This is a genomic window from Bartonella sp. B39 (assembly GCF_053795145.1).
The window spans coordinates 1,211,100-1,268,770 of the sequence record NZ_CP200036.1 but is presented as its reverse complement, the minus strand read 5'-3'; the positions used below and the strand labels follow the sequence as shown (position 1 = coordinate 1,268,770).

General features: G+C 38.3%; 43 protein-coding genes and 3 pseudogenes (1 of these 46 only partly in view). 18 read left to right on the top strand and 28 right to left on the bottom strand.

Annotated features, from left to right (window positions below):
* Positions 1–319: 319 nt before the first annotated feature.
* Positions 320–1,552 (top strand): tRNA 2-thiouridine(34) synthase MnmA, encoded by a 1,233-nt coding sequence (gene mnmA / locus V4P57_RS05950; RefSeq protein WP_455465673.1) that lies wholly within the window; start codon positions 320–322, stop codon positions 1,550–1,552.
* Positions 1,553–1,599: 47 nt separating this feature from the next.
* On the opposite strand, the pseudogene V4P57_RS05945 reads toward mnmA, so the two are convergent.
* A pseudogene (locus V4P57_RS05945) lies at positions 1,600–2,415 on the bottom strand (TrmH family RNA methyltransferase).
* 801 nt (positions 2,416–3,216) lie between these two features.
* Between V4P57_RS05945 and V4P57_RS05940 the strand changes: the two are divergent.
* Complete coding sequence (locus V4P57_RS05940) at positions 3,217–4,125, top strand: cation diffusion facilitator family transporter (protein ID WP_455465672.1); 909 nt, start codon at positions 3,217–3,219, stop codon at positions 4,123–4,125.
* Positions 4,126–4,468: 343 nt separating this feature from the next.
* Here the strand turns inward: V4P57_RS05940 and V4P57_RS05935 are convergent, their stop codons facing one another.
* The 5 genes from V4P57_RS05935 to V4P57_RS05915 all read right to left on the bottom strand — a co-directional run bounded on the left by V4P57_RS05935 (position 4,469) and on the right by V4P57_RS05915 (position 12,423).
* Complete coding sequence (locus V4P57_RS05935; RefSeq protein WP_455465671.1) at positions 4,469–5,371, bottom strand: metallophosphoesterase family protein; 903 nt, start codon at positions 5,369–5,371, stop codon at positions 4,469–4,471.
* Between the two features lie 211 nt (positions 5,372–5,582).
* The gene (locus tag V4P57_RS05930; RefSeq protein ID WP_455465670.1) at positions 5,583–7,679 is read right to left on the bottom strand and encodes a hypothetical protein; all 2,097 of its coding nucleotides are present in this window, start codon (positions 7,677–7,679) and stop codon (positions 5,583–5,585) included.
* Entirely contained in the window at positions 7,676–10,483 is a 2,808-nt protein-coding gene (locus V4P57_RS05925; protein ID WP_455465669.1) for a DUF4159 domain-containing protein, read from the bottom strand. The genes V4P57_RS05930 and V4P57_RS05925 overlap by 4 nt, the downstream gene beginning before the upstream one ends.
* Entirely contained in the window at positions 10,480–11,391 is a 912-nt protein-coding gene (locus V4P57_RS05920) for a DUF58 domain-containing protein (protein ID WP_455465668.1), read from the bottom strand. Before V4P57_RS05920 ends, V4P57_RS05925 begins: the two co-directional genes overlap by 4 nt.
* Positions 11,392–12,423 (bottom strand): AAA family ATPase, encoded by a 1,032-nt coding sequence (locus tag V4P57_RS05915; RefSeq protein ID WP_455465667.1) that lies wholly within the window; start codon positions 12,421–12,423, stop codon positions 11,392–11,394.
* A 242-nt stretch (positions 12,424–12,665) separates the two neighbouring features.
* Here V4P57_RS05915 and V4P57_RS05910 point away from each other — a divergent pair, with 242 nt between their 5' ends.
* The gene (locus V4P57_RS05910) at positions 12,666–13,919 is read left to right on the top strand and encodes a CCA tRNA nucleotidyltransferase (RefSeq protein ID WP_455465666.1); all 1,254 of its coding nucleotides are present in this window, start codon (positions 12,666–12,668) and stop codon (positions 13,917–13,919) included.
* A gap of 31 nt (positions 13,920–13,950) precedes the next feature.
* On the opposite strand, the gene V4P57_RS05905 is transcribed toward V4P57_RS05910, so the two are convergent.
* Positions 13,951–14,427 (bottom strand): tRNA (cytidine(34)-2'-O)-methyltransferase, encoded by a 477-nt coding sequence (locus V4P57_RS05905; RefSeq protein WP_455465665.1) that lies wholly within the window; start codon positions 14,425–14,427, stop codon positions 13,951–13,953.
* A gap of 872 nt (positions 14,428–15,299) precedes the next feature.
* On the opposite strand from V4P57_RS05905, the pseudogene V4P57_RS05900 reads away from it, so the two are divergent.
* The 3 genes and pseudogenes from V4P57_RS05900 to V4P57_RS05890 all read left to right on the top strand — a co-directional run bounded on the left by V4P57_RS05900 (position 15,300) and on the right by V4P57_RS05890 (position 17,585).
* Positions 15,300–16,274, top strand: a pseudogene (locus tag V4P57_RS05900) (cytochrome b).
* A pseudogene (locus tag V4P57_RS05895) lies at positions 16,268–17,032 on the top strand (cytochrome c1). Before V4P57_RS05900 ends, V4P57_RS05895 begins: the two co-directional pseudogenes overlap by 7 nt.
* A gap of 112 nt (positions 17,033–17,144) precedes the next feature.
* Positions 17,145–17,585 (top strand): PRC-barrel domain-containing protein, encoded by a 441-nt coding sequence (locus tag V4P57_RS05890; protein WP_455465664.1) that lies wholly within the window; start codon positions 17,145–17,147, stop codon positions 17,583–17,585.
* A 97-nt stretch (positions 17,586–17,682) separates the two neighbouring features.
* Here the strand turns inward: V4P57_RS05890 and ychF are convergent, their stop codons facing one another.
* Positions 17,683–18,786, bottom strand: coding sequence for a redox-regulated ATPase YchF (gene ychF, locus V4P57_RS05885; protein WP_455465663.1), 1,104 nt, complete (start codon positions 18,784–18,786; stop codon positions 17,683–17,685).
* Between the two features lie 259 nt (positions 18,787–19,045).
* On the opposite strand from ychF, the gene V4P57_RS05880 reads away from it, so the two are divergent.
* Positions 19,046–19,792: a L,D-transpeptidase gene (locus V4P57_RS05880; protein ID WP_455465662.1), complete on the top strand. Its 747-nt coding sequence runs from the start codon at positions 19,046–19,048 to the stop codon at positions 19,790–19,792.
* A 145-nt stretch (positions 19,793–19,937) separates the two neighbouring features.
* On the opposite strand, the gene pth is transcribed toward V4P57_RS05880, so the two are convergent.
* Positions 19,938–20,519, bottom strand: a complete 582-nt coding sequence (pth, locus tag V4P57_RS05875) for an aminoacyl-tRNA hydrolase (RefSeq protein ID WP_455465661.1) — start codon at positions 20,517–20,519, stop codon at positions 19,938–19,940.
* A 75-nt stretch (positions 20,520–20,594) separates the two neighbouring features.
* Positions 20,595–21,221 (bottom strand): 50S ribosomal protein L25/general stress protein Ctc, encoded by a 627-nt coding sequence (locus V4P57_RS05870; RefSeq protein WP_455465660.1) that lies wholly within the window; start codon positions 21,219–21,221, stop codon positions 20,595–20,597.
* A 276-nt stretch (positions 21,222–21,497) separates the two neighbouring features.
* On the opposite strand from V4P57_RS05870, the gene V4P57_RS05865 reads away from it, so the two are divergent.
* Positions 21,498–22,997: an ATP-binding protein gene (locus V4P57_RS05865; protein ID WP_455465659.1), complete on the top strand. Its 1,500-nt coding sequence runs from the start codon at positions 21,498–21,500 to the stop codon at positions 22,995–22,997.
* Here V4P57_RS05865 and V4P57_RS05860 read toward each other — a convergent pair.
* The 4 genes from V4P57_RS05860 to lgt all read right to left on the bottom strand — a co-directional run bounded on the left by V4P57_RS05860 (position 22,994) and on the right by lgt (position 27,214).
* Positions 22,994–23,926 carry a ribose-phosphate pyrophosphokinase gene (locus V4P57_RS05860; protein WP_455465658.1) on the bottom strand — a complete coding sequence of 311 codons (933 nt, stop codon included), beginning with the start codon at positions 23,924–23,926 and terminating at the stop codon, positions 22,994–22,996. The genes V4P57_RS05865 and V4P57_RS05860 overlap by 4 nt on opposite strands.
* A 438-nt stretch (positions 23,927–24,364) precedes the next feature.
* On the bottom strand, positions 24,365–25,198 hold the full coding sequence (pgeF, locus tag V4P57_RS05855; RefSeq protein WP_455465657.1) for a peptidoglycan editing factor PgeF: 834 nt from the start codon (positions 25,196–25,198) through the stop codon (positions 24,365–24,367).
* 82 nt (positions 25,199–25,280) lie between these two features.
* A complete protein-coding gene (locus V4P57_RS05850; RefSeq protein ID WP_455465656.1) occupies positions 25,281–26,360 on the bottom strand; it encodes a class I SAM-dependent methyltransferase in 1,080 nt (359 codons plus the stop codon).
* Positions 26,360–27,214 (bottom strand): prolipoprotein diacylglyceryl transferase, encoded by an 855-nt coding sequence (gene lgt / locus V4P57_RS05845; RefSeq protein WP_455465655.1) that lies wholly within the window; start codon positions 27,212–27,214, stop codon positions 26,360–26,362. Before lgt ends, V4P57_RS05850 begins: the two co-directional genes overlap by 1 nt.
* 281 nt (positions 27,215–27,495) lie before the next feature.
* Here lgt and V4P57_RS05840 point away from each other — a divergent pair, with 281 nt between their 5' ends.
* Entirely contained in the window at positions 27,496–27,759 is a 264-nt protein-coding gene (locus tag V4P57_RS05840) for an accessory factor UbiK family protein (RefSeq protein WP_455465654.1), read from the top strand.
* Positions 27,760–28,138: 379 nt separating this feature from the next.
* Entirely contained in the window at positions 28,139–28,639 is a 501-nt protein-coding gene (locus V4P57_RS05835) for a YbjN domain-containing protein (protein ID WP_455465653.1), read from the top strand.
* A gap of 53 nt (positions 28,640–28,692) precedes the next feature.
* Here the strand turns inward: V4P57_RS05835 and V4P57_RS05830 are convergent, their stop codons facing one another.
* A complete protein-coding gene (locus V4P57_RS05830; RefSeq protein WP_455465652.1) occupies positions 28,693–30,033 on the bottom strand; it encodes an ATP-binding protein in 1,341 nt (446 codons plus the stop codon).
* A gap of 7 nt (positions 30,034–30,040) precedes the next feature.
* Positions 30,041–30,745, bottom strand: coding sequence for a response regulator (locus tag V4P57_RS05825; RefSeq protein ID WP_455465651.1), 705 nt, complete (start codon positions 30,743–30,745; stop codon positions 30,041–30,043).
* 143 nt (positions 30,746–30,888) lie between these two features.
* Between V4P57_RS05825 and V4P57_RS05820 the strand changes: the two genes are divergently transcribed.
* A complete protein-coding gene (locus V4P57_RS05820; protein WP_455465650.1) occupies positions 30,889–31,539 on the top strand; it encodes an MBL fold metallo-hydrolase in 651 nt (216 codons plus the stop codon).
* Between the two features lie 49 nt (positions 31,540–31,588).
* Here V4P57_RS05820 and V4P57_RS05815 read toward each other — a convergent pair whose 3' ends face one another.
* The 3 genes from V4P57_RS05815 to V4P57_RS05805 all read right to left on the bottom strand — a co-directional run bounded on the left by V4P57_RS05815 (position 31,589) and on the right by V4P57_RS05805 (position 35,930).
* On the bottom strand, positions 31,589–32,290 hold the full coding sequence (locus tag V4P57_RS05815) for a BA14K family protein (RefSeq protein ID WP_455465649.1): 702 nt from the start codon (positions 32,288–32,290) through the stop codon (positions 31,589–31,591).
* Positions 32,291–33,018: 728 nt separating this feature from the next.
* Positions 33,019–35,361: an excinuclease ABC subunit UvrB gene (gene uvrB, locus V4P57_RS05810; protein ID WP_455465648.1), complete on the bottom strand. Its 2,343-nt coding sequence runs from the start codon at positions 35,359–35,361 to the stop codon at positions 33,019–33,021.
* A gap of 137 nt (positions 35,362–35,498) precedes the next feature.
* Positions 35,499–35,930: an SH3 domain-containing protein gene (locus tag V4P57_RS05805; protein WP_455465647.1), complete on the bottom strand. Its 432-nt coding sequence runs from the start codon at positions 35,928–35,930 to the stop codon at positions 35,499–35,501.
* A gap of 326 nt (positions 35,931–36,256) precedes the next feature.
* Between V4P57_RS05805 and greA the strand changes: the two genes are divergently transcribed.
* A complete protein-coding gene (gene greA / locus V4P57_RS05800) occupies positions 36,257–36,730 on the top strand; it encodes a transcription elongation factor GreA (RefSeq protein ID WP_455465646.1) in 474 nt (157 codons plus the stop codon).
* Positions 36,731–36,736: 6 nt separating this feature from the next.
* The gene (locus tag V4P57_RS05795) at positions 36,737–37,795 is read left to right on the top strand and encodes a glycosyltransferase family 4 protein (RefSeq protein WP_455465645.1); all 1,059 of its coding nucleotides are present in this window, start codon (positions 36,737–36,739) and stop codon (positions 37,793–37,795) included.
* An 865-nt stretch (positions 37,796–38,660) separates the two neighbouring features.
* Here V4P57_RS05795 and V4P57_RS05790 read toward each other — a convergent pair.
* Positions 38,661–40,055, bottom strand: coding sequence for a TrkH family potassium uptake protein (locus V4P57_RS05790; RefSeq protein ID WP_455465644.1), 1,395 nt, complete (start codon positions 40,053–40,055; stop codon positions 38,661–38,663).
* Positions 40,056–40,368: 313 nt separating this feature from the next.
* Here V4P57_RS05790 and trxB point away from each other — a divergent pair, with 313 nt between their 5' ends.
* Both trxB and V4P57_RS05780 read left to right on the top strand, forming a co-directional pair.
* Positions 40,369–41,322 carry a thioredoxin-disulfide reductase gene (trxB, locus tag V4P57_RS05785; protein WP_455465643.1) on the top strand — a complete coding sequence of 318 codons (954 nt, stop codon included), beginning with the start codon at positions 40,369–40,371 and terminating at the stop codon, positions 41,320–41,322.
* A 41-nt stretch (positions 41,323–41,363) separates the two neighbouring features.
* A complete protein-coding gene (locus tag V4P57_RS05780) occupies positions 41,364–42,266 on the top strand; it encodes a LysR family transcriptional regulator (RefSeq protein WP_455465642.1) in 903 nt (300 codons plus the stop codon).
* Positions 42,267–42,858: 592 nt separating this feature from the next.
* On the opposite strand, the gene V4P57_RS05775 is transcribed toward V4P57_RS05780, so the two are convergent.
* From V4P57_RS05775 to V4P57_RS05760, 4 genes are all read right to left on the bottom strand, one after another.
* Positions 42,859–44,061 carry a pyridoxal phosphate-dependent aminotransferase gene (locus V4P57_RS05775; RefSeq protein WP_455465641.1) on the bottom strand — a complete coding sequence of 401 codons (1,203 nt, stop codon included), beginning with the start codon at positions 44,059–44,061 and terminating at the stop codon, positions 42,859–42,861.
* 905 nt (positions 44,062–44,966) lie between these two features.
* Positions 44,967–45,176, bottom strand: coding sequence for a cold-shock protein (locus V4P57_RS05770; RefSeq protein ID WP_455465640.1), 210 nt, complete (start codon positions 45,174–45,176; stop codon positions 44,967–44,969).
* 266 nt (positions 45,177–45,442) lie between these two features.
* On the bottom strand, positions 45,443–48,928 hold the full coding sequence (carB, locus tag V4P57_RS05765; protein ID WP_455465639.1) for a carbamoyl-phosphate synthase large subunit: 3,486 nt from the start codon (positions 48,926–48,928) through the stop codon (positions 45,443–45,445).
* Between the two features lie 352 nt (positions 48,929–49,280).
* Positions 49,281–50,120, bottom strand: a complete 840-nt coding sequence (locus V4P57_RS05760) for a DUF1460 domain-containing protein (protein WP_455465638.1) — start codon at positions 50,118–50,120, stop codon at positions 49,281–49,283.
* A 510-nt stretch (positions 50,121–50,630) separates the two neighbouring features.
* Between V4P57_RS05760 and V4P57_RS05755 the strand changes: the two genes are divergently transcribed.
* The 3 genes from V4P57_RS05755 to V4P57_RS05745 all read left to right on the top strand — a co-directional run bounded on the left by V4P57_RS05755 (position 50,631) and on the right by V4P57_RS05745 (position 51,687).
* Positions 50,631–50,837: a hypothetical protein gene (locus tag V4P57_RS05755; protein ID WP_455465637.1), complete on the top strand. Its 207-nt coding sequence runs from the start codon at positions 50,631–50,633 to the stop codon at positions 50,835–50,837.
* Between the two features lie 3 nt (positions 50,838–50,840).
* Positions 50,841–51,443, top strand: a complete 603-nt coding sequence (locus V4P57_RS05750) for an MFS transporter (RefSeq protein ID WP_455465636.1) — start codon at positions 50,841–50,843, stop codon at positions 51,441–51,443.
* Positions 51,444–51,510: 67 nt separating this feature from the next.
* On the top strand, positions 51,511–51,687 hold the full coding sequence (locus V4P57_RS05745) for a hypothetical protein (RefSeq protein ID WP_455465635.1): 177 nt from the start codon (positions 51,511–51,513) through the stop codon (positions 51,685–51,687).
* Positions 51,688–51,990: 303 nt separating this feature from the next.
* On the opposite strand, the gene carA is transcribed toward V4P57_RS05745, so the two are convergent.
* The 4 genes from carA to V4P57_RS05725 all read right to left on the bottom strand — a co-directional run.
* A complete protein-coding gene (gene carA, locus V4P57_RS05740; protein ID WP_455465634.1) occupies positions 51,991–53,181 on the bottom strand; it encodes a glutamine-hydrolyzing carbamoyl-phosphate synthase small subunit in 1,191 nt (396 codons plus the stop codon).
* 989 nt (positions 53,182–54,170) lie between these two features.
* Complete coding sequence (gene ubiC / locus V4P57_RS05735; protein WP_455466979.1) at positions 54,171–54,689, bottom strand: chorismate lyase; 519 nt, start codon at positions 54,687–54,689, stop codon at positions 54,171–54,173.
* Between the two features lie 820 nt (positions 54,690–55,509).
* Positions 55,510–55,761, bottom strand: coding sequence for a GlsB/YeaQ/YmgE family stress response membrane protein (locus V4P57_RS05730; RefSeq protein ID WP_455465633.1), 252 nt, complete (start codon positions 55,759–55,761; stop codon positions 55,510–55,512).
* 652 nt (positions 55,762–56,413) lie between these two features.
* On the bottom strand, positions 56,414–57,671 hold the 3' portion of the coding sequence (locus V4P57_RS05725) for a Na/Pi cotransporter family protein (protein WP_455465632.1). The gene runs 434 nt beyond the window's last position; only the last 1,258 of its 1,692 coding nucleotides appear in the window; the start codon falls outside the window, past its right edge; its stop codon occupies positions 56,414–56,416.

The window sequence follows — 57,671 nt, the reverse complement described above, 5'->3', positions numbered from 1 at the left end:
TAGTCAAGGACTTGATTCGTTTATAAAACATGAAATTTAAAAAAGAGCTAAACACATTGAAAGAAAAAATTAATAAAGTAAACCAACATATAAAAATATGGGGCAAATTGAAATGGAGTGAAGAGCTTATTACAATGTTTTTATAGAAGTTTTTTTAAAAGAGCAAAAAGGATTTTCATTGTGCCTTATTTCCATCACTCTTTTTTTGTTTGCAGCCACTATAAAGAAAGTAATGCTACTGGTTGTGGAAAGAATAAAAAAACAATATAACGGATCAGAACATTAACTAATGGGTGTCTGTTAACTAGAGAATGACTACATGTTTTTGAACAGCCTTGATTTACCAGGAAAACCTGAGAATTCCCGTGTTGTTGTAGCAATGTCGGGTGGGGTTGATTCGTCGGTTGTTGCAGGACTTTTGAAAAAAGAAGGGTATAATGTCATTGGGATTACGCTGCAGCTTTATGATCATGGTGCTGCAGCACATCATCGGGTGGGGGCGTGTTGTGCTGGACAAGATATTGAAGATGCACGCCGTGTAGCAGAAACACTGGGGATACCTCACTATGTTCTTGATTATGAAAAGCGATTTCGAGAAGCGGTGATTGATCCTTTTGCAGAAAGTTATGCACACGGGGAGACTCCTGTTCCGTGTGTAGCATGCAATCAGACTGTTAAGTTTGCTGATTTATTAGCAACTGCGCGCGAATTAGGTGCAGATGCTTTGGCGACGGGGCATTATATTCGTTCGCGTCCCCATGGTGCGCATCGGGCGCTCTTTCGTCCTCTTGATAGTGATCGTGATCAGAGTTATTTTCTTTTTGCAACAACACAAGAGCAGATTGATTATTTGCGTTTTCCACTTGGTGACCTCCCAAAAGCACGTGTTCGTGAGATAGCAGCAGAAATGGGCTTTGTTGTTGCAAATAAGCATGACAGCCAAGATATTTGTTTTGTTCCGCAAGGAAAGTATTCTGATGTTATCACGAAATTGCGTCCAGAAGCTGCTAATCCTGGGGTTATCGTGCATATCGATGGACAGGTTTTAGGAAAACATTCGGGAATTGTTCATTATACTATTGGTCAGCGTCGTGGTATTGGTGTTGCGACAGGTGAAGCGCTTTATGTCGTTTATCTCGATGTGGAAAATGCGCGTGTTATTGTTGGCCCGCGTGAAATGTTGGAAACACATAAGCTTTTTTTACGTGATGTAAATTGGCTTGGGGATGAGCCATTGGATAATTTTCCTTCCGATGGTGTCGAGGTGGCTGTAAAAGTTCGTTCAACGCGCCCTCCACATCTTGCTCGCTTACATTATCAGGAGGGCATTTTTTCCGTTGACTTATTGGAACGTGAAAATGCTGTCGCACCAGGGCAAGCCTGTGTTCTTTATGATGGAAATGGTAATGAAGCACGAGTTCTTGGGGGCGGATTTGTGACACATTCAGAACGTGCTGCTGATACTGAAGTGATGTTGAAGCGCGTTTTGTACAATATGGAAACAGACGCTGCTGTTGCTTCCGAGCTTAAAACAACCGCTTCTTATAAATGAAAATGATATCCTCGTGGGATTGTTTACAACTTAAGGTGTTATCATTTTTAGGAAAGTTTATCAAAATCGCTAAAATGTGCAAGTGCAATACCTGTTGCTGTGGAAACATTGAGACTGTCAAAGCCGTGAGCCATCAGAATACGTAAGGTTTCTGACTTTTGTGGCACATGGGCTGGCAAGCCATCACCTTCTGTTCCCAAAATAAGCGCTATCCTTTTTGTTTTTTTTGCTTTCTTGAGAGTGCGTGGGGCAGAGGGGGAAAGCGCGTAAGCATGAAAATTTGCATCATTTAGCGTTTCTAAAATGTTATCAATATTGGCGCTTTGCGTATAGGGTACTTTGAGTGTTGCGACCACAAAAACCCTGATTGATTTGCGGTAAAGCGGATCGCATGAAGTTTTATCAACAATAATGCCATCATTGGCAAAAGCGGCTGCATTGCGAAAAATAGCACCCATATTATCATGATTAGAAATACTACATAAAACAAGAATCAAAGCTTTTTATGGTAAATCTTGTAAAAAATTTTGTAATGCTGGGAGCGTTTTGCGTTTACCGATATCGAGTATACCACGATGAATATGGAAACCCACAATATTATCCATGATTTTTTGCGGAACGCAGTAAATGGGACATGTTGGTTGTGTTTTCTCTAAAAGGGGCATAAGTCTAGGAAGGCGTTCATTCACCATGAGCAGTGAGAGAGCAAAAAACTCTTTCGGATGCAGCAATGTTGACAATATTACTTTGCCTTCAGCAATAAACTGATGTTGTCGTCCAACAAGATCTTTTTCACGAATATTATGACAATCTTTCAGACGTGTATCATTAGTTTCGTAGATTGGTGTAATATTCGAATGTATACGGGGTTTTTAGTACTCTTTTTTTAAATTACTAGATGTTAAATATTTACTTTATTTTGAAGAAAAAGATAAAAAATTTTATTATTTTAAAATCTATAGTAGAATTTGTATTGACATAATACAACTATAGGTATAGTATAAAAATACCGAGTGCAGGACAATGTATTTTGTTTTTACATCGGGTGCAGGGTTTTAGGTCCCCGCTATTTCCTATGCCCTGCATACCCTTAGTTGTTAAGGGAAAAGAATCTGGGTCCCCAATGCCCAGATTCTTTTTTTGTTTTGTGGGGGCATTTTCTTTTTTCTTTGTTCCTGAAGATGATTGTTGTTTTAGCAGTTGTGTTTTTTGAAGACAGTTAAGGTGTAAGATTACAGCAGAATGCTTAAGCGATATTTTTTGCTATGTGCAATTATACTGATATATTTACTGGTTTGATGCTCATAGAAAATTGAATGATGGCGTGGAAATATGCTGCATTTGAGAAAAAACAGGTGTTTTTTCAATTGTAGGGATGTAGCAGCGTTACGCTGCTCAAAAATTTATTGATAATCAGGGCCATATATTTAATTTCTCTTAGAGCTTTATTTTTATTGTTTGCGTCATATCTGCATTACTTTATTTGTTATATTATATCGTATAGCTGAACAGTTGTTGCAATAACAATGGTAGGGCTCTGTGCATTGTTCATTGTATTGTGAAGCTTCTGTGATATTGAAGAGATATTGGTGGTATGTCAAAAATATCATAAGGTATACGGGTGAAAGTATTATTCCTTATTGAGTGAAGAAGAGGGTATAGATATGGCTGTAAAAATCAATATACAAAGCTTAACTTTATACTCTATTTTCGTTGCTTGTACGGTTTTTGCTTTGAAATATTGGGCATATTACATCACTGATTCTGTTGCACTTTATTCTGATGCATTGGAATCAATCGTAAATATACTTGCTGCATTGGCGGCATGGTGGGCTGTTAAAGTCAGTATGAAGCCGGCGGATCATGATCATCCTTTTGGACATCATAAAGCGGAATATTTTTCTGCGATTCTTGAAGGAATCCTCATCATTGTAGCGGCAATTATCATTTTAAGAGAAGCCTGGATAGCTCTTTCGACCGTTAAATTATTGCAAAAACCTGGGATATGGATCGTTATGCATCTTGGTGCAAGTGTCATAAATTACATGTGGGGTTGGATTCTGATCCGGCAGGGAAAAATTCACCGTTCACCAGCTCTTAAAGCTGATGGAGTGCATTTCATAACAGATGTTTTTACTTCTCTTGCCATTTTAATTGGTTTGGTGGCTGGATTCGTGGGTGGATGGGGCATCTTGGATCCGATTTTAGCAATAATTGTTGCCGTTAATATTCTTTTGCAGGGGTGGAAGGTGATTAGCAGTGCCGTTCAAGGGCTAATGGATGTTGGAGTTGAATTGAATGAAACTATGCGGATTCGTGAACTTATTTCTTCAAATGCACATGGTGCGCTTGAAGTCCATGATTTGCTTACGCGTGTTGCTGGTAGAGTCACTTTTATAGAGTTTCATTTGGTTGTACCCGCAGCAATGTCGGTAGGAGAAGCACATCAGATTTGCGATAAAATTGAAGCTGTTCTTCAAAAAGAATTTGATAATGTGCGTATTTCTATTCACATTGAGCCTGAAGATGAGGCGAAATTGCCCCTAGGTACAACGGTGATACCTTTTATATAAAAAATTCTCTGTAGGTGCGTAAATATTGTGCTTGAAGATGGTGAGATAAGACACATTCATGCTTATTAAAAATATAATGCTCACCTGTGTCTGGTCTCATTTTTTGCATCAACTAAGCAAAAAATAAAGTTGAACTGGATATTCAGGGCAGGACTTTTTCGGTAAGCTTGTGAAGTGAATTATATAAGTGGTTAGTAGATGGAACGCATTCGAAATCAATCACTCTGTTATCAGATTTGCAGTTAGGAATCTACCTCTTTTGGGGTAATGAAGAAATAGAAGGATATGAGCCCAAAAATTATTTTCATTATTTTTGCAACTTTGAGATGTTCTGACGAGATATTTAAAGGTTAATTGTTTCAGTACACGCTATTTCATTTTTTTGATTGATAAGACTATATCGTTGCAATTGGCAGCTCCATTGAAGGTTTTCGCTTTCAATGGCGAATAAGTTGAAACCCGCGGGCGGTTTTTTATCACCAAAAGCTTGTGATGCAGAAGCAACACCAACAACAGGAATTTTTCCCGTTGTTCCTTTAACACTATTCAATGTGGGAAGATGGGTATGTCCGTGAAGAACGAGTTCACAGCCGTGACGTTTGATGATGCCTAGAAAACGCTCGATGCCCCATAACTTTTTATGCCAAGCGGTTGCATGATAAAAGGGGGGATGATGTATCATGACGATACGAAAAAGATTGCGCATTGCAGCCTCGTTTAAAAGTTGTGATAAAGTTTGTGCTTGCTTTTTGCCAAAATAACCAGAAGCTTGAAAAGGTGGTGTAGCAATAGCCGAAGAGACACCTATAATGGCGACATTACTGCGAATGCGCATATAAGGGAAGGGAAGAGCATTTTTTTGAGGAAAATCACCTGTAATCCAAGGCTGGAAAAGAGTGCAAGCTTTTTGCAATGCTCCACGGACATAGGCGTCATGATTGCCAAATGTTAAAGAAATATTTTGAGGCTTTCCTTGGTTAAGCAACCAATTGTGTGCTTGTTCAAATTCTTTATCAAGAGCAAGATTGACAAGATCACCAGAGATTACAAGATGATCAGGATTTATCTTTTTCAAGGCATCCATTAAAGTTTCTAGGACATTTGTTGCCATTTGATCTTTACGTTTTCTTTGCCAATTAAGATAGCCGGTAAGACGCTTTCCACAAAGTTCAAATAAGGAAGGTTGTGGTAGGGGGGAAAGATGCACATCCGATATATGAGCAAGATAAAACATAGACATTAGCATAGCGTTGAAAACGATTTAAGCAACAAAAAATAGTATAGACAAGCTAGTGCACTTTTGAGGCAAAAGAGAATTATAAAATCAAGAAATAATCGGAAATTTATATTTTATTGGTTTTTTAATGAAAAAAGACAGCATAACACATCGTATTGTTATTTATTTTTCTGTAGGATGCGCACGATTGCAAGATCGTGGTATCAATTCTTAAGAGTTCTTAACGGCTTTCACGATACCACGTGCTGTTCAACAGTAAAAGACAAGAAAGTAGTGCAAAGATTCCAGAAAAGATCGAAAAATAGACACTGTTAATTAAACGGGTCTGTGTTGCTTCTTTCAAAACAATTGAATGGGCAAGAGGAGATGTTGAGCTTGTTTGCGATTGAATTAGTTTGAGTGGAGGAAGATTAACACCTTCTTTTCCTTTTTCGCGTAGACGCACGGTGTATCCACCGGTGTGTTTACTGATAGGGGCTAGTTTTTCTTTCGTTGAAATTAAATCAAACAATTCGAGATTATCAAGTGTGCCTACAGAAGAAAATGCTGTTAAATCGCCATTTTTGATGCTGAAAATTCCCGTTTCATCGGTATTAATAGCTGTTGTAAAGACTCCTTCTTGCTCTTTTGTGAGGGTGATATTTTCTTTTTTTCCAGAGGGAAAGGTTATATAGGCTGGTTCTGGATGATCTTTGAGTGTTTGGCGACGAATTGTTAAACGATGATGGTTGCTGGTAGCACTTAATTTTTCCTCTTCAAGTTCTGGTTCTTTCATAAGCCAATGGGCAATTCGGCGATAAAGAGCGGCATAAGGACCTCCACCTTCGAAACCTCTTGCCCAAAGCCAACTTTCGTCGGAAAGTAGCATGCCTACACGGCCTTTATCAATATGGGAAAGAAGTAAAAGTGGTTGTTCATCAGCACCTTTCATCAGAGTCGTGCCTTTGTGTATGTTTTGAATGGCAATTTGTCGTAGCCATCTTCCCCACCGAGATGCTGGATAGGTAGGCGTTGCAAGATCTCTTGTGACAGGATGACGTTCACCTTCTTTGGTTAATGTGGGTCGAAAAGGCTTTTGAATAATAACACCATTGGGTAATGCGGGGAGAATGCTTATTAAAGGTGTTTTTGCCAGTGAATTTTCTTTGGTAAACTCTGGTCCTGTTACTATCAGTAACGCACCGCCCTTTTGTACATACTGAGCGATATAATCATAATAGATTAATGGGAAAACAGCAGAATGTTGATAGCCATCAAGAATGACAAGATCAAAATTATCAATCTCTTCAACAAAGAGCTTTCTTGTGGGGAAGACCACAAGTGATAATTGGCTTGATGGTGTATTATCTGCTTTGTTGGGAGGACGCAAAATGGTAAAATGAACAAGATCTATATTAGAGTCACCTTTCAAAAGATCACGCCATGTTCGTTCACCATTGTAAGGCGCACCTGAAATAAGAAGGACACGCAAATTTTCTCTAATGCCTTCAATAATAGCTATAGCGTGGTTGTTTTCAAAGCTTAATTCACCTTTGTGCACATCGGTGGAAACTTGAATGATATTTTTTTCAGCGTGAGGAAGGCTGATTTCAGTTTGGAAAATGACACCAGGGGTCACAGAATAATGACCAACTTCTTGTCCATTAATGCTCACAGTAATATTTGCTTGCGTTGGTAGAGATTCTTGGAAGTGTCCTTTATCTTCTACCAAGATGGAGAGCGTTTGTGGTTTATTAATAAGGGCAAAACGAGGGGGAGAAATAATTTTGATTTGGCGGTCAAATTCATCTGACCTTCCTGTTATGAGAGCATTGATGGGTGCTTTATGATGAAGGTCTGAAATGTAAGGAATGTCATGCACTTGTCCATCGGTGATAAAAATTGTACCTGCATAACGAGATGATGGGATATCAGATGTTGCTTGGGTTAAAGCATGAAACAAATTTGTTGAGGGAGCATATTGATTATCAGCAAGTTTTCCAGCTTCAATAAAGCGTGGTTCAAATTGTGGATAATGAGCCAATGCATCGATTAATTGCATCCGTGCTTCATCACTATCATTTGTACGTGTACCAAATGTTTGGCTTTTACTGCGATCAATAACAATGCCTACCGTGCTTTTAAGTGGTTCGCGCTGCTCCCTTATAATCATTGGATTAAGCGCAGCAAGGATGAGAGACGCCAATGCCATGAGACGTAATAAAGATCCTTTACGCTGTGTAAAAAGGCCGATAATGACAAAAATAGTGGATATTCCCCCTAAGAAGAAAATCCAAGAAAGAGGCAAGAAAGGCTGAAAAGTAAAGAATGGTATCATTGCTTTCTTTCTCTTTTAAAGCGTTCTAAAAGTGCGGGAACATGAACTTGGTCAGCTTTATAGTTTCCTGTAAGCACATAGATAACTATATTTAATCCTGCACGAAATGCCCAGAGGCGTTGCATTGGATCATTGGGAATAAGGGGGTATTTCCACATGCCTTTTTCATCCAGTGCCCAAGCACCAGCAAAGTTATTTCCGGTAATCAGGAGAGAACTTACATTATCACCGGTAGCAAAAGGATTTTTGTTTTTTTTATTCATTGATGATGATTCAACCCACAAAGGTGAACCACGGTAGAGACCAGGGAAATCTGGCATGATATAAAAAGAACGCGCAATGACATGATCAGTTGATGCGGGCTCAATAGCTGGGATGTTTAATCCTTTTAAGATGATCCGTAATCTTTGTGTGGCAGGAGTGGCATCTCCTTCAAGATTAAGGTTGGTATTTATCTGATCACGCGTGTCAAATAAAATTGTGCCTCCGTGTTTCATAAAGCTATTTATTTTTTCAAGGCTCCTTTGTGTTGGTATAGAACTGTTAACATCAATTGGCCAGTAAATTAGAGGATAGAAGGCGAGTTCATCTTTATCGAGATCAAGAGCTATCACGGAGCTTGGCGAGAGCATTGTACGTTCTGCGATAAATCGGCTGAGTGCTTCTAGACCACTTTTGCTGGTTGTATCAATTTCATGGTTATGTGTGATAACGTAAGCAAGATGTGTTGCGCCAGCTGCTTGTATTATAGTTTCATCATTATTTTCTGTACCTTGCGCATGAACTATTGAATTATATAGAAAAAAGGCAATGAAACTTATTATAAGGGATAAAAAGAGGAGCATATTGCGTCGTCGGTTAAGAGAAAAAGCGTTTCCCCTCCATAAAATAAGGAAATTGTCAAAGGAAAATAATAACATGGCTAATCCTAAAAGTGGGCCAATAAGGTGTTTTTCTTTTGTATCGTAAGATAAAGGACTTCCTTTTAAGGAGGATGGCAATGACGATTGTTTCATCAAATGTGATGAATGATTTAAGAGATTGAGTGCATAAAAACTATTTTTTACACCGTAGAGCCCAGGCGGAGTAAGATAGGAGGGACGGGGTAGATTTTGGGCATCAAGGATCAGTGGAACAACATAAGAGGGAGGTGTTTGTAATTGTCCTTCAGCGGTCATTGTTCGCCAAGGATTTTGTATTGTTGTTTCTTTCTTTATGTGTGTTGGATTTGTGTTTTCATAGGCACTTAATGTGATCAGTTTTTGCAACATTTGCGCAAAAAAACCAGAAAGAGGAAGATTTGACCATGTGGGATCTGGAGCAATATGAATAAGAATGAGTGTTCCTTTGCCGCGATGAGTTGCTGTAATGAGGGGTGTTCCATCAGAAAGACTAAGCCACGTTTTTTCAAAAAGATCTGGGCTTGGCTCTGCTAGAATTTGGCGTGAGATAGTGACATCTTCTGGAAAAGGAAGATCAAAGAATAAGCTATTTTTTGCAAATGGTGCAAGTTTTTGTGGTTTCGTCCAAGACATAATACTGCCAAGCAAACGTTGACCCTGGCGCAGTGGCACCGGAAGTAGACTATCATAGTGTTCTGCGGTACTTAAGTTTTCTCCTGCAAAGCGGATGAGTGTTCCTCCTTTGTTTACAAAGTCAGACAGTTTTTTTTCTGCTTCTTTTGACATGTTTACAATGTCACCTATAATAAAAACAGAAGGATTTTGTTTGAGCAAGTGATCAAGATCAGTTGAAAGTTCTCTTCCGCTCGCTGTTATAAGCTGTGTATATCCTTGTAATGCTTTGATAATGTAGTAAAATGGAGAAAGCAAAGGCTGTGCCATTTCATTAGTATTTGGTGAGAGGAGAGCAACACGGTTTACTCTCTTATGGCTGTCCACTAAGAAGGTAGCAGCAGCGTGGGCTTGGTTGTTGATTTTTATCCAGGCGATATCATTGTGCAGTTCAAGTGGTACATTAAAAGGAACAAGCGCTGTTGTTTCTCCCGCAGCGAAGTTTGTCGTAAATCGTCCGAGAAGTTGATTTTTTGAATCATAAAAGTTCAGTGTAACGGGAGTTTCGCCGCGTGTTGTTGGACGGATAACGCGCACTGCCATGTTTCCATTATTATTTTCTATGGCTGTTATGCCAATTAAATCGGAAATATCAGCTAAGTACCATAAGAATGCTTTGGGTTTTAATTGTTCAATAAGAGCGAAAGTTTGATCATCTGCATCTGTTTTTAATCCATCACTTAAGTAAGCAATATCAAGAGGTTTACCTTTGGTTATTTCAATCAGTTTTTCTAGTGCATGCATACGGTTGACAGGCCATGGACGTGGTTGTAATTGCATTAAATGTTGTTTTATGACTTCCGCAGGGAGAGGTCCTATATTTGAGGTGTCATTTTCAGCTGTCGTAAGAAAATAAATATCTTTTTGGTGTTTTTCTGCTTGTGCAAGGAGGGTTTCGGCAATAGAAATGCGCTTTTTCCATTCTCTTGTAGACGCCCATCCATTGTCAATAATGAGCGCAAGTGGTTGAGAGCCGGAAAGTATAATTGGTTTTTGATTCCAAGTAGGTCGCGCCAACGCAATAATAATAAGCGCTGCTATGGTTAAGCGTAATAACAGTAACCTCCAAGGCGTGTGGTTTGCGGTTTCCTGCTGATTGGTTGGTTTTTGAAGAAAGCGCAAAGGAGGAAAGAGTTCTTTACGCGGGGATGGAGGTGTTATTCGCAATAGCCACCAAATGATTGGTAGAGATAAAAGTCCTAGTAAAAGTAGGGGAGCAGAAAAACTCAAGGAAACCTCCTACTGTAAGATGGTGAGCTCCCCATTTTGTTTGCGAGATGCAAAATGGCTTCTGTAAAAGACTGGTTTGTTGTACTTACATGATAGGTCCATCCTTGGCGTGAGCAAAAGTTTGCTAATTCTTGTCGCCTTGCTTGATAGAGTTTGCAATAGTGTTCACGAAGATTTTCTGCTTTTCCAAAAATATGCTTTTCTTTTGTTTCGGGATCAAAAAATTCTATATGACCTTTGTAAGGAAAGTTTTCTTCTGCAGGATCAGCAATTTCAATTAAGTGAGCTGTGACCTGTTTTGTCGATAAAATGGTTAAATCTTGGATGATATTTTCAGGATGATCAAGAAAATCGCTTATTATGATGGCGTGTGAAAAACGCGTAATAGTGGAAAAATTTGGAAGTGGATTTTCACTTTGATTATTTTCCAAAGCTAGCGCTATGCGTTCTATTACATTGGTTGCCATTGTGGGAGGCATTAAGGTGGGGATAGCAATATGTTCGCCGCTATGTGCAAGCAGTGATGCCAATGCAAGGGTAAGAATGATGGCATAATCACTTTTAGAGATTTTGGAAAAACGCGAACAGTAATGCATAGATGCAGTTTGATCAGGCCAAAGCCAAACTGTTTGTGTCACTTGCCATTCGTGTTCACGTAGGTAGGTGTGCTCGTCACGTGCTGAGCGACGCCAGTCAATACGTGTAATAGATTCTCCCTCAATATAAGGACGAAATTGCCAAAAATTTTCCCCGCCACCCCGTTTACGTTGTCCATGCCATCCAGTTATTACTGTATTGGCGATCTTACGTGCTTGTAAAAGAAGATACGGCATTTTTGCAGCATCTTCATGCAGCTTAGCAGTAAGTGACATTGGGGGCTTTGGCGAAACTTTTTTTCCAATAGCCATTTAGAGAACGTCTTTCATGAGATTGTTGATAATATCTTTTACGGTTATATCTTCAGCACGTGCAGAAAAATTGAGTGCCATGCGGTGTTGTAAGACGGGATAAGCCAATGCTTCAACATCATCAAGTGAGGGAGCTAAACGACCATAATAAAGCGCGCGGGCGCGAACACAAAGTGAAAGCGCTTGTGATGCTCTTGGACCAGGACCCCAAGCAACATAGGTGTTTGCAAGAGTGTTGCCTTTATAAGGGCGTGCCAAACGGACGAGTTTTAAAATCGCTTCGACAATATTTTCTGAGAGAGGTATTTTACGAACGATCTTTTGAATTTTTTGTAGTTTTTGGGTTGATAAAATTGGTTTTGCCTTTTGTTTTTTTTCTTTTGTCGTTTCTAAAATGATACGCCGTTCTGTGGTTATATCAGGATAGTCAATATCAATTTGCATCAAAAAGCGATCCAGTTGTGCTTCAGGAAGTGGGTAGGTCCCTTCTTGTTCAAGAGGATTTTGGGTTGCAAGCACATGAAAGGGTTGTGGTAAATTATAACGGGTACCAGCAACGGTGACATGATATTCTTGCATGGCTTGTAAAAGAGCTGATTGGGTCCGAGGAGAAGCACGATTGATTTCATCAGCCATGAGAAGTTGGGTAAAAATAGGGCCTTGAACGTAGCGGAAATAACGTTTACCGTTTTTATCTGAATCCATAATTTCAGAACCAATAATGTCTGATGGCATTAAATCAGGGGTAAATTGAATGCGTTTTTCATCAAGCCCTAATACTGTTCCCAAAGTTTCAACAAGACGTGTTTTAGCAAGTCCTGGAGCACCGACAAGAAGGGCATGCCCACCAGAAAAAATAGCTATTAAAGCATATTCAATCACATGATTTTGTCCAAAAATAACTTTGTCAATTTCTTGTTGTAGAATATTCAACTCTTTGTATACCGCATCAATATCATCAATGATCATTTGGGCATCATCATTGATATTGGCCTTTTTAAGAGAATTGGATGATGTATCATGTTGACTCATATTTCTTCCTTAAGGCGTTTGTCGCAAAATCGATAATTTTCTTTGTATGATAATGAATATTTTATGATTTGTAGCAGAAAATGAAAAGAAAAGAAGTCTAATATGTTGTTTTTTATTATTCACCCACACAGAGCACTCCATTTGAAGAAAACAAGTGTCTTGCACAAGGGGATGTATGAAAATAATGTTTTTGTAAGAATATCTATTTAAGGCAACGAGGATAATTTTTGAAGGGTTAGAGGGTGATTATAAGGCAAAATTTCAAACAAGTTAAATGGTTGCAGCATAGTGATATCCAAACACTTCTTCGCGTTTTGTCTGTGAATGGTGAAGAAGCGCGTATTGTGGGGGGAGCAGTGCGCAATCAGCTGTTAGAGCTGCCTATTAGTGATATTGATATTGCTACAACTTGTTTGCCGCAACAGGTCATAGTGCGTGCAGAAGAAGCAGGATTTAAAGTTATTCCTACAGGTATTGCGTTTGGTACAGTGACTGTAGTTTCGCAGTCATGTTCTTATGAGATAACAACGCTTCGCTCTGATGTTGAAACGGATGGTCGTCATGCAAAAGTGATCTTTGGGCGTGATTGGAAAAAAGATGCTGAACGGCGAGATTTTACGATTAATGCGCTTTATTGTGATGCTGTTGGCCGCCTTTATGATGACGTAGGAGGTTTGAATGATATTGCTCGCCGAACAGTGCGTTTTATCGGTATTGCAGAAAATCGCATTCGCGAAGATTATTTACGTATTTTGCGGTTTTTTCGCTTTTTTGCTTGGTATGGAGCAGGGCGACCTGACGCACAAGGATTAAAAGCGTGTGTTCGCTTAAAAAATGGTCTGCGAAAACTTTCCTCTGAGCGTATTTGGGGAGAGATGAAAAAAATTCTCATGGCTTCAGATCCAACACGTGCTCTTTTATGGATGCGTCAAAGTAGAATTTTGACACACATTTTTCCTGAAACAGAAAAATGGGGCATTGATGGAATTTACTCATTGGTGAAAGCAGAACAGGCTTTTGGTTGGAAAATCGATCCGTTGTTACGGCTGGAAAGTCTTCTCCCTCCTGATCCTATACGCCTTCATGAAATGGCACAGCGTTTGCGTCTATCTAATAAGGAAGAAACGCGATTAAGGGAATGGGCAGAGTTAAAAATGATTAACCAAAATTGTTCAGATGGTTTTGTGCAAAAACTGATTTATTTTCATGGTCGTCAACCGGTTTTAGATCAATTATCCTTGTGCGTGGCAGCAGCACATGTTGCTACCCTAGAAGAAGATGAAGCTTTGCAGAAAGCAGAAAGTTATGGGAGGCTTTATCAGATTGCTCAAAAATGGCAGATTCCTACTTTTCCTGTTAATGGTACGGATTTGATGAAGAAAGGTTTGTCTAGAGGGCTACTTTTGGGAGAAAAGCTCAAAGAGCTGGAAATGATATGGGTTGAAAGTGGATTTTTAATGGATCGTAAGGCATTATTAGAAAAAATTAATTCATAATATGGGTTTTATAAAGAAGCTTTGTACTTTTTTATAAAGTTTCTCTTTTTTCATTATAACCAATTTGGCGAAGCGCTTCTCCTGCCGTTATGGCTACGCTCATTGCCAGATTTAAAGAACGTGCATGTGGTTGCATAGGAATTTTCAATGCACAATCAACGGATTCATGAACATAATCAGGAACTCCTGCCGATTCACGACCAAAAAGTAAAACATCATTTTTCTGATAGCATATTTGCGTATAGCATGTTTCTGCTTTTGTGCTTAAAAGCAAAAGACGACGGTTAAAATGTTTCATAGCACGTATAAAATGTTGCCAATCAATGTGTCGCTCTAGTGAAGCATATTCGAGATAATCCAATCCTGCTCGTTTAAGATTGCGGTCTGACAGATTAAAACCTGCTGGTTCAATAATGTGTATATGTAAACCGAAACAGGCGCTAAGACGCAAAATTGTTCCAGTATTACCAGCAATATCAGGTTGAAAAAGAGCAATATGAAGTGTCATATGCTCTATAGTATGTTTTTTTCTTCGTGTTTGTAAAGAAGTTCTATTGCTTGTTCAAAAAGTATAATTGAGAAACATAGAGTTTTTTCGTTTAACTGTCCTTTATTCTGTATTTTAGGAGGAAGTTATGTTCCCAAGTTTATTATGAGATGCGCAGAAAGGAAACAATGAAAGATGACAATCATCAATGTATTTTAATATGGATATAAGTTATTGTGAAAATATATTTTCTTTAGAGGGTGCTCAGGACTACTTTGTTCGCAAAGTTTTACGGCATATGAGTGAATCTTATCAGAGTGAGAGCTTTATTGGTGATAAAGATAGTGGGGGATGGCGCCGGCTAAAAAATAGGATTTTATCACTTTTTTACCAATATCAATATAGTCAAAACTGTATGATTTCGATGAAGTGCTAAGGCAAATTGAAGGCAAAATTTAAGTTTTGTTTGTAAAAGAGTTCTGTATAAATCTTATTCCTACGCATAAAGACTTTTGTGTCCAGTGAATTGGTGGTTAGAATGTTGCTTGAGCCAAAGGAATTCCTAGTCTTTACAATAAGCAGCATAGTAATAGTTGATAATATATCTACTGATATTACCTTATAGGTGAGGGTATTGAGGATGGGAAGCATGAAAAATGGGGGAGAATAAGCACTATTTTCTAGAGTGAGGGCTATAAGTTTTTTTGGAGAGAAAATAAATTACATAAATGGTAAAAAGCTTTTCTCGAGGTATTTTGTATGGTTTAGGAAACTGAATAATCAGGGATTGTGCGATGGAGGAGGGTATGGTAAAAGAACGCTTTGAGGCATACCCGCCTTACCGATTCCTTTCTTATATTTTGCTGAGGATAGAATGAGGATAGAATAAGGTGATGACAAAATTTCCTCCTTATTTTCCTAAAAGTGCTCTTGCCCGTTGGTTTGATAGACGTTTGCCTCTTCCCCGTTTTTTACAATGCATTTGTTCTTTTTCCTGTTCCACGTAATCTGAATTACTTTTATACATTTGGCGGTATTTTGACCGTTATGCTTTTGTCATAGCTTTTGACTGGCATTGTTTTGGCACTGCACTACGTGCCAGGTGTTCATTTGGCTTTTGAAACTGGTGAACGATTTAGGCATGAGGGACAGTGTGGTTGGCTTTCTCGCCCATGGCATTCTGTAGGATTTTCATTCTTTTTTATGCTGTTTATATTCATTTAGCGCGCGAACTTTATTATGGTTCTTATAAAAATATGCGAGAAATGGTTCGGGTCACGGGTATTTTTATCCATATAATTATGATGGCAATAGCATTTTTTGGTTATGTGCTGGTTTGGGGGATGATGTCTGTTTCAGCGGCTTCAGTGGTTGCGGGTCTTTTAAAGCTATTCCTTTGGTGGGGAGGTGGTTGCATGAGGCACTTCTTGGTGGTTATAGCGTAGGGCAACCGACGCTTAATCATTTTTATGTTTTCCATTATTTTTTGCCTTTTTATGCTATGCTTCGTGCTATAACGTTTAATATTGGTACTCTTTCATCAACTTTTGTGGGCGTTATTCTATTAGTTGGTTCGGTTTTTGTTTTGATTTTTGTTCCATGGTTAGATCGCTCTAAAATATGCTCCACAAGATATCGACCTATTATAGTATTTTCTTTTGGGCATTCATTGTTGATGTTGTTTTTCCTTGTTGGCTGGAGTCAAGAGAAATTAATGATAGCATTCTTTCATAGACGCAATTGGCTACAGCTTATTATTTTATATTCTTTTTGATTGTTTTGCCGATTTTACCTACTTTTGAAAAGTGGCGTTCTCTTCCTTCTTCAATTACTGAAGATATGAAATAGAAGAAAATAAACTATGGTGAATGCTGTTATTAGATTGATTGTTATAGCGATGATAAGCTTTCCTTTTTGGAGTGTTGCGAGTAATCTCTCTGATAAAAAAGAAGAGTTTGTTCCAGTTTTCATGGGCTAAAATATGTAGCTTTTCATGATTTAAAAGCGCTAGGCTATGATTGGGAACAGATTAAAGCTTTTGCTAAGCAATATGAAATGAGTAATGGTCCTAATCGAGAAGGAAAATTTTTTAAACGCGCTGGTATTGCAACAGACAGCTTTCCTTCTCCCTTTGGTAATGAAGAAGAAGTGAGATTGTTCTTAATGATGCTTATCCTCCAAATCTCTCATTGATAGCACGGGCATGCGTCATATCTTTGCCATTTCCTGCTGTTATTTCCGATGTATTGACTCATTACAATACGGCGGGTCCAGATTATATTACAGCTCTTTTAACAGGATATCAGAAGGCACCAGAAAATATGAAAATTGCTAGGGGTTATTGGTATAATCCTTATTTTATTGCAAGTGATTCTTTGATTATGGCGCCTCCATTAAGTGATGGTGTTGTTTCCTATGAGGATGGGGCACCAGAAACAGTTGAACAATATGCGCGCGATGTCTCTGCTTTTTTGGTGTTGGCTTCAGATTCTCACATGGAGATTCGTAAAAAAACCGGTTTTTATGTTATCTTATTTTTCGTTATTTTGGGAGCGCTTGTTTATATTTTAAAAGTTCGTATCTAGCGTGGTTTAGAAAAAAATTGGGAGAGAAGACGAAAGACTGAGAAAAAGAAAAGGTTAAGTTAGGGTACTGGTTTTGAAAGAGTATGGAACAAATCTGATCATGATGCATTGAGTTTTGTAAAATAAAAGCAAAGTAAAAACGGAGATGTTAAAATGAAGAAAATTGCATGTACTACTCTTATATCAGTTTTGATGGTTTATAGTACTTATGCTCAGTCTTTCGCAGTACCCTCTAAACCTGAAATGATTTCTTCAACAGGTACTGTACGGGTGGGTTCAGATATGTCTGTGCGTTATGTTACACCTTTAGCAACGGATTTTGTCGCTTCAAGCCTTATTGGTGCAAATGTATACAATATAGACGATGAGAATATTGGTGAAGTAAAAGATATTATTCTGCGTGAAAATAATATTGCGGGTTTTGTTGTTGCTGTTGGTGGTTTCCTTGGGATAGGGGAGAGTTATGTGGTCGTTTCTCCAGAAACAATCCAGATGATAAATGATTATGGTAAATGGAAACTTATTACAAATGCAACAAAGGATTCTTTAAAGGAAGCTCCAACATTTAAATACGAAGGACGTTGGACACGTTAATTTCATATTTTTATTCTCTATCGAGAGAGCAGTGCTATCATGATATATGGTGGCACCGTTTTTTTGTGCAAAGCTTTCAAGATGAAACATTGAGATGTTAGGTGTTATGTTTAAACAGCATGATATCGCCGTCTTGCACAATGTATTCTTTACCTTCATCGCGGGCTTTTCCTGCTTCTTTTGCGCCGTTTTCTCCACCTAGAGTAATATAATCCTCATAGCTGATGGTTTGGGCACGAATAAAGCCACGTTCAAAGTCTGAGTGAATAACACCAGCTGCTTGAGGGGCTTTTGTGCCACGCGTAATCGTCCATGCTCTTGTTTCCTTAGGTCCACAGGTAAAGTAAGTAATGAGATCAAGCAAAGAGTAGCCAGCGCGAATGAGGCGATTGAGACTCGGTTCAAAGAGTTCTAAGGCATTAAGATATTCTGTAGCCTCTGCATCGTTAAGTTGGGTGATTTCAGCTTCGATAGAAGCAGAAATAATAATGCTTTGAGCATTTTGCTCTGTTGCTATTTTTTCAACGGTTTTGGTAAAGCTATTTCCATGAGCGGCATCATTTTCACTCACATTGCATACATAAAGTACGGGTTTGGAAGTTAGAAGGTTTAAATTATCGAGAATATTACGCTCATCGGAAGAGATATCTTTAAGTAATAACCGGACAGGGCTCCCTTTTTGCAGTAAGTTTAATGCTGCTTCCATTATGGGAAGAATTGTTAAAGCTTCTTTATCTTTTCCGGTTGCACGTTTACGGATTTGTACGATTCGTCGCTCAAGGCTTTCAAGATCGGCAAGCATGAGTTCCGTTTCAACGGTTGTGGCATCAGAAACAGGATCAATGCGGCCTTCTACATGGGTAATATCGTCATCTTGAAAACAGCGTAAAACGTGAACAATGGCATCGACTTCACGGATATTGGCTAAAAATTTATTGCCTAAACCTTCACCTTTTGAAGCGCCACGTACGAGTCCAGCAATATCAACAAAACTGATGCGTGTGGGAATAATTTCTTTTGAACCGGCGATCGATGCAATTTTTTCCATTCGTAAATCCGGAACGGCAACTTCTCCTGTATTTGGCTCGATTGTACAAAAAGGATAGTTAGCAGCTTGAGCTGTCGCTGTTTTTGTTAATGCATTAAAAAGGGTTGATTTACCGACATTAGGTAATCCCACAATACCGCATTTAAAACCCATGAGTATCTTCTTTTCTGTTGATTTTATGGTTAAGATGAAGTGCCTTTGACATTTTTATAGCATATTTTAAGAAGAGTTATAGTCTCTTGTTGCTGTAGGTAAGAAAAAAAGCTACACTGAAAAGACATTTTTCTTTTTTCAGCATATCTAAAAATCCTCTATCTTAATGATAAGGGAATTTCAAATTAATGTTAACAATACGCTAAGTTTTTCGTAGTATGCAAGTCTGCATAAAGAATTGATTGGAAAGAATGTAAGAGTGTTACCTCGTCGTGCTTTTTTAATTGCCGTATCTCTGGCTTTGGTTGGATGTGCTGCGCGTCATTCGGATATATCGTTGGTTCCTTCTCAACAAGTTCGGCACATTCCAGCGGAAATGCAGGCTTTGTACGGGCCTGTAACAAATGAACCTTACTTATTGCCCGCTATTGATCTTTCGACTATTGATCCAAAATTTTGGCGCCAAAAAGTGCTGTATTATACATCTTATCCACCTGGGACATTGGTGATAGATACGCAGGAATGCTTTCTTTACCTTATTGGTGAAAATGGGGAAGCTTTGCGTTATGGCATTGGTGTTGGTAAGGAAGGGCTAGCATTTGAAGGTGAGGGGGTTGTGCAGCGCAAGCGTCGATGGCCAAATTGGGCTCCTACTGCGGCAATGATGGCACGAGAACCAGAACGTTATGGTCATTTGGGAAAAGGAATGCCACCAGGACCCGATAATCCGTTGGGTGCGCGAGCACTGTATCTTTTCAAAAATGGGCAGGATACATTTTTTCGTATTCATGGTTCACATGAATCGTGGTCAATTGGTCGTGCTATTTCAAGCGGGTGTATTCGTTTGCTTAATCAAGATATTATTGATCTTTATGATCGTGTTCCTGCTGGCTCCCGTGTGGTGGTATTGCAAAACAGTGAGCGTCGTAGACCTAGTATGTTAAGTCAACAATCAAATCTTTATGATCCGCTACAGTCAATGATTACTCCAAGTGAATTTTTTTAATTTCAAGGAGGACTAGCTTAGCAAGCCTTATTGGCGTTGTTTCGGTTTTGCGGCTCAATAATCTCTTTTTCGAAAGAGAATGTACCATTTGTAAGAAGTATACAAAGCAATGCTGATTTGTTTTGTAAATTCGCGAAACAAGCTGTTATCGAAAATCTTTGTTTTTCGTTGCTTGTGAAATTTTGTTCATAAAGAGGTCTTCCTCACCCTTGAGGAGGAGAGTGATGTTTTTTGCGATCGCATCTAAGAGAGGAGGTAAGCTTTCCTGGTCAGATTTCGTAAAGTTTCCTAGAACATGTTGATGCACAAGTTCTTTAGAATTGGGGCGTCCAATCCCTAAGCGTATACGATAGTAATCAGTACCACAATGGGCATCAATAGACTTTATACCGTTATGACCATTACTTCCTCCACCAATTTTTATACGCACTTTTCCAAGTGGTAAATCTAATTCATCATAGATGATAATCAAATTCTTCAAGTCCAGTTTATAAAACCGCAAAGCTTCCCCAATGGCTTGGCCGGAGAGATTCATGAAAGTTTGGGGTTTTATAAGAAGCGTTTTCTCCCCATTTATGAAGCCATTGGAGATTTCGGCTTGAAATTTTTTTGACCATGGAGAGAAAGAGAAAAGCTGGTAAATAGCATCAACAGCCATGAAACCGATATTATGGCGGTTATTTTGGTATTGTAAACCAGGATTGCCAAGACCAGCAATAAGCCACATATGTGTGCTTTCAGTAAAGTGTGAGAGGTTAAAAATTTTAATAAAGGCGGGAATTTTCCCGCCTGCTAAAATTTATCAAGTTTTTTCGTTATCTTCATCATTCTCTTGCTCGGAAGTTTTATCACTGATATCCAAGCCAGCAGGGGCTGCTATGGTTGCAATGGTAAAGTCTCGATCTTGGATAACTGGGGTTACCCCTTCTGGCAATTGCACTGCTGAAATATGGATCGAATCACCAATAGAATAGCTGGCGAGATCAATCTCAATTGCTTCAGGGATAGCATTTGCGGGAGCAGTACATTCAATTTCATGGCGAACAATATTGAGGACACCTCCTTTTTTAAGCCCGGGAGCTATCTCTTCATTGAGGAAGTGCACAGGGATATTTACTTCTACAACAGATTTCGCTGAAATACGTAGAAAATCTACATGTAAGGGAAAGTCACGCACGGGATCGAGTTGGTAATCTTTTGGTAAAACCATAATTTTTTGTTTACCAATTGCAATAGTTGCGACAGTGGTACGAAAGCCACCAGCATGAATTTTGTAGAAAATTTCTTTATAGGGAACTGTAATTGCTAAAGGTGGTTGTTTTTCACCATAAATGACAGCAGGTATAAGACCGTTGCGACGAAGTTCACGGGAGGACCCCTTACCAACCCGTTCGCGTATTTCGGCCTTAAGAGTGTAGCTTTTGCTCATAATTTAAGTCCTTTTATATAATTGGAGATTCATCAAAAACTAACAGCAGTTTTTGCATGAATATGAAGATATGCGCTACCAAGCAGCGATTGCTCCATTCTGCGTTGCCTCCAAGGGTGTCTACGCAGAAGTTTTTCTATAATTGAAACCATTCACAGATGCAAGAGTTGTGGGAAAAATCGATGATTTCTATCGTTGGATAAGAGGAAATGCTACAAGTGTGGTTTAGATGAAAAATAAATACTAGCCGATACAAAATCAAATATTGGAGATGTTATGAAGGTTGAGATCGCCTTAGGTGAGATGGCAGAAGGTGGTGCTTTGCGTAAAGCTACACCAGCATTCATTGATCTTGAAGAATTATTGGCGACGCGTCTTCTTGTGCAAGGCAATTCCGGTTCAGGAAAATCACATCTTCTTCGCCGTCTTCTTGAACAAAGTGCTTCATGGGTACAACATTGTGTGATTGATCCAGAAGGTGATTTTATAACTTTGGCAGATAAATTTGGCCATGTCATTGTTGAAGCTCAAAGGAGCGAACTAGAACTGACACGTATTGCTCACCGAATTCGCCAACATCGCGTTTCGGTGGTGTTCAACCTTGAAGGTTTAGATACCGAACAACAGATGCGCGCTGTGGGGGCTTTTCTTGGTGCACTGTTTGATGTGGAACGTGATTATTGGTATCCTATGCTTGTTGTTGTTGATGAAGCGCAATTGTTTGCTCCAGCTGCGGCAGGAGAGGTTTCTGATGAAGCTCGTAAAATTTCGCTGAGTGCTATGACCAATCTTATGTGTCGAGGGCGCAAACGTGGTCTTGCTGGTGTCATCGCGACACAACGCTTAGCTAAGCTTGCCAAAAACGTAGCTGCTGAAGCTTCAAATTTTTTAATAGGACGCACTTTTTTAGATATTGATATGGTGCGGGCTGCTGATCTCTTGGGGATGGAGCGTCGTCAGGCGGAAATGTTTAGAGATCTTGAGCGCGGTCATTTTATAGCTTTAGGCCCTGCTTTATCAAGGCGTCCCTTACCAATTATCATTGGCTCTGTCGAAACATTAGCACGTTCTTCTAGTCCCAAATTAATGCCTCTTCCAACAGAGCGTGCTGATGTGAAAGAACTCGTTTTTACTGCTTCGCCAGAGGAAATTTTAATTCCATGCAAGCACTCACGAGAAACCGTGAGAGAAAAGTCAATTCATGAGATGTTGGAGGAGGCGGTGCAGAAAAAACAAGAATTACTGGAAGAAGAACCAAGCTTATTTCCTGAACTTTCTGCTGCTGATCGTAATCTGCAGCTAGAACGTGTTATTCGGGAAATTCTTGATGACCCTGAGGCCTTCTATCGTTCAACAGCGGTGCTTTATCAAGATTTTTTGGTTCGTTGTCGTATTCATGGTCACTCAGGGGACTTTTTAAATCTTTCGCAATTTCGGCGTAAATTAGCTATTGCTCAGGCTTCTGTTGACGAAAAAACTGCTGTAAGTGAAAACTGGAAATGTATTTTGCATCTATCGGAAAGTTTGGAAGATGATGTTCAAGGTGTTTTTTTGCATGTAGCACAGGCTGCCTTAAGTAAAAAACCGTGTCCATCGGATGCATTTCTGGCACGTCTTTATGGAACCCATTCTTTAAGTCGTGCACGCCGACTTTTAACCTATTTTGAAGAGCGTGGACTCATTGCTATCCATACACATCTTAGCGGTCAACGTATTATTGCTTTCCCCGATCTTGGTGTGGAAACAGCACCAGGAGATCCCAAGGAACCAGTTTAACCGAATAAGCTCGAGACAGATTGTTCTGCCGCTGTTCTTGCAATTGCTTCTCCAAGAAGATCGGCAATTGGTAAAACGCGAACATTATGCGCCTCCTCAATTGTTTGTGTTGGCATAATTGAATCCGTAATAACCAATTCTTTCATTTCTGAATTTGTAATACGTTCGATCGCATTTCCAGAAAGAATACCATGTGTAATATAAGCAGTGACGCTCTTGGCACCGTGTTTAAGGAGAGCACTTGCTGCATTACATAAGGTTCCACCTGAATCAACAATATCATCGAGCAAAAGACAATCTTTTCCGGATACATCTCCAATGATATTCATAACTTCTGATTCACCTGGACGTTCACGACGTTTATCAACGATAGCAAGCAAACTGTTTAAGCGTTTGGCTAAGGAGCGTGCACGTACGACGCCACCAACATCAGGTGAAACAACAATGACATTTTCAAGAGAATAATGCATTTTGACATCGCGAGAAATAACAGGAACAGCATAGAGATTATCCGTTGGAATATCAAAAAATCCTTGAATTTGTCCTGCATGAAGATCCAATGTCAAAACGCGATGAGCTCCTGCTTCAGTAATCAGATTGGCAACAAGTTTTGCAGAAATGGGGGTACGGGGGCCAGGTTTACGGTCTTGGCGAGCATAACCAAAATAGGGGATAACAGCCGTGATGCGGCGTGCTGAAGAACGGCGAAGCGCATCAATCATGATGAGTAATTCCATCAAATGATCGTTTGCGGGATAGGATGTGGATTGCAAAACAAACACGTCCTGTCCACGCACATTTTCATGTAATTCTACGAAAATCTCTTGATCAGCAAAACGTTTTACAGTTGCTTTGCCTAAGGGAATGTTTAAATAATTTGCGACATCTTCAGCAAGGCGTGGATTAGAATTGCCGCAGAAAAGTTTCATGATAAATCCTCTGAGTAATCACGATGAAGTGTGATATGGTTTTTAGCTTCTTGTTACCAGATTACAAGGAAACAATTACAAGAGCATTACAATTTTATTTATCATTGTTAAAGAAGGTATGCGTTTTATTGGCTCTTTTTCCAAAATTTTGTTACTTTTAGAGTAAAGTTTTTTCTCCATGCGGCAAAGAGATACATATTGATTAAGCTTTTTGATTATTACTTTGTCAAAAAAATGCTTTCAATATGGGGAATGTTCCATATTTAATAAGATGAATGAAGGGGAGTAAAGAAAAAGAAGCATCGTCTTGCTTTCAATCATTATAACCAAAAATTGAAAATAATTCAGAGCAAAAGCTATCATATTTTATGGGCTGGTAGATGATTTTGTAAAAAAGCAAAGTATAATGGGATTCATTTGCACATTTAGGTAAAAAGTTCAGTTTTGTATTTTTGGTATTGTTTTAAAGCATAAAAGAGGATCATCTTTTATTTTTAGCATAATAGCAGAGATTTGCCGTCCGTAATCAGTTTCGCTGCGGTGTGTTGCACGGCGATAGGAGAAAAAACGCTTTTCATCTTTGTAGGTGCAAAGCTCTACACAAGAAGAATTAACACCTGCTTCTATGAGCTGATGCATAATGAATGCCCATAGATTAAAATAAAAGTGATTTGTTTTGTCTGTTTTTATAAAATATTTTTGGTATTTGCTGTGGCAATCAATAAATTGGTCGTAAAATTCACTTGTTACTTCATAGTGGCAAGGACCAATACAAGGTCCAAGGACTGCTGTTATTGATTGTCGTTTAGCTCCTTGTTTTTCCATAATAGAAATTGTTTTCTCGATAATTCCATTTAAGCTTCCTCGCCATCCAGCGTGTGTAGCCGCAATGACACCTGCTTGAGGATCAGCAAACAGAACTGGTCCACAATCTGCTGTAAGAACACCAATTACAAGATCTTTTGTAGTCGTAACGAGAGCATCGGCTTGAGGGGGAGAGCCGATACAAGCTTTGTCAACGACAACGACTTCACAAGAGTGTATTTGATTGACAGTGACTAAATTTTGTACCTCAACATCAAAATAATGAGCGACCAAAGTGCGGTTTTGTGCAATATGTTCAGGGTGATCATTTGAGCTTTGGCCAACATTAAGGCTTTGGTAAAGGCTTTTTGAAACACCACCTTGACGAGTAAAAAAACCATGTTTTATCCCTTGGTGGTGTAAAGCAGAAAGATTTTTTGCAAGGATAGGAATAGGGACAGGATTCATAAAAATTCCTTATATGGGTAGTGATTTTCAAAGTGAGAATGATGTATGAGATGCATTTGTCAATAAGTCTTGTTGCCAGTCATTAAAATCTAGGAGGTAGTGATATATTTTTGTCACAAACATGCAAGACTTTAAATAATTTACCCATTTGATCTGGACTGACTAATCGTTCGATATCTTGGCGGATTTTGTCTTGCAATGTAGTGCTTTTGCCCACTCCAAGATGTTTTGCGCGTTCCAGAAGACCCATTTTTAAAAGAAAATCTCCTTGCTCGAAGATTTCAGCAAAACAACCTTGTTCAAGGGCTATTTTTTTTAAAAAGAAAAAACCAACATGTGATGTTAAATCATGTTCACCAGGAGCATCGAAAATATCACGGAATCTGTGTTTCGACAGCGCTTGCAGTGTATCGCCAAATGCAAGATCAGCAGCACCATAATCAATGAGCAAAGCAGAACCTTTTCCTTGTACTAAGCGGTTGCTGATGTATTGCATAAATTGATGCCGTGAGGGCGCATGTTCAAAAATTGTTCCATCAGGGACTTTAGAATCGTAGAATTGTAAGCAAGAAGAAGGAAATTTACGCGGGTCAGCAACAAATGTGAATTCTCCATTTTGATCGATTGTAATGCGGCGTTCTCTCCATTCTCCATTAATTTTAATATATTGGTTGATGGGGAGTGTATCGAAGAATTCATTGGCTATTAAGAAGAGTGGTTTTGAGGGGATTTGATCAAAACTCTCAATGCTATGGATTTGTTTTTGATAGGAGGAAAGGCGATTTCTTTGTCTTTCTGCGAGCTTTTTACTTATTTCAAGAAGAAAAACTTCAGCAGATTCAAATGCTGTTGTGGATAATTTTTGAATGGTACGCAAAACATCATCCATGAGAGTTCCACGTCCTGGACCTATTTCAGCTAGAATGAAAGGTTGAGGACAACCATGAGCGTTCCAGCTTGCAAGAGTCCAAATCCCAATCATCTCTCCAAATAATTGGCTTATTTCAGGTGCGGTAATGAAATCACCTGTACGCCCAAAGGGATTTTGTGTTTGATAATAGCCAAATTGAGGATCAGTGAGTGCCAAAGCCATATATTGGCTAACAGTGATTGGTCCATTGCGTGTAATAATTCCTTTAATTTTCTTTTTAAGGGTAGTCATTATTTTGTGGGTTGCTGTCTAAGGGCTTGGAAAAGGAGATATCCCCCCAAAAAAAGCATAGGAAAAGTTAAAGCCATGCCATAGGTAAATCCAGTTGAATGAAAAAGGGTAGAAAACCATTCTGGGTCTTCTTGAGGAGTACGGTAAATTTCTGAAATGCTCCGTGCTATTGCGTAGCCTATAATAAATGTTCCTGCCACTATGCCGGGGCGCTTTAATGCTTTGAAGGCAAAAATGATAAGGCATAAGATGATGAAAAGAAGAAATCCTTCCATGAAAGCTTCGTAGAGTTGACTTGGATGGCGTGGTAGATACTGAGGATCTTGAGGAAAGCAAACAGCCCAAGGGTGTGTGGTCATATTGCCCCATAATTCTTGGTTGATGAAGTTGCATATCCGTACAATACCGATGCCAATAGGAGAACCTGCTGCAATTATATCAAACATTGCTCGTATGTTGATATTGTTTTTATGGGCAAACAAGACCATTGCAATGATGATGGCAACAAGCCCGCCATGGAAGGACATTCCCCCATTCCACACTGCGATGATGGCACTTGGATGGCTAAAATAATAAATAGGATCCCATACAAGTACTTGCCCTAAGCGGCCACCAACAACAACACTGATGGCAGACCAAACAACAAAATCCCCTATCTTTTCCTTATCCATAGGAGGATGATTTGCATACCATAGGGTTTGCTTTTTTAATAATTTTTGTGCATACCACCAAGCGAAAAGAATACCCACTACGTAACCAAGTCCATACCAATGGAGAGATACGAGGCCTAAGTGTATAATTACGGGGTCGAGAAAAGATGGAAAAGCGATGGCTGGACAAGAAAGATTGTTCATGAGCGAGGTGTTTTACATTATATAAGGTTACATGATGATCAAAAATGACAGACGGATGCGCAATGGTCAAGCTAGGAGAGTAATAGATTTCCACTGAATTTTAGTGTTAAAATCTTATGATGGTAAAAGCAGTGTAAAAAGGCTTAAAATAAAATCTGCATGACGAAACCTAGAGGGTAAGGTAAAATATATAGGATAAAAGGAACAAATACAGTATCTAAATATTATGAATATATACGCTATAGTGCGTTCATTAATAATTAAACTTAAGGAAAAACATTATGCGTAATGGATCGAACCGTATTCTTGATGAATTGGCAAAATTAGCAACAGATGCCGCCGATGTCGCACAAGGTATACGGCGTGAAGCTGGAACAGCTTTTCGTTTGCAGGCCGAAAAGATGGCCAATAGACTTGATCTTGTTTCACGTGAAGAATTTGAAGCGTTTAAGGAGATGGTGTTGAAAGCGCGTGCTGACAATGTTGATTTGAAAAAACGTCTTGATGATTTGGAAAAAACGCAATCACGAAAAAAAGCAAGATAGTTTTTATAAAAATTAAGAGTCCTAGAAAAAATATCCCCAATTTTTCAATGTGATGCGTAAAACTAAAAAATGCTTAATCCTGAGTCTGTTAGAGTAGATCGGCTCTTTATTTTTTGATTTGTTTTTTATAAAAAAACATTTTTTTGAATCAGGGGGCTAGTACTGTGAATTTGTATCAATACACTGGGAAAGCTTGATGATTCGTTTTATTATTATCAGGCTACCGCGGAGAGCATTATTGAGTTCTGGGTAGTGTGTACTGTCGATTGTTTCTAATGTGTATTTGTTTGGTGTAAAAGCTTTGATTGTAGCAAAGTGTTGTTACAGTTTGGGCGGTTTATGTTCTGTTGACAATGTTTTAATATGATTGAGGGTTATAATGAGGCTTGCATTTCGCGCCACAGAAAGGGAAGAACATCCTGTTGACTTTATTGAACAAATTGCCTGTAAATATGATTGGTCATTTGAGCGGGATGCAGAAGATGAAATTAGCGTTTGTGTGGAAGGGAAGCGCGCAAATTATCGTCTTGCTTTTTCATGGATGGAAGAGCACGAAGCACTTCATTTGGCTTGTTCGTTTGATCTCTCTATTAAAAATGCTCGAACAGCTGAAATACAGCGCTTATTGCTAGCAATTAATGAAAAGTTGTTGTTGGGACATTTTGATTATTGGCAAGGGAATAATTCAGTTATTTATCGGCAGGGGCTTCTCCTGGCTGGTGGGTTGCATCCATCTCATGTACAGGTTGAAACATTGTTGATATATGCTCTTAAAGTCTGTGAAAGCCATTATGTTGCATTTCAGATGGTTGCTTTGGGTGGGGAAAACGCTTATAAGGCACTGCAATACACTTTGTTTGAAACTGTAGGGAACGCTTAAATCATCACGTTTGTTTGATGATTTTTGCTTGTGGATGATTTGTAAAATATTGCTCACAGAGGAATATCGATAATAGCGCGTAAGCCCCCTAAAGGGCTATCACTTAATTGAATACTACCTCCATGGCTACGTGCTATATCTTGAGCAATAGAAAAACCGAGACCGGTCCCACTTGCATCTTGATTTCGTGCTTTATCAAGTCGAAAGAATGGCTTAAAAACTTCTGTGCGCATATTTTTATCAATGCCAGGTCCATTATCATCGATGGTCAAGATGAAAGACTCTTTTTGGTATATGGCTGTTAATTGGATAATGTTGGCGTAACAAAATGCATTTGACACAAGATTGCTGACTAGGCGGGTGAAGGCACGTGGACGTACTTGTATGTGTGTAGGGCCTTCAATGGTATAAGAAAATTGACGTTTGTGAAGATGGGCATCGGCGGAGAATTTTTGCATAAGAGCATCTAAATCAAAGCTTTTAACACTTTCATTTCCTTCGCCACGGGCAAAAGCAAGGTAGTCTTCTAATATATTTTGCATATCACCTACATCTTGCTCAAGTGGTTTAATATCAAAGTCAGTATTTACTAACGCTAGCTGAAGTTTAAAGCGTGTAAGAATGGTTCTTAAATCATGACTTACTCCTGAGAGCATCATGGTGCGTTGTTCGATTTGGCGTTCAATGCGTTCTCGCATGCGTAAAAAAGCAATGCCAGCGCGACGAACTTCATCAGCTCCTTGTGGTTGAAATCCTTCTGGTAAAGGACGACCGCGTCCAAAGCTTTCTGCTGCTTCAGCCAATTGTTGAATCGGTTTGATTTGGTTGCGCAGAAAGTAAATCGCTATCAATAATAAAACAAGAGCTGTTCCTACCATCCAGCTTAAAAAAATACCAGTATTGGAAGCATAGGCTTGGCTGCGCAGTGCAAAGACGCGTAAAATGTTGCGACCAAGGTGAATGCGGATTTCGACAAGATCAGAATCGCCTACTGTATCAATCCAGAAGGGGCGGTTAATTTGGCGAGTGATTTCTTCACTTAGAAAATAATCAAGAATTGCAAAAAATGGCCTAGGTCCTGGGGGGGGAAGGGGGGCAGGTGGTAGGATAGAAATGTTTAATCCCATGCGTTGTTGTGCAATACGCTTGATATCTTCATAGTTATCTTGTTGCGGATATGTTTCAATAATGTCAATAATGGCCGCAATATCACGAACAACAGCAGTTGAAAGACGCTCGGTCACCATTTGCCAATGGCGTTCCATAAAAACGTAAGCAATTACTGTTTGCAGGAGTACCATAGGAGCGATAATGATAATTAAAGAGCGGGCATAAAGCCGTTTAGGCATCTTCTTTGTTAACCAGCGGATAAGTTTTTTTGAAGATTCGATCATTATGCGCCTACTCAATGGAGAGTTTATAACCTATTCCTCGCACAGTCTGGAGCCATTTGGGAATTGCTGGGTTTTTTTCAATCTTATGGCGTAGACGATTGATTTGTACATCAATGGCACGTTCACCAATATTACTGCTATTCATTGCGAATTTATGGCGCGGTATCGTATCACCTGCATTTTCAGCAAAAATGACCATCATTTCTTGTTCCTTATCTGTCAATTTAATAACTTGTCCTTCTTTTTTAAGTTCACGTCGCGCAATTGAAAATATATAAGGTCCGAAAACTATCTGCTCAATTTTGGGTTGGTTCGATGGAAAACCACGCCGTAAAATAGCATTGATACGAAGGAGAAGCTCACGAGGATCAAACGGTTTAGCGAGATAGTCATCTGCACCTGCTTCTAATCCATGGATACGATTGTCTATTTCCGACAAAGCTGTGAGCATGAGAATGGGAACATCTTTTTTTTGACGGAGCGAAAGGGTGAGATCAATGCCGTTTTCGCCTGGCATCATGACATCAACTATAAGAAGGTCAAAATCTAAGCTTGCAAGTTGCCGTCTTGCTTCACCAGCATTAGCAGCGACTGAAACACGAAATCCATTCTTCATGAGAAATTGAAATAAAAGATTGCGGATACGCGTGTCGTCGTCAATTACAAGAAGGTGAGGTGCGTCATCACACAAAACTTGAATGTGATCAGTCATTCTTTAAAGCCTTGATAAAAATTCAGTTTACAAAAAATTTAAGTTTACATAAGTTGCATAAAGCTGTCGAGCTGGCACTTTTATTCTATAAAGTGGGAGTGTTATTTAAAAGCTTGAAAAAATTTACTTTTGAAAAGGATATCATGGGTAATTTTAGGACACATATTATTCCGGTCACACCTTTCCAACAAAATTGCACTTTGCTTTTTGACAATGAATGTAAAACGGGGGTTTTAGTTGACCCTGGTGGTGATTGGCATCGGATTCAAGAAATGATCGAAAAGAGTGGTGTTATCGTTGAGGCTATTTGGATAACACATGGTCATATTGATCATGTGGGAGCGGCAATGCAAGCTAAAGAGACGCTTAATGTGAAAATTATTGGTTCACATCGTGATGATAAACCTGTAATGGATGCTGTAAGCGAAAGCGCAAAAAATTACGGTATAACTGATGTGCGTATTTGTGTTCCTGACCAATGGTTAGAAGATGGCGAGAATGTTTGTTTTGCTGGACATGTGTTTAGGGTTTTTCATACCCCAGGACATTCCCCTGGTCATGTTATTTATTTCAATGAAAAAGAACGTTTTGCCCTCTTGGGTGATGTTCTCTTTCGTGGTTCTATTGGACGTACGGATTTTCCATTCTGTTCTCATGAAGAGTTGATGAAATCTCTTAAGAAGAAAGTTTTGCCATTAGGCGACGACGTTCGCTTCATTTGTGGTCATGGTCCCGGAAGTCAAATAGGCTATGAGCGCCAGTGGAATCCTTTTTTGCAAGGAATTAATGAATGAAAACACGAAAAAACCCGCTTTAGAGCGGGTTTTTGAATGTTCATTCAGGTCATTTTACTGGAGCATAGCAGAAGTGATCTAAGCCGTCATAGCCTCGAAAAGTTCCTGTTTTAGGGTTAAATGAACGGTATCTTGTTTTACAATATTTAAGCCAGTCAGCAGTCCGTGGCTGATATGTCGTTTCTGATTGTATTTCATAAATTACCTGACTTTGTGGAACTTGTCGGTACACTACACGATTTTGTGGTGCAGTTTGGTAAACAATTTGTGGTTGCTCTGGTTGTTTTAGGACATTACCGAGAATCGCACCTGCAGCAAGGCCAATAATTCCCGCTGCTAAAGTATCACCTGAGTTATTACGATTCACGTGATGATGATGATGGTGTGTTGTCGTTTCGCGCTCGACATAACTGTATGTTTTGCGTTCAACATGATGATGTTTTTGTTCCCTCCTTTTATGGTCAACATGACGATGGTGCTGATTATCAGAAGAATAAAAAGGGTGATGCTTACTAAGAACGGAACGATAGCTATAATCATCAGAGCGGATGCTAAAGTTGTGAGAAGGGAAATGACTTTCCGCCTTTATTCTTCTCATCGAATTATCCATTCTCTTTTGCATTCTATCTATTTCTCTCGTAGCATATTCACTATGAAAGGATGCCATGTCCGCAAGCGTTGTACCTAATGGCACCAAAACGGCTGCAGTTGACATTGCTGATAATACTGCCACTCTAATCACTTTTTTCATAACAACGCTCCTTAATGTAAATTCGCATTTTTTTATATTCTATATATGCCAAACTGAATAGAGCCTGAACAATTTTGGATTTTATTATGACAAAAAAAATAAAAATTTATTTAGTTAAACCTGTCAATGGTACGATAAAATAATGACAGAATTTTAATTTCAATTAATGTACTTTGACTGAGGTGAATTAATAAGTTTGTACTGAGAGTCCAAGATTTTTTACTATGGGATGTAAACTCTTTATTTAAGGATACTTTTTCTATCACTTGATACAATATGAATTGAACAATAGGTGTATGAATAAAAGTTATCATTTTTTATCATAAGATTATAGTGCTATGATAAAGCCTTATTTTACTTTATTTGTGTTATAGAACAGTGTCCTGTTTGGTTATTATCTTGTAAGGCTAAATAATATTTGAGTCAGATATCAGAGTATAACTGTATAAAAGTGATATATTTTAGGAATTATATATATGGGATGTTCTCTTTAAATTTGTCTGCTTTTTTAGAGTTTGGAAATTTTTTATATTTTTAGGGATTTTTTATAACGCGGTTTAACAAGAAAAATTGCTTTAAAAGTCAATAAATTTTAAGCATTTTTTGTAAAATGTTCTCTCTTATGGTGTTTTAGGAAAATTGGAGCACCCTTGATGTTTGAGGTTATCTATTTTTCGGATAATGTTGTTTTCTTTTGATCTTTAGTCTTTTTTTAGAAGAGCTGAAGATTATTTTAGGCGGTTTAAAATTTCTTGCTCCTTTGTTGATTGTGTTTTTTTTCGTTTTATTGTTGCTTGATTAGGGGTGTTTTTACGAGATTTTCCTTTTCGATTTTTTAAAATACCAGTGTCCATGGCTGGTCCCATGTGTGCAAGGTCTGGTTTGGAGAAAAGACTTGGTTGTAACACGAGCTTATGGATGGATTGTTCGCTATGATGTGCTAAGGGGTTCTCAGCGATTTCTAGTTCTATCTTTTGTAATTGTTTGATTTCATCGCGAAGTCGCGCTGCTTCTTCAAAGTTGAGATCAGCAGCTGCTTCATACATTAATTTTTCAAGGTGTTTAATATGAGATGCCAAATTTTTGCCAACCATATTTTTTTTCTCGATGACATCAGGGATATTTGTGCGAATATGGTTGTTTTCATAGCCTGAACTGAGAATATCTTCGATATTTTTTTTGATACTTTTCGGTGTGATATGGTGTTCTTCATTATAGGCCATTTGTTTTTGTCGACGTCTTTGTGTCTCCTTTAAGGCTCGTTCTATGGAGCCAGTGATTGTATCTGCATAAAGAATAACTCGGCCATCTACGTTGCGTGCAGCGCGTCCAATTGTTTGTACGAGCGAGGTTTCGGAGCGCAAAAATCCTTCTTTGTCGGCATCTAGAATAGCGACAAAACCGCATTCTGGAATATCTAAGCCTTCTCGAAGCAAATTGATACCGATTAAGACATCAAAGGTTCCAAGCCGCAGATCGCGAAGAATTTCAATACGTTCTAATGTATCAATGTCAGAATGCATATAGCGTACGCGAATACCTTGTTCGTGAAGATATTCGGTTAAATTCTCGGCTATACGCTTGGTTAGAACTGTCACCAATGTACGGTAGCCTTTTTGAATTGTTTTACGAATTTCATTCACAACATCATCGACTTGATTGCGGGCTGGGCGAACCTCTGTTGGTGGGTCAACAAGCCCTGTTGGGCGAATAACTTGTTCAGCAAAAATGCCATGAGATTGTTCTATTTCCCAGCGTCCTGGCGTTGCAGAGACGGCAATAGTTTGTGGGCGCATGGCATCCCATTCTTCAAAGCGTAAAGGACGATTGTCCATACAAGAGGGGAGGCGAAAACCATATTCTGCTAAGGTAGCTTTTCGTCGAAAGTCACCTCGGTACATGCCACCAATTTGGGGAATGGTTACATGACTTTCATCGATAAAAACAAGAGCATTGTTTGGAATATATTCGAACAGGGTTGGTGGTGGTTCACCGGGTTTTCGTCCTGTTAAATAGCGTGAATAATTTTCAATTCCGGAGCATGAGCCAGTGGTTTCCAGCATTTCCAAATCAAAAATTGTACGCTGTTCTAAACGTTGCGCCTCCAAAATACGTCCAGCTGCGTTCAACTCATCGAGACGTTGAATTAATTCCATTTTGATTGACTTTATTGCCTGATTTAGAGTCGGGCGGGGTGTTACGTAGTGTGAGTTGGCATAAATTTTAATCGATTGGAGATCACCTGTTTTTTGACCCGTTAGAGGATCAAATTCCGCAATTGTTTCCACTTCATCGCCAAAGAGCGAAATACGCCAAGCTCGATCTTCGAGGTGGGCAGGGAAAATTTCGATTGTATCCCCTCGAACACGAAAAGAACCACGAATAAAGTTAATATCTTGTCGATGATAGTGTTGAGCAACTAAATCGGCCAGTAATTGCCGTTGATTGAGTTTATCACCTTTTTCTATTTTGAAGGTCATAGCAGTATAAGTTTCTACTGAACCAATCCCGTAGATACAGGATACAGATGCGACAATAATGACGTCATCACGTTCAAGGACAGCACGTGTTGCAGCATGGCGCATACGGTCGATTTGTTCATTAATTGAGGATTCTTTTTCAATATAGGTATCAGAGCGTGCAACGTAAGCTTCTGGTTGATAATAGTCATAATAGGAAACAAAATATTCGACGGTATTGTGGGGAAAAAAACCTTTAAATTCTCCGTAAAGCTGTGCTGCTAGAGTTTTATTTGGTGCTAAGATTAAAGCTGGACGCTGTGTTTCTTCAATGATTTTGGCCATTGTATAGGTTTTTCCTGAGCCGGTAACACCCAAAAGCACTTGTGTACGTTCATCTTTTTGAATTCCCTCAACCAGAGTTTTAATTGCTTTAGGTTGATCTCCCGCAGGTTCAAAGGGTGTTGCGAGTTGAAATGGAATGCCACCTTCAGACTTTTCAGGACGAACAGGACGGTGTGGTGTCCATAACGCGCCATTCTTAAAAAGAGGATTGCCTGAGGTAATCAGAGCAGAAAGAGCTTCAACTGTTGCTGTAACACCATTTTTCATTATCGCTTCCTTTGATATAGAAATGCACGTGTTTTTCAAAGAAACATTATTCACCAATTTGATTGAGATAACGACAAAGCGTCATTTAGCAGTTTCGTTCCGGCTTACTAGATATTTCATTAGTTCTCTGAAGATTTTCATTTGGCGTTTTTAGTATGATGACAGCTGAGGTTGTTTGTATTAGTTTTCTCATTTATGCCATGATGATCTTCAGAAGAGCATTTATAATGATGTTCACTATGATGATTATGAACACTGAGGTCGTACATATTGCCACTTGTGACGGGAAGCATTACGTATGTGCGATAAAGATCGTTTCCATCTTTAAATGAGAGGTAGCGAGATGATACCCAGCCTGTTTGAGAGTTATATTTGATTTGGCACCAGTTCTCTCTACAAGTTTGGACAAAAACCAATGTTCCTACTGGAATTAAACCACGAAGCGTATGCTGCGTGCTTGGTCCTGCTCTAAAATTAAGATTGCTTGTAACGAAAGCATCCACGGCTCCAGATACTGTTATGTCTAGAAGGAGATAGCAAAACATAAAAAAAAATACCAATTTTTCCACAGAAGATTCCTTTAGAGATTTCTCTTCCTTCTCTCTTCATATAAGATCTTTGTTGCTAGACTATGATAAAACAGAAAAAATTACAATTGGTTCTTCTTTAAGCTCTTAATTATAGGATTTTAGTTGAACATTTTAAGTCCTCCAATCATTGAATTTTGCTAAACAGAATCGGTGAATGCTTTCTTTTCCTTTTTATTTTTATATGGAAAATGGGGATGCTGTACTATATAGTATATGAAATTGTGTTTTTCGGATTCTAAAAGTGATTTTGGAAGCCGTTTTTTGTGTTTTTATTAAACCTTCCGTGTAATAGAAAGGAACGGGTTATGGAAAAAGTTCCGATGACTACAGCTGGTTTTGAACGTCTTAAAGAAGAGTTGCGTTGGCGTCAACAACAGGAACGTCCGCGAATTATTGAAGCAATTTCTGAGGCACGTGCACATGGTGATCTTTCAGAAAATGCTGAATATCATGCCGCCAAAGAGGCGCAAAGTCATAATGAGGGGCGTATAAATGAGCTTGAAGACTATATTGCGCGAGCGGAGGTTATTAATGTTTCGCGTCTTTCAGGTGATAAAATTAAATTTGGAGCCACTATCAAGCTTTTGGATGAGGATACTGAAGAAAAAAAGGTTTATCAGATCGTTGGTGATCAAGAAGCTGACGTAAAAACTGGAAAAATTTCTATTTCTTCACCTATTGCACGTGCACTTATTGGTAAGCAAGAGGGCGACGTGATTGAAGTAAATGCACCAGGTGGTGCGCATAATTATGAAATTATTAAAGTTCAGTATATCTAAACTTTTATGCGTGTATCTTTGGAAGAAACTGAAATTATTGCTCCTCACTTTAAAAAGCGTTTATCAGGAGTGACATCTACGGTTGTTCAGCTCATTCCACTGCAGCGAGAACAAGGTATGCATATATCCGTTTTTGGGTTTGGATTGCCGCGAAATTTGCCGGCTCTTGCCTTTAAAGATATTTTCGGGCTTTGGAAAAGCCCAAAAGGGAGGTCGTTTCGTATTTGGCATGCACGGCGCAATATTGAGATGCTTTGTGGGGTCTTTTTGCGCGATGTTTTGCGAATGAAGCTTAAACTCGTCTTTACATCGGCATCTCGACGTCATCATAAGCCTTTTACCAAATGGTTGATTCGCCGTATGGATAAAGTTATTGCTACAAGTGCATGTACGGGAACTTATCTAGAGGTACCTCATCAAGTTATCATGCATGGGGTGGATGTTAGGCGGTTTTCACCACCGAAAACTATTGATGATCGCTTTTCTTCATCAGGATTTCCAGGAAAATATGCAGTAGGGTGTTTTGGGCGCGTGCGCTACTTAAAGGGCACCGATCTGTTTGTGGATGCAATGATCGCATTATTGCCGCGCTATTCTGAGTGGACAGCACTTATCGCTGGTCGTACGACGGAACAGCATTATAATTTTGAAAAAAAATTACGTCAGAAGATTGCTGAAGCCGGTTTGGATAATCGCATTATTTTTCTTGGTGAGAGGCTTGATTTACCTCTGTGGTACCGTCGTCTATCGCTTTATGTTACACCTTCTCGTGTAGAAGGTTTTGGTTTGACACCATTGGAAGCTATGGCATCTCAGACGGCTGTAGTGGCTAGTGATGCAGGAATTTTTAAAGAATTGGTAGTGGAGGGGACAGGAACGGTTGTTAAAGTAGGAGATGGGGCAGCGTTAATTACAGCAATTGAACCTTATTTTGCTGATTTAGAAAAAACATTTGAAGCAGGGAAAAAAGCTTTAGCTCATGTTCGCACTCACTTTCCTCTGGAAAAAGAGGCAGCTGCAATTGGAAGCATTTACGAAACAATGTTTGCTGAAAAAACACTTTAAATATGTCAGAAATTTCCTTGTGCAGTGAATGGAATGCATCACATTTGGAGATTCTCGTAAATGAATATTCAAGCAAACAATTCAATCATACAAATGTTATTTCATAAAATTGCGTATGTCTTGATACGATAATAAACTTTCAAAATTTTTGAAGAGACTTAGGAGTTTATGCTTTTAGAGTGATGTGGAGATTGTTATAAAGTGCAGGTGTAGGGTTTGTAGTTTTTTATTCCAGTAATTGGTAAGGTAGGAAATAATTACTTTAACAAATTCAATTCTAAGAATTTTAGGTGAAATTTGACGCCGTAAGTAAGGTTCGTGTCGTTTTTTTGTGGTACTAAGTGTGTGGGCAAAAGCAATAAGATAATTTCCTTCCGAGAATATAGTGTGGTGCTCTATCTATGAGACCAGATTTTTAAGCTATACGTCTTGCTCCATTGGCGAAAAGGATAGTGTATTTTTCAATAAAAAATTCAACTCAAGTGCACGGTAATGAAAAAACATTTTTACTAGAAATTATCACTGTTTTTTTCTTAATGATAGACCATTGGTAAGAATATTGAAATGTTGTTTGAATCCATTTCCTCTTTTTGATGAGGAAGGTGCATAAAGCAAAAAGTTATAAGGCCTTGTTTGATGTGGAAGCTCTTGAGTAACACTTGATAGTTCTTGATGTGTTGCATTTATTTTAAATAGTTGATGTGCCAAAAAAGAGTGAGTTAAGATTCTATTTGGAGGATAACTTTGTGTTGCTGACACAAAAAAGCATTTGAAATTTTTTCATCAATTGAATGAAAATTGGATCTTATAATGCACATTGTTTAGTTTATAAATTTCTTATTATTACAAAATTAAATGCCATGCATTAGAATTGCTCACGCCAAAAAGCGGGAATAAAAAGTACAAATATGGTTATAATTTCAAGACGCCCAGCTAGCATCAGAGAACTTAAAAACCATAAGGCATTGTCATTGATTGTAGAAAAATTGCCAGCAGGTCCAATAATATCTCCAAAACCTGGCCCAATATTTGAAAGGGCGGTTAAGACACCTGTAAAAGAAGTGGTAAAGTCAAGACCGGTAGTAAGCAAAAGTGCAGTACCAATAATAAGACAGGACATATAAAGACACACAAAAAACAAAATTGATTTAGCAACATCGCTTGATATATTTGCATGATCATAGCGAGCTTTTACCACTACATTAGGAGAAAGAAGTTGTGCTATATTTGTTTGTGTAATACGCCAAAGGATAATGAGGCGATTGATTTTTATACCGCCAGAGGTAGAACCAGCACATCCGCCCATAAAAGAAATAATGAAAAAAATTCCAAGCGCAAAAGGACCCCAAAGTTGATAATCTTTAGCGCTATAGCCAGTGGTGCTAATGATAGATGAAAGGTGAAAAATTACGTCGAGAAAAATCCAGTTGAAGGTGCGCTGATCATGAAAATGCAACCATGCTGTTAAAGCAAAGCTAAAAAGAAAAACAATGGTGAGAAAAACGATTACTTGTGGATCAAGGAAGCGTTTAGAGCGCCCAGGAAGCACTAATTTAACATAGAGTACAAAGGGTAAAGCAGAAAGCAACATAAAGATTGTTGAAACAATGAAAATGGCTGGCTTATCAGAAAAATAGCCAAAAGAAGTGTCGTGAGTTGAAAAACCAGCTGTTGCTACTGTGCTCATTGCGTGGTTTATGGCATCAAATAAACTCATGCCAGAAGCAAAATAAGAGAGCATACAAGCGAGCGTGAGTCCAACATAAGCTATGATAATTCCATTGGCAATCTGGTTGATGCGGGGTAGTATTTTTTCAGATTTATCTGATGATTCCATATGAAAAAGCTGGCTTCCCCCAACGCGCAGTGAAGGCAAAAGCAAGAGGGCTAAACCGATAAAGCCAATGCCTCCAATCCAGCATATGATAGAACGCCATAACAAAATACTTCGCGATAAATTGTCAAGACCAGTGAGTACTGTGGAACCTGTGGTTGTAATTCCAGAGACGGATTCAAAGATTGCAGCTGCTAGAGAAATCGGGAGAGGGGAAAGATAAAGAGGTAATGCGCCCACGACGCTTCCTGTTAGCCAAAGACAAACAGTAAGCATAAATCCAAGCCGTGCTGAAAAACGACAGGTAGCACCCTTAGTAGCTAAAAGAATTAGTGTTGCTAACATGGTGGTGATAGCGCAAGAGTAGAGAAAGGCTATCCAATTACGGTTGCTGTCGTGCAAATCCACAAAAATTGGTAGAAGCATCGCCCCTCCCATAATTAACGCAAAACGCGCACAGACATTGATAATAAATTGAAAAATGACTGTTCCCTATCTTTGTATTACTTTTTGTTACAGTTTTGTGCTCATAAAAATTTACGCTTTTTATCTTTATAAGATAAAGATTAATTTTTCCACATTAAGCGCATCTTTGTAAATTAGTAATCGAACCTTTTTACCAAACTTGAAAAGAAATACGTATACAACATAATTTAGACTGTTGAAAAATGTTTTTTTAAAGACTGTATTCCGTTATAATTTATAGAATGATTAAATCACAAAAAGTAAAGGGGATTTTATGGCACGATCGCATATTCGTCTGCTTATTATCGGCTCAGGGCCAGCTGGTTATACAGCGGCGATCTATGCGGCAAGAGCAATGCTCAAACCGGTTTTGATTACTGGATTGCAGCAGGGCGGACAGTTGACAATTACAACTGATGTCGAAAACTATCCAGGTTTTGCTGATCCAATTCGAGGACCGTGGTTAATGGAACAAATGGCAAAACAAGCCGGAAATATGGGTACAAAAATTGTCTATGATAGTATTGCGAAGGCTGATTTATCGAAGCATCCTTTTATCTTATACGGAGATTCCGGAACGCAATATTGTTGTGATGCGCTGATTATTGCAACGGGAGCGCAGGCGCGCTGGCTTGGTTTGGAAAGTGAACGGACCTTTATGGGTGGTGGTGTTTCTGCTTGTGCTACATGTGATGGCTTTTTTTATCGTGATAAGGATGTCATTGTTGTGGGAGGTGGAAATACAGCCGTTGAAGAAGCTCTTTATTTATCGCATTTAGCAAAAAGTGTGAGTGTGGTTCATCGGCGCAGTTATTTTCGGGCGGAAAAAATTTTGCAAGATAGATTGCTTGCCTGCAATAATGTGCGTGTTCTTTGGGATCATGTTGTAGAAGAAATTGTTGGTTTACCAGCTCAGGATTCAAGAGGAGCCGTTGTAACAGGCGCGCGTCTTAAGAATATTAAAACTGGTCAAGAAATTAAGGTGAATGCGGAGGGAATATTTATTGCTATTGGTCATGATCCTGCTGTTTCTTTGTTTGAAGGACAACTGAAACAAAAACGAGGTGGTTACTTATGGACAGCACCAGATTCAACAGCAACAAGCATTGCTGGTGTTTTTGCGGCAGGTGATGTAACAGATGAAGTCTTCCGCCAAGCTATAACAGCAGCGGGAATGGGATGTATGGCGGCGTTGGAGGCAGAACGTTTTCTAGATATGCAAGCATAAAAATTTATTGAAAAAATAAAAAAATTAAAGGTAAAATTGGGATGTCACCGTTGGATTGGGATAGACTAAGAGTTTTTCATGCTGCGGCAGAAGCAGGTTCTTTTACACATGCCGCTCAAGAGCTTCATTTATCCCAATCAGCTATTTCACGGCAGGTTTCAGCTTTAGAGCAGGATGTTGGTGTATCCTTGTTTCAGCGTCATGCTCGTGGGCTAATCTTAACGGAGCAGGGTGAAATTCTTTATCGTGCAACGCATGATGTTTTGATGAAGCTTGAGAGTGCACGCTCGCAATTAAGTGAAAGTTGTGAAAAGCCAACAGGGGATTTACGTATTACGTCGACTTTTGGAGTAGGTGCAGGGTGGCTTGTAGAGCGTATGCCAGAATTCCTTAGCCTTTATCCAGATATACGGGTTCAACTCTTGTTTGATGACAAAGAACTTGATCTGACGATGCGTCAAGCAGACTGTGCTGTTCGTTTACATCAGCCACAACAGCCTGACCTTATACAAAGAAAACTCTTTACAATTCACATGCATGTTTATGCTTCGGAAAATTATATCGCGAATTATGGACAACCAAAAACATTGTCTGAACTGGATGCACACCGTATTATTTCATTTGGTGAACCTGTTCCATCTTATTTATCTGGTTTAAATTGGTTGGAAAAGGCTGGAAGAAGTGATGGATCTTTACGTTTTTCAGTCCTGCGAATCAATAATATTATTTCAATCAAGAATGCACTTGTACGCGATCTTGGTATTGCTGTGCTTCCTGATTATATCGTGAATAATGATGATCGACTCGTGCGTCTTTTTCCTGAGATGGTTGATATCCCTTGTTTTGATACTTTCTTTTGTTACCCTTATGCTTTAAAGAATTTAGCAAAGCTGAAAGCTTTTCGAGATTATATTTTTTTGAAAGCTCGTCAGTGGGCTTTTTAATGGATGTGATGTTTTTAGCTATGTGTTTCATGCATAGCAGACACGCTTAAGTCTTTATTGTACTTCTCCTTATAAAATGACATACAATAACATCTCTTGATTATGTTGCCTCCCATTGCATCTTCTTGAGTGTTCCCTTACGAAAGTCTGCCAGATTGATTTTATCTCTGAAGATTTTCTAGATTTGCCGGGCGTTTGTCCGGCTTTTTTTTGCTTCGCAATATAGCATCTAAAAATGTAGATATTTTAGAAAATGATAAGAGAACAATTTTAAAAGTTTTATGAATTTGAAACATTTTTAGGTGTATCAAGATATGATGGGGAGCTTTACGAGATATTTGGGTTATAATGATGATTATCGCCGAGCAGAAAGGGTTTGATGGAAAAGTATAGGATTTATAGATAGAAAATTTTCTTGAATGTCTCAAATTACATGAAGAAATACAAGTTCTATGAACACATAGAAGCATTTTCGTCTATATGTATTCTCTACAGGATCCATTTATCTGTGCTATAATTCGATGGGCTATAATCTTTTTTAGATGTACTAACATTCAGCAACAAAAATATAGCAATAGAGGTGTTTAGCACTTTAAAGAAGACTACTACAAAAGCGCTGTATACGTAAGCAAGCTTCTTCAAGCAGCTTTTCTGATGTCGCATAAGAAATACGAAAAGCTGGTCCCAGTCCAAAAGCAGATCCATGAACAACAGCGACAGATTCTGCCTCTAGAAGCGATATTACAAAGTCTTCATCACGAGTGATCACTTTACCTTCGGGTGTTTTTTTCCCAATGAGTTCTGCACAGGAAGGATAAACATAGAAGGCACCTTCTGGTGTTGGACAATGAATACCAGGTGCTTGATTCAACATGGAAACAACAAGATCACGGCGTGCTTGGAAAATACTTTTATTCTGAGCAACAAAATCTTGTGGACCAGTAAGTGCCTCGACGGATGCCCATTGTGAGATAGAACTTGTACCAGATGTTTGCTGACCTTGAATGATATCCATGGCTTTAATTAATTCTTGCGGTCCCCCTGCATAACCGATTCGCCAACCCGTCATGGCATAGGCTTTAGAAACACCGTTCATGGTGAGTGTACGGTCGTAAAGTTTTGGTTCTACTTCTGCTGGAGTGACAAAGGTAAAACCTTCATATGTGAGATGTTCGTAGATATCATCGGTGAGGATATAAACATGGGGATATTCTACTAAAACATCTGTTAGTTTTTTTAATTCGTCATGCGTATAAGCAGCACCCGATGGATTTGAAGGAGAGTTAAAAATAAACCATTTAGTTTTAGGGGTGATGGCAGATTCTAATTCTTGCGGTTGAAGTTTATAAGAAAATTCAGCTCTTGTTTCGACAAAAACAGGTGTTCCACTGTTGAGAGTAACCATTTCCGGATAACTAACCCAATAAGGAGATGGAATGATGACTTCATCCCCTTTATTTAAAGTTGCCATCAATGCATTGAAGAGGATTTGTTTACCACCGGTACCAACAATAATTTGTTCTGGTTGATAGGTGAGATTATTTTCTCTTTTAAATTTTGCCGCAATTGCTTGGCGCAATTCTGGAATACCAGATATGGGGGTATATTTTGTTTCTCCACGTCGAATAGCTTCAATGGCAGCATTTTTGATATTGTCTGGTGTATCAAAATCTGATTCTCCAGCGCTTAAAGCAATAACATCATGACCTAATGCTTTCAAATGACGCGCCTTTTGGGAAACAGCAATTGTTGCAGAAGGTTTTATACGAAAAAGCCTGTCAGCGATAAAAGCCATGATTTCAGTCCTTATATGATACAAGAAAATGATTGTAGATTTAAAACTATTCTATAAGAGATTGCATCGTATGCAATAAAAAATTGTAGTGAAATTTTTAAGTTTTTTGCATCTAAAGAAGATTTGAGATGAAAGAAGATAGGTTGTAATATTCTATTTACAGAAAGTAGGAATATTATCAGAGAAAAATTTTACATTAAAAGCAGAGATTGACAAAGAATTTATGGTTTATCGATGAAAATTTTTGGGGTTCGCATAAAGATTGAAAATTTTTCTCGTCATTTTGTTGAAGACATCCATTTTATTTAAAAATGTAAGCTGAATGCAAGAGTCTTTTTTTCTTAGGTAAGTGGTATAGTATCCATAAATATTATGCATTTTGATATGAGACGAGGGGAACATCATTATGTTTTAGAGGAATTTATCAAGGATAGTGAATGTACTTTATGATGGTTAATGCTCTTTCTTTGCGCTCATCCCGGTCATTTCTTTTTACTCAAACAGAAAAACATCACATAACTATGATGAATACATTTACAAAGAACGATATCTTACCAAACTCTTCTACAACAAAATCAACAGTTCAAGATATATTTTCTTGCGATTTAATAAAAAAATCTTCTCCCTTTATGGAATATCTGAATTATGTCTCTATTCTCTCTTGATTTAGGTGAATAGGTACATAGAGTTTAGGAAATTTTATTTCAAAAGCAAAATTTGTGTTTTAGTTTTTTGAGGTTTTATAGGAAAAAGCAGTTTGCAGCGGTTATGGAAGATTTAAGAGGAAGGATAGGGATATCTTGGATCATTGTATAAAGCAGAAATCCAGTACTTTATTTATAAAGAGAAAAAAACTCGCCTAGGAAGGCGAGGATTTTTTATTACAATGCAGGGTCATTTAAAGATTAAAGTGCTGCAAGATTTCCAGCAGAAAATTTCCCAGAACGACGATCTTGAAGAACATCATAAGAAATTTTTTGCCCTTCGTTAAGATTGCTTAGACCAGAACGCTCAACAGCAGAAATATGTACAAATACATCTGCACTTCCATCACTAGGCTGAATGAATCCGAAACCTTTTGTTGTATTAAACCACTTAACTGTTCCTGTAGACATAGGAAACTCCTTAGAATATATAATTATACTGTGCACTGAGACTAAAAAGCCCTCAATACGGTTTTAGATCGAAATTAGGTGGGAGAAGTTTCGTCGAAAGTGCAGAGCGCACAGGAAAGAAAGTCACATAACCGAAAATTCGATGGGAATCAATATAAAGGTTTTTAGGATGAAAAGCAAGCCTTCATTGGTATTTTTATACAAATAAAAGATTGAGAGGGAATATAAAATATGAGGAGAATATGCTTTCTATTATAGCGAAAAGTTCAAGTAAAATAGCTTTGCAGTGAGCGCACTTCAAGGCACTTTTTTTTGAGTGCTTTTATGGCTTCCACGGCAGCTTCGGCTCCAGATACTGTTGTATAATAGGGGACTTTTTGCATGAGTGCTGCGTGGCGTAAGGATTTAGAATCGGAGATGGCACTGGCAGTGCTTGTTGTATTAAAAATCAATTGAATTTTTCGATTACGAATGGCATCTTCAATATGAGGATGCCCTTCTAGGACTTTGTTGATTTTTTTTGCCTCAATATTATGTTCGGTAAGAAATTTATGTGTTCCACTTGTTGCCAAAATAGAAAATCCAAGCTCGCCTAAAAGTTTTACAGGATTTAAGATGCGTTTTTTGTCTTCATCTCTCACAGAAACGAACAAAGTTCCTTCTTTTGGGAGCTCAACACCAGCTCCAAGTTGGGCTTTAGCAAAAGCAAGAGAAAATTCATAATCAAGTCCCATAACCTCACCAGTTGAGCGCATTTCTGGACCAAGAAGTGTATCGACACCTGAAAAACGAGCAAAAGGAAAAACTGCTTCTTTGACAGCAATATGTTGTTTTTGTTGCAGAGAGGGTAAGCCACCATAAGCTTGAAGAGCTTTGTGAAGAGTTTCTCCTGCCATAATTCGTGCGGCCATTTTAGCAATGGGGCGACCAATCGTTTTTGCGACGAAGGGGACCGTACGAGAAGCACGAGGATTGACCTCTAAAACATAAACTGTGTCATCTTTAATGGCATATTGCACATTCATCAAACCGCACACATGAAGTGCTTTTGCTAATGCTTTTGTTTGGCGCTCTAATTCAGCTACTATTTTATGGGAGAGCGTATGTACTGGTAACGAACATGCTGAATCACCAGAATGGATTCCAGCTTCTTCAATATGTTCCATAATACCAACAACCAATGTTTCTTTCCCATCGCAGAGACAATCAACATCAACTTCAATTGCTTCTGTGAGATAACTATCAAATAGAAGTGGATTTTTACCAAGTAATGTATTGATCTGTCCTGTTTTGTCGTTTGGATAACGGGCTTTGATATCTTCTGAAACCAATTCAGGGACACTCTCAAGCAAATAATTTTGCAAGCTACGTTCATCACGGATAATTTGCATAGCACGCCCTCCTAGAACATAAGAAGGGCGCACAACTAGTGGAAAACCTAATTCATGGGAAATGAGACGTGCCTGTTCAATTGAATGGGCAATGCCATTTCGAGGTTGTGTTAAGTTAAGTTCGAACAACAATTTTTGAAAGCGATCTCTATCTTCTGCTAAATCGATGGCTTCAGAAGAAGTGCCCAAAATGGGGATATTATGTTTTTCGAGTGTGCTTGCCAACTTCAGTGGCGTTTGTCCACCAAATTGGACGATGACTCCGACCAATTCACCTTTTTGCTGTTCTGTTTCTAAAATAGCGAGAACATCTTCTGTTGTTAAAGATTCAAAATAAAGACGATCAGAGGTATCGTAGTCTGTCGAGACGGTTTCAGGATTGCAGTTAATCATAATGGCTTCAAATCCTGCATCACGTAGTGCAAAAGCAGCGTGACAACAACAATAGTCAAATTCAATGCCTTGTCCGATGCGGTTTGGTCCCCCACCTAAAATAGCAATTTTTTTGCGTTCAGAAACTTGTGCTTCTGAGTTTTCTACTCCTGCAAAGGGAACTTCATATGTTGAATACATATAGGCTGTCGGTGAAGAAAATTCAGCTGCACACGTATCAATCCGTTTAAAAACGTGCCTGACATTAAGCGATTTGCGCAGAGCAGCAATATCATCAGGTTCTTGTCCCGTAAGAGTGGCCAAACGCGCATCCGAAAAGCCCATAGCTTTTAACATGCGTAAATTATCTGCATTTTGGGGCAGTCCATGGATGCGGATGTATTGTTCCATTTCAATAATGGAGGCTATTTGTTCCAAAAACCATGGATCAATTTTGCTGATTTGGTGGATTTCATTTAAGGGTAACCCCGTACGCATGGCTTGAGCAATGTAACGCAAACGATCAGGGCTTGGTATTGCAATAGCGGAGCGTATGGAACTCTTTTCATCACCTTCAGCATGTTCAGGGATTACGATTTCATCAAGACCGGTAAGACCTGTTTCAAGTCCACGGAGCGCTTTTTGCAGCGATTCTTGAAAAGTGCGTCCTATTGCCATCACTTCTCCTACAGATTTCATCGCAGTCGTTAAGACAGTTGATGAACCAGGAAATTTTTCGAAAGCAAAACGAGGAATCTTGGTAACAATATAGTCAATAGAAGGTTCAAATGATGCTGGTGTTGCGCCGCCTGTGATATCATTTTTTAATTCATCAAGTGTGTAGCCAACTGCCAGCTTAGCTGCTACTTTTGCAATTGGAAAACCTGTTGCTTTCGAGGCAAGCGCTGAAGAGCGAGAAACTCGCGGGTTCATTTCAATAACAATGAGGCGGCCATTTTCGGGATTAACAGCAAACTGTACATTGGATCCACCAGTTTCAACACCAATTTCACGTAGTACAGCAATTGAAGCATTGCGCATACATTGATATTCTTTATCCGTTAAAGTGAGGGCAGGGGCTACGGTAATCGAGTCACCAGTATGAATCCCCATAGGGTCAATGTTTTCAATGGAACAAACAATGATACAGTTGTCGTTCTTATCGCGAACAACTTCCATTTCATATTCTTTCCACCCCAAAACACTTTCTTCAATCAAAACTTCTGTTGTCGGTGAAGCTTCAAGTCCTCGTTCAATGATTTCATAAAATTCAGAGCGATTATAAGCAATTCCTCCGCCGGTACCACCAAGAGTGAATGAAGGACGGATAATTGCTGGAAGACCAACAATATCAAGAGCTTGAACTGCTTTTGCGGTAGCATGTGCAATATAATGTTGTTTACGGTCAGCTTCTTTATGACGCCAATTGCGTTCAAGATCTTCTAATGCTTGGTCAAGAGCATTACCGGAAAGTTTCGCTTTAAGTTCATCACGCATTTTTGCGTGCTGTCGGCGATTTTCTTCTTTAAGTTCTGTTGCATTGGCTAACATAGATCGTGGTGTTTCCAAACCAATTTTTGCCATTGCTTTGCGAAATAAAGCACGGTCTTCAGCTTTATCAATCGCATCAGCATTTGCACCTATCATTTCAACGTGATAGCGGTCTAAAACGCCCATACGCTTTAATGATAAGGCTGTATTAAGAGCTGTTTGTCCTCCCATAGTTGGTAAAAGAGCATCTGGACGTTCACGAGCAATAATTTGGGCAACTACTTCAGGAGTAATGGGTTCAATGTAAGTTGCATCAGCTAAATCTGGGTCTGTCATGATGGTGGCAGGATTAGAGTTCACCAAAATAATTCGGTAACCTTCTTCTTTTAACGCTTTACAAGCTTGTGTGCCTGAATAGTCAAATTCACATGCCTGACCAATAACAATAGGTCCTGCTCCAATGATGAGAATAGATTTTATATCTGTGCGTTTTGGCATGGTTTTTTCCTATGATAAACATCCGTGCGCGATTGCGTCAGACAGAATATTTAAATTTTGAGGCTAAAACTGTTTTATAGGTTAAGTGACAAAGAAAGTAAGCCATAAAATGCCTTTTCCATGCTTTTTTTCATAGCCAAAAACTAAGAATGGTAAAAAATAATTATTGATACTAAATCTTTTATTGTAACAAGATGCAAAGTTAGAATAAAGTTCTTTGATGTTACGATTAGAAACATCAATAAAGCTATTGTTATGTGTATATATTACAAGAATTTTGATGTTTAGTTTGATAATTCGGGTACATATTTAATAGTAATAGTATAGGGAACATTTCTGTTCCCATATAGGTTTATTTAAGGGCTCTTAAAACAATAATTCCCGGTGTTTTTGCTACATAATCCATAAAAGGGGAGTCCACTACTTTTTCATTTTCTTTTCGTGAAGAAGCATTTCGTAACATTGGACCATTATCTGTGATAATGAAGAAACCTACGTGGGTTACATCCAATCCAGCAAGCTTGGTGTAGATACCAATAAAATCACCAGATTGTAACTGACTTAAAACTTCTTCATCAATAAAGTTACTTGGAATATAAGTTATATTGCGTTTAACAATTGGTAATCCGGGAAGATAGTTTCCACCATCAGCTTTTTTATTGAGGTATTTTTCAATGCTTACTGCATTGGGGCTTATCTGTGCGGTGATGTCATCGGCAAGTTTATATTCTCTATAAGCCCAGTCAGTGAAAAAGTGTTTCCGGTCTAAAAAGCTAATATTACCATCAACATAACGAGTTCGGATAATGTTATTTATGAATTCTGTTTGCGAAGTTGATTTCCGTAATGCTTCAACATAGTCCAGATAAGTGAAACAATCTAAACCTCTAAAGTCGATTATTAGTTCTTCTGGTACATCTTCTGAACCATGCAACATATTTGCTTGGTAAGGTGTTCCTAGAAAAGCTGCAGATAGAAAATCAATCATTTTTCCTGTTTCAGGGCCATTGATTTTTGACCGTTCTTTAAGAAGAGTATTGAGTTTTTTTAAAGTATAAGGATCTAGATTCACTTGTTTTTTTTGCTGTGTTTCCGTTTTGTTTTCAGGAGCTTCTTTATTTATGTCAGAACTTTGAAAATCACATCCTGCAACCAACGCGGAAATTAAAATAAATAAGAATATTTTTCGCATTTTTTCACCATTTTTGAATTGAACAATGACTGGTACCTTTCTGCGTTAACCAGATTGTCTTATGTTAATTGTAACATATCATAAATGTAGCATAAATAGATATAGCCATGGTTTTATTTTAGGTTATGCTGATTGCGTGCGAGGTAAATATTTTTTAGGATAAAAATATACAAAAATTGTTACTGTAAAAATATTTTTGAATAATTGAAATTATATTAAAATATAATTTTCTATTTTTAGAGAGTATATTCATCACTACTCTCTTTATTCGAAGAAGGTTATAGGTGAATTGTTATGCTGGAATTCGTATGCATTTCATTCACCAAAAGGGACTTTTTGAAAGTGATGATTCTTTATAAAGGTATGTACAGTGTTGTGTGTTTGGTAAGATGAGGATTTGTGACATTTTTTGTTTTTTAAGTTTTTACTTTCATGATAGCTTTTGTGAGAATAAGTTATATAGCCGTTTTTAATGGCAGGTAGAGTTTATAAAATTGTAGGGAAAACAATTTGCATGCTATGATTAACCAAAAACGCGATCCAAAAATTATTCATCATGGGCTCATTTTAGTTTTCATTATTTTGTTGTTGGATATTATTGCTATTGCAATCGTTAGTTCTGTTTTGCCTGAATATTTTGCTCAATTAACTGGAAAAGATATAGGTGCATCTTCTGTGGCAAGAGGAAAATTACTTATGGCTTATTCAGTAATGTAATTTTTGTTTGCTCCTATCATTGGCAATCTTTCTGATCGCTATGGTCGCCGTCCTATTTTGCTGATCTCTATTATAAGTTTTGCGCTTGATAATTTCATATGTGCTATAGTATGGAGCTATTCTATGTTGTTTATCGGGCGTCTTTTGTTAGGAGTGAGTGGTGTTAGTTTTGCAATCTGTATGGCATATCTTGCTGATCTATCTAATGATAAGACCCGTACACACAATTTTGGTCTGTTGGGAATCGCATCTGGATTAGGGTTTATTTTAGGTTCATTTATCGGTGATTTTTTAGGTCAATTTGGTCCGCGTGTTCCGTTTTATTTTGCCGTTGGTTTTTCACTCATTAATTTTATTTTTGCATGGATTATGCTTCCTGAAATTCTCTCTACGTGGAATCGGCGCGCTTTTGATATTAAACGTGCAAATCCTCTAGGTGCCTTTTTGCAGTTTAGGCAATATCCAAAAGTTCTTTGGTGTTGCTGGTTTTTTTTCTTTATTGGTTTGCTGAATCTATATGGATTAGTATTTAGTCATTCATTGCTAAAGAGCGCTATACTTGGAGCACGTTCTCCATTGGGGTGTCCTATAGTGTTTTTAGTATAGGGCAGATGATTGTGATAACTCTTATTCTTCCTTATCTTTCAAGAGATGGAGCAATTGGCTTATTGCCATGGTAGGGTTTGTGTTTGCATCAGTTACTATGCTTGGTTACGTATTTGCAACGCAATGGTGGATGGTTTATGTTGTTTTTTCCTGTACCATACTTGAATACCTTGTTCATGCACCTATGCGCGCTATTGTTTCAGCACAGGTACCGGCGAATGCACAAGGAGAATTGCAGGGATAGATGGTTTCTGCTGTTTCATTGAGTTTGATATTTGGTCCCATTTTTATATATTTCTTTTCGAACAATTTACACATGAAGATGTGGCGTTCCATTTTTCTGATGCTCCTTCTTTGGGAGGCTTTTGTGTGCTTTCCGTTATGACGATAATTTTTTCCTTACAGGTACGCTGAATTTTGGGGTTTCTAGCTGATAAGAATATTTTCCAATTTGATGTTTTATCAAAGTGGTTTTATGGAGGAAAGATTATCATTTATTATTTTAAAAAAAATTTTGTATACAGAAAATAATACAATTTCAATTAGGCTATTTTTTATAATTCATGATAAGATCGCTGAAATATTGAAAGAGGTAGTGGCTGTCTTGTGGGCCAGGAGAAGCTTCAGGGTGATATTGGACCGAAAAAACTGGTTTTCCAATGATCCGAATACCACAGTTTGAACCATCAAAAAGGGAAATATGTGTTTCTTGGACATGTGATGGTAGAGATGCAGCATCTACAGCAAAACCATGGTTCATTGATACAATCTCAACTTTTCCGGTGTCAAGATCTTTAACGGGATGATTGGCACCATGATGTCCTTGGTGCATTTTTACGGTTTTTGCACCAAGAGTCAGAGCTAAAAGTTGATGACCAAGGCATATACCGAAAAGTGGCAAATTATGATCAATCAATGTGTTAATAGTTGGAATTGCGTATTGAGCTGTTGCTGCTGGGTCGCCTGGACCATTAGAAAGAAAAATACCATCAGGGTTCATTGCTAGAATTTCTTCTGCATTTGTGTGTGCAGGCACGATGGTAATGCGCGCATTTTGTGTAGCAATAAGACGTAGAATATTACGCTTAATACCATAGTCGATTGCAATGATATGAAGATTGTGCACATTGTTTGTATGATATCCTTTATTCCATATCCATGGCTTTTCACTCCATTGCCTTAATGATTTAGATGTGACTTCTTTTGCAAGGTCAAGATTGATGAGACCAGACCATTTTTGTGCACGCTTCTGCAAAGAAGGGATATCAAAGTTCCCATGAGGATCGTGTGCAATGATAGCATTTTGTGCACCTTTTTCTCGGATAAGAATGGTTAGTGCGCGTGTATCAATACCGCAAAGTGCAATAATTTTACGTGCTTTAAGCCATTGATGCAAGTTTTCATTTGCACGATAGTTGGAAGGACGCGTGATGTCTGCTTTGAAAAGAGCACCGACTGCACCATGACAATTGAGGGGAGTAAGATCTTCGATATCTTCGCTATTTGTACCTACATTTCCTATATGAGGGAATGTAAAATTGATAATTTGTTGCGTGTATGATGGATCTGTGAGGATTTCCTCGTAGCCTGTTATAGCGGTGTTGAAACATACTTCACCCTCGGCAATGCCTGTAGCACCTGCTCCTTTACCTTCAATAACTGTTCCATCAGCTAATACTAAGAGGGCTGTAGGTTTTTTTACACTCCAAGGATCGCGAGATGAGATAGTTTGTGTCATAGTGTGCGCCCAAAATTTATTTCTGAAAGGTATAACAACCAACATTACACAAAAGCTGTTATGCTTTTATGTATATCATTTACAATATTTCGCTTGAGATAGGAAGTATAGGTATATTCTATGAAGAGGTAAAGTACTGTTTTTGAATTTTCTAAAACCCCGATATTAATTATTTTTTATCATGCATTGTAAGACGTATAATAATTGCTAAGAAGCAATTTTCTGATTGGACAGAATGAGATAAATTTGTGTTGTCTGACCAGATTGATGGGGCAGTCAATTCTGCTTTGAAGGTGCGGAAGAGAGCGTGTATCTTGCCACACTTTTTGTCTAGTAAGACGCCAGGTTAGAGATCGTGATATTCTTTATCGTGATGAAGAAAATTTAAAAGTGGATGATCAATACAGTCTGTTTTCACTAAAATGCTTGAACGCTTTAACAATGTGAGGAGTTAACATGCGCTTATAAAAACTCTTGTCACTTAGAATTGGTAAAGAAAGTATCAAGAAAATTTTGATAGGTAATAATTATCCCATACAGGTTAGTGCGAAGGAATATTTTGTAGTAAATAAGTTAGTGTTTCTTTTTGTTTATAGGGGAAAAAATAGCTTTCTCTCAGTATATATTCTTTTTTCTGCAAAATATTTAGGCTAATAAGAAGATTATAACTGCTTTAATTCTTTTTAAAAATATTTATTACTTTCAATACAAAAAAGTTTTTAGAGAAAATAAGGCGGTTAAAAAACTGTCTAACATGTAAGTTTGCGCTATGTTCTCACGATTATGGTGAGGTAAGGGGGATTTTAAAATGCTTATTTTTAAAAATAGCAATATCCTCCAGCTGAGATGTTTCAAAAAATATCTCAGAAATAAGTCTTCATTTGCAATATGCTGTTGAGATAGGTCGGAAAGCTCTGTTTCTTTACTTTGAAAAAGACATATAAAACCACTATGTCGTACATGCTCAGAGAAATATACGTATCCTCCATTTATGCTGAGTTTGTTGTGTAAAGTGGTGAAGCTGTTAAAAACAACTCGGTTAATAACAATGGCTCGTTTATTAATCGCAAACGAGAGCGGCGTGCCCACAGGGCACCTTGTTGGCCAATATGAATGTAATCGCGAGTCAATTTGCCACTGTTAAATAAATAGTGTCCTAGTGGGGTAGTGCCCAAATGCATCAATTCTTGATTCTGTTTTGATAGGGTTTCTTGTGGAATTATGGTACGCCCAAGAAGCCAAGGCTGATTATCTCCCATCAGTATGACCTCGCGTAGCCAGTAACGTGCACTGTCGGGGAGATGCTCCGCTTCGTCTTGCAATTGATCTCGCGTAATAAAACATTCACGTTGTGGTTTGACACGTATGCAGGTACAGTGATTTTGTAATCGAAGCGTCATCGAGCCCGATTCCATGAGCCAGTTACGGATGTTTTCTGGTGGAGGATGGTCTTGATCAGAAAGCCATTTTAGAGGCGGTAAGATGGAATCTCTAGGGTCAGGCATCATTTCACTCTGCATCTAAAATCGTACCTCGTATGCTATACTGGATAGCATAAAAAGGTGTCTCCATTGTGATATAGAAATGCAAAGGAAGCAAGATTTTAAACGGGAAAATGTTAAAGCGAACATTTAAGTAAGGAATATTTAAAAAAGTATTATGAAAGTATGTTGTTGGCTGAAATTTCATATCCATCATTCATAAAATTTAGAAGATAAAAAAGATTGAAAGGGAAATGAATGAGGTATCATCTTTATCATCTCTCTTTTACTTTCATTAGTACTAAAGGAAATTCTCTTTATGATCTACAAAATTCCAAATTGGTGTTAGAGGTTTCTGGTAAAAGGGTCTTGTTGATGAAGTGCATAGGAATTCAGGAGTACACGAGAGAAATTTGGGGAAAAAGTATTGTTTTTGTGATAAAACTGGGTGATTGTGTTGGTATTACAGCGAGGTGAGCAAGATTTAATTGTGGTTGGTATATTTTACTGATCAAAATCTTGCATATTGGTGTGGTGCTGAAGCAATTCAAATATTAGAAACAATGATATTTGAGCGAATTATAAAAAACTAAATCAATATTGCACTAAAATAATGCCGTCACCCTTGTTGGTATAAATAAGTTGTAGCATACGGAAAGGGATAGTGCTCTTGTAAAAAGCTTTGCTATATCTCGTTTAATGACACAATGATGGTGATGCAAAAAGACCGTAGCTTAAGCATCTCACCATCACTCCACCACTGGCTGCAATTTTAAAGCTAGGGTAGAAACATTTGAATTATTTCATTTATAACCAAAGAGTACCTTAAAAAAGACAAATAAATACTCTACGATCGAATCGTACGTCCCATCCATATAAGGATGCAAGCTCCTATAAAACCTGAAATGAGATAGCCAAGCCAACCAGCAAAGCTCACGCCTAAAAGGCCAAAAGCAAAACTGGCCAATGCTGCCCCAATAATTCCTAAGATAATGTTTAGAAAAAGCCCTGTCTGGCTTTTCATAATATACTGCGCAGCCCAACCTGCAAGGCCACCGATAATAATAGCTGCAATCCAGCCGATGTTTGCATTTTCCATTTATACTCTCCTTTGCCTAAATCTTAACTAGGGTAAGCCCTGTAAAGGTCAAGGCTAACCTTTTTGCCTTGAGGAGAGGTACTGCTGTTGAAAACTTTATTACATTTTACTTCGCTGTTTTTTCAATTCGTGCGAACATCTTATACGTAAAATATTATATCCATAAAATTACAAATACACATAATCGCCTCTTATGATACCAAAAAGTGCTGAAATTTGCAATTTTTTACGTAAAGAAGAAATGTTTGCAAAAGTGTTTTGAGAGTATGATAAGTGTATTTATGAGTAGATTCCTTATCAATTTCCATAATAAGATTCGAAAAAACTAAAATGATGTGACTAAAGGAACAAGCAAAAGGGACATTCAAAAAGTTTGAAAAGAAGTTTGCTAATACGATATCAATGATATTCGAAATGATATTAAAAAATATTGTTGTTTAAGTGTTTACAAATTATTACGTAAGTTAAATCTTTAAAAACGTTATAATTTTTGAAGACCGACGGATATTTGTATTTCTCTATGTCACATCGCTTTTCTTCGTACTGTGGAGCTGTGTATTGTTTTACAAAAGCATTTGATTTAATCACGATACTCAGATACGCAAAATTTAATAATCGATGTGATTATTTTATCGTTCGAATGTGCTCAAAGTTAAGATTTGGTTGTTTGTTGTTCAGTAGGATTACGTAGGCGAGAACTTTGGAGAAGCCCTTGTGCTTCTAAAATTGGATAGATCATTGAGGTTAAAAGAGAGTTGATTTGTTTTAGATCGCGTACAGTGTCGAGATGAAGACTGGACGACTCTATGTTTTTAAGATCACCTTCACGAAGGCGTTTAAAATGCTTTAAATTCATCTCTTTTTCTAAGTTTCGGAGCTGATCTTTTTTCTGCACCAGTAAATGCGCAGTATGTGCATCACGCGAGACAAGAACATTAAATGCGATATGTGCATTTGCTAGAACAATGGCATGGAATTGCAGGAGGTCATTCCATCCATCGCTGCTAAATTGTAGGGCTTTTTGTTTTTTCTTTTTAACCAGTGTAAGCATATTATGAATAATAATGTCTCCTGCCTGATCTAATTTTATACAAGCACCTAGAAGTTCTTGTGTTTGAAGGGCTTGTTCATCAGACAATTTTTGTCCAGCTAATTGTGCGAGATAAAGTTTGATTGCGATATGCTTTTTGTCCAATATAGTGTTTAGCTGGTTAAGCTCACGGATGATGTCGGGGTCAGGTTTTTCATAAAGTCCCATGATTTTTCTTAGCATGATATCCACAAGATCACAAATATGAATGACCTCACGCATGACATTAGAAAGTGCTAAAGTTGGGCGTTCAAGAACACTATCATCAAGAGCTGTTTGATCAGATAAATTAAGTATTTTATCGCTTTGCGTTTTTTTTGTACTTATATAGACAATTTTAGTGGTTAGTTTTAAAACCCATTTCGAGAGTGGTATTCCAGCAAGGAGAGTGAAAATGTTAAAAATAATATGGGCGTTGATAACTTGAGTAGAGGGGGCATTGCCAAGCCATGTGATTGGTGGTTGAAAAGAAAGAAATAAGATGAGGATAAAGATTGAACCGGCACCACGCATGAGTAAATTCCCCAAGGGAACGAGGCGAGCATTAGGGGAGGCATTTCGTGTTAAAATCGGGGCTATAAGAGAAGAACCAAAATTAACGCCAAGGACCATTACAACACATAGTTGGGCGTGGATAAGGTCATAGTTGGCAAAATTGACCAGCAAAATAATTCCTGCAATGGATGAATGTAAAAGGTAAGTTAGTGCTGCTGCCAACAAAAAAGTGGAAATAGGATCGGTTGAAAGATAACGAATAATGCTAGGCAGAACAGCACTGTCACGTAAAGGTTCTGTGGCTGCGCTTATCATTTGTAAAGAT

What these genes read in the sequence shown, in the direction of transcription:
- V4P57_RS05860 (WP_455465658.1), bottom strand. Translation starts at nt 23,926, where the DNA reads ATGAAACTTTTCTGCGGCAATTCTAATCCACGCCTTGCTGAAGATGTC.
- V4P57_RS05790 (WP_455465644.1), bottom strand. Translation starts at nt 40,055, where the DNA reads ATGCTTCTACCAATTTTTGTGGATTTGCACGACAGCAACCGTAATTGG.
- V4P57_RS05835 (WP_455465653.1), top strand. Translation starts at nt 28,139, where the DNA reads ATGAGGCTTGCATTTCGCGCCACAGAAAGGGAAGAACATCCTGTTGAC.
- greA (WP_455465646.1), top strand. Translation starts at nt 36,257, where the DNA reads ATGGAAAAAGTTCCGATGACTACAGCTGGTTTTGAACGTCTTAAAGAA.
- V4P57_RS05935 (WP_455465671.1), bottom strand. Translation starts at nt 5,371, where the DNA reads ATGCTAATGTCTATGTTTTATCTTGCTCATATATCGGATGTGCATCTT.
- mnmA (WP_455465673.1), top strand. Translation starts at nt 320, where the DNA reads ATGTTTTTGAACAGCCTTGATTTACCAGGAAAACCTGAGAATTCCCGT.
- pth (WP_455465661.1), bottom strand. Translation starts at nt 20,519, where the DNA reads ATGTGGCTTATTGCTGGTCTTGGCAATCCTGGTTTACAATACCAAAAT.
- lgt (WP_455465655.1), bottom strand. Translation starts at nt 27,214, where the DNA reads ATGAACAATCTTTCTTGTCCAGCCATCGCTTTTCCATCTTTTCTCGAC.
- V4P57_RS05820 (WP_455465650.1), top strand. Translation starts at nt 30,889, where the DNA reads ATGGGTAATTTTAGGACACATATTATTCCGGTCACACCTTTCCAACAA.
- carA (WP_455465634.1), bottom strand. Translation starts at nt 53,181, where the DNA reads ATGACACAAACTATCTCATCTCGCGATCCTTGGAGTGTAAAAAAACCT.
- V4P57_RS05850 (WP_455465656.1), bottom strand. Translation starts at nt 26,360, where the DNA reads ATGACTACCCTTAAAAAGAAAATTAAAGGAATTATTACACGCAATGGA.
- ubiC (WP_455466979.1), bottom strand. Translation starts at nt 54,689, where the DNA reads ATGATGCCTGACCCTAGAGATTCCATCTTACCGCCTCTAAAATGGCTT.
- V4P57_RS05745 (WP_455465635.1), top strand. Translation starts at nt 51,511, where the DNA reads ATGGTAGGGTTTGTGTTTGCATCAGTTACTATGCTTGGTTACGTATTT.
- V4P57_RS05890 (WP_455465664.1), top strand. Translation starts at nt 17,145, where the DNA reads ATGAAGAAAATTGCATGTACTACTCTTATATCAGTTTTGATGGTTTAT.
- V4P57_RS05775 (WP_455465641.1), bottom strand. Translation starts at nt 44,061, where the DNA reads ATGGCTTTTATCGCTGACAGGCTTTTTCGTATAAAACCTTCTGCAACA.
- V4P57_RS05920 (WP_455465668.1), bottom strand. Translation starts at nt 11,391, where the DNA reads ATGGCTATTGGAAAAAAAGTTTCGCCAAAGCCCCCAATGTCACTTACT.
- ychF (WP_455465663.1), bottom strand. Translation starts at nt 18,786, where the DNA reads ATGGGTTTTAAATGCGGTATTGTGGGATTACCTAATGTCGGTAAATCA.
- V4P57_RS05770 (WP_455465640.1), bottom strand. Translation starts at nt 45,176, where the DNA reads ATGTCTACAGGAACAGTTAAGTGGTTTAATACAACAAAAGGTTTCGGA.
- V4P57_RS05915 (WP_455465667.1), bottom strand. Translation starts at nt 12,423, where the DNA reads ATGAGTCAACATGATACATCATCCAATTCTCTTAAAAAGGCCAATATC.
- trxB (WP_455465643.1), top strand. Translation starts at nt 40,369, where the DNA reads ATGGCACGATCGCATATTCGTCTGCTTATTATCGGCTCAGGGCCAGCT.
- carB (WP_455465639.1), bottom strand. Translation starts at nt 48,928, where the DNA reads ATGCCAAAACGCACAGATATAAAATCTATTCTCATCATTGGAGCAGGA.
- uvrB (WP_455465648.1), bottom strand. Translation starts at nt 35,361, where the DNA reads ATGAAAAATGGTGTTACAGCAACAGTTGAAGCTCTTTCTGCTCTGATT.
- V4P57_RS05870 (WP_455465660.1), bottom strand. Translation starts at nt 21,221, where the DNA reads ATGAGCAAAAGCTACACTCTTAAGGCCGAAATACGCGAACGGGTTGGT.
- V4P57_RS05825 (WP_455465651.1), bottom strand. Translation starts at nt 30,745, where the DNA reads ATGACTGATCACATTCAAGTTTTGTGTGATGACGCACCTCACCTTCTT.
- pgeF (WP_455465657.1), bottom strand. Translation starts at nt 25,198, where the DNA reads ATGAATCCTGTCCCTATTCCTATCCTTGCAAAAAATCTTTCTGCTTTA.
- V4P57_RS05905 (WP_455465665.1), bottom strand. Translation starts at nt 14,427, where the DNA reads ATGACACTTCATATTGCTCTTTTTCAACCTGATATTGCTGGTAATACT.
- V4P57_RS05815 (WP_455465649.1), bottom strand. Translation starts at nt 32,290, where the DNA reads ATGAAAAAAGTGATTAGAGTGGCAGTATTATCAGCAATGTCAACTGCA.
- V4P57_RS05930 (WP_455465670.1), bottom strand. Translation starts at nt 7,679, where the DNA reads ATGATACCATTCTTTACTTTTCAGCCTTTCTTGCCTCTTTCTTGGATT.
- V4P57_RS05830 (WP_455465652.1), bottom strand. Translation starts at nt 30,033, where the DNA reads ATGATCGAATCTTCAAAAAAACTTATCCGCTGGTTAACAAAGAAGATG.
- V4P57_RS05780 (WP_455465642.1), top strand. Translation starts at nt 41,364, where the DNA reads ATGTCACCGTTGGATTGGGATAGACTAAGAGTTTTTCATGCTGCGGCA.
- V4P57_RS05760 (WP_455465638.1), bottom strand. Translation starts at nt 50,120, where the DNA reads ATGCGAAAAATATTCTTATTTATTTTAATTTCCGCGTTGGTTGCAGGA.
- V4P57_RS05730 (WP_455465633.1), bottom strand. Translation starts at nt 55,761, where the DNA reads ATGGAAAATGCAAACATCGGCTGGATTGCAGCTATTATTATCGGTGGC.
- V4P57_RS05840 (WP_455465654.1), top strand. Translation starts at nt 27,496, where the DNA reads ATGCGTAATGGATCGAACCGTATTCTTGATGAATTGGCAAAATTAGCA.
- V4P57_RS05865 (WP_455465659.1), top strand. Translation starts at nt 21,498, where the DNA reads ATGAAGGTTGAGATCGCCTTAGGTGAGATGGCAGAAGGTGGTGCTTTG.
- V4P57_RS05795 (WP_455465645.1), top strand. Translation starts at nt 36,737, where the DNA reads ATGCGTGTATCTTTGGAAGAAACTGAAATTATTGCTCCTCACTTTAAA.
- V4P57_RS05940 (WP_455465672.1), top strand. Translation starts at nt 3,217, where the DNA reads ATGGCTGTAAAAATCAATATACAAAGCTTAACTTTATACTCTATTTTC.